Source organism: Shewanella sp. SM68, from assembly GCF_025653925.1.
Taxonomy (GTDB): domain Bacteria; phylum Pseudomonadota; class Gammaproteobacteria; order Enterobacterales; family Shewanellaceae; genus Shewanella; species Shewanella oncorhynchi.
Genome location: NZ_JAKKRU010000003.1, coordinates 57,672 through 115,342, shown reverse-complemented (window position 1 = coordinate 115,342; position 57,671 = coordinate 57,672). Strand labels below are relative to the sequence as shown.

The following is a 57,671-nucleotide window of genomic DNA, read 5'->3' as shown; positions in this document are numbered from 1 at the left end:
CCTCGGCTTTCTCAAGTCTTCGTGGTTTACCCACTATCAGTAAGATATCCCCTGCACGAAAAACCCAGTCCTGCTCAGGATGTTCCACTTCAGCGCCATTGCGACGAATCGCCCTTAACTCTACTTTCAATGTTTCCCACAAGATATCGGCAACCGTTTTACCAATCGCGTCAGCCCCACGCGGTAATGCCACCGCATGCAATGACTCTAAAGTAAAATCAGTTTCTGTGCCGGAAAAGAAGCCGTGTAAAAATTGATAATGATTGCGCCGCTCAGATTCTAGCCGTTTTAGGATCCGTGCCAATGGCACACCACATTGGTGTAGTACCTGCGATACTAACATCAAGCTCCCCTCTAAAGACTCAGGGATCACTTGATTAGCTCCCGCCTTTTTAAGCAAGTCTAGATCGCTGTCGTCTTTAGTTCTAACTAAAATTTTAGCCTCTGGTGCCAATAACTTACATAAAGGTAAGACTTCTTCTAAACTACGTGACTCACAAAAAGTGATAACGATCATCTTGGCCTGTTTAACGCCCATTTGTTTTAAAATTGCCCGTTTACACACATCACCGAAATAAATAGGTTCGCCAGCACGACGCGCTTCAGTGACACGCGTTGGATCGAGATCCAATACCAGATAAGGTACAGCTTCAGTTTTTAAAAAACGGGCAATGGTTTGTCCTACTCGGCCGTAACCAAAAATCATCACCAGCTCATGATCATCCATCATCAATGGCACAGCTTCATCCACATGCTTTGCCTGACGGATCCCCAGCGCCCACTTAGCAATATCCACACTATGACGAACTAACCAAGGAGCTATTGCCATGGAAAGCACGGCGACCATGACTAATATGGTACTGATCTCATTATTTAAAAGTTGATAGTTGACCGCTAAAGCCAATACCACAAAACTGAACTCCCCCACTTGAGCTAAGCTCATAGCCGTACTCATCGCAATTCGAAAGGGCTCGCCTACTAATCTTAAAATGCCATGAATGATCAGCGCCTTACCTAGCACAACCGCCACTAAGATCAGCAGTATCTGCCACCAGAAACGCATCACTAAGGTAAAGTCCAGCATCATGCCAATGGAGATGAAAAACAGCCCCATCAATAGATCACGAAACGGTCGTATATCCGCCTCAAGTTGGCGGCGGTACTGGCTTTCTCCCAACAGCATACCCGCCATAAATGCCCCCAGCGCCATAGATAATCCTAGCCACTGAGTAAAAGCCCCTGTGACAAGCGCAACGACTAAGGTCGATAATACAAACAGCTCATTGGAGCGAGAACGCGCAACCTCATCAAATATCCGCGGCAACGCCCACTTACCAAACGCCATTAAGAGGAAAAAGGCCAATATGCCTTTGAGCAAGGCAAAGGCGATGTCCGCGACCATCAAAGGTTCGCCGCCATTGGCCAGTAATGGCAATAGGATCAACAGCGGCACAACCGCTAAATCTTGGAACAAAAGCACGCTGACGGAGAGCTCGCCGTGGCGGCGCCTCAGCCATCCTTGCTCATTGAGTAATTTGAGGACAATAGCAGTAGATGACAACGCGATGGCAGCACCGATAACCAAGGCTTCAACCCAATTCAGGCCTCACAATAGGGCCAAGCCCATGGTCAACAGGGTCGTGATCACCATCTGTGCACTGCCTAAGCCAAATACAGTCCGGCGCATAGCCCACTGCCGCGGCACAGAGAACTCTAAGCCTAAGGTAAACATCAGCAGCACAACGCCAAGCTCGGCAACAGATTGCATTTGATGCTGGGTAAACCAGTGAAAACCACTCGGGCCACTCACTACCCCTGTGAGTAAATAAGCCAGAATTGCGGGTAGACCCAAACGGCGCAGCACAGCAATGGCCACAATGGCAATCACGAGCATAAGTAGTATTTGGATTAAGAAGCTATGTTCCATTGGGGCTATGACTCCTGTCAAAATGCTGACGTGTCAAAAAATCTAACGCTGAGTTTTAAGCTTAACTGAATGACTAACAAAGACAAATTTTATTAACAAATATTGCGGCACGGTATTTGCTTAGACTAGGTTAGAGATGTATCGCACTAACATTTGCTGGAGTGATGATTATGGACTTTGGCCTAGCGACCGAGCTATATCCCGACGAATATCGCTATCAAACAGAACATTATAGTCCCAATGATAATCCATTGGACTTGATACAAGTGATCCAACAACTGCATGCCAGTTTAGATCCTAGGACAGTCTTTGCCTGCTATGGCAAAGTGCTGGGACAACACTTGCCGATCCAAGGCGTGCGCTTAACCTATGGCGAGCACAAATTCAGCTGGGGCAAACGTTATGGTATCAGCGTCAAACGACAGCTCATGTGTGCAGGAATGCCATTAACGATTCAGTACCAACTGGTGACGCCATTTACGCCATCACAAACCTCAAACTTACAGGATATTGAACCGCTGTTATTGCAACCCTTATTAAATGCGTTGCAATATCAAGAAATGTCGATGCAAGCTATGTTTGACTCGCTCACAGGCTTAGGCAATCGCCATTATTACAGTCAGAGTCTCAGTAATGCGACCGCAAGAGCCCATCGAAAACAAGGAGCAGTCGCTCTGATAGTGCTTGATCTTGATAACTTTAAACAACTTAATGATAAATTCGGCCATAAATGTGGTGACTATATTCTGAAGGAATTTGGTGACATCATTCGTGCAACCATACGCAACACAGATCAAGCCTTCCGGATTGGTGGTGATGAATTCGTCATTATTGTCCAAGGCAATATTCATGCGGCAGGCTTGTTATGTGAACGGATTGTCTCGGTAATCAATCAGCACAGTAGTTTCAATCAATTTGGGGTGAGCTGTAGTTTAGGGGCGGCAGAATCACACGATACCATTGAAGCCGAACAACTTTATGAACTCGCCGATAAGGCGCTTTATCAAGCCAAAGCCGCCGGACGTAACTGCTATAAACTCAGCCAAAATCAATTAGTTTAACACGCGCATGGATGCCAAATGAAATGCGATAACTCACTCGCAGCGCGTACCCCATAAAGGTCTAAATCAAACTGACGCGCTGCGTTCCACTCTCCTCTCGCTTTCCTAGAACACACCAATATTCCAAGATTAACTCTCGACTAGAATTCCTTTGCTCCCTCAACAAACACCTGTAAACCAAGTCCATTCGACTCAACAATAAAGCCCTTTTCAACCCACAGCCCAATTGCCATCACCAGTTGCTCGCCATAAAACACAAACCCCACCTTTTCGCGTACCCAAAGCGGAATGGCAAACTCTTGCCACAGTTTCTTTAATTCTCGCCCCTTACCCCGAGAATGCGGGTGGCAGCGAAATTGCCCCGCAAGTTGATAACGCACACTAACGACTTCATCAGGCAAAGGTAAACGGACTCTGGGACCTTGTTTTGTCACTATCAGCCTAATCTGCTCACCATTCGCTAAGCCCGCAGGCGACACGACTAATTCGGTACTATCTCCCTGTAATAAAGAAATAAAGTCATGCTGTGGCAACGTCCAACTCACAGGCTGAGTGTGACGTTTGTGAGTTTGATACTTGAATAAATAGACTTGATTAGCAAAGCGGCGGATTTCACACTCACCCACTCGAATATGCACTTTAGCATCGTCTTTCGCGTTAAGAAGCTGAGTGATGATTTGCTTAAGCTGCACCTTTGAGGGCAAAGCAAAACCTTGGGATTCAATAAAGCCACGTAAGAGTAACGCTTGCCAGTCGGCTGACTGTTCGGCAAAACCATCGAGCTTGAATACACTTTGAGTATGGTAAGGCGCTTGGGTTAACCATAAAGGTAAACGTTCACTCACCAGTAAATCCAGCGTCGCCTGTTGTTCGGCGCACAATGCCGCACTGCGACTCGCAGTTGTCGCAATACTCGGCCAACGCGCTTTTAAGCGGGGAATAATTTCTAAGCGTAAAAAATTTCGATCGTACTTATCGTCTTGATTACTTTCATCTTCAATATGCACTAAGCCCTGCTGTTTTGCGTAGGCTTCAATCTGCTCACGGCTGATATCCAATAACGGCCGCAATTGTTTGCCTTGTGCTAATGCTTGTACTTGCCCCATGGCCGCCAGCCCTTTCGGGCCTTGACCACGTTTGAGCGCCAGCAGAATAGTTTCGAGCTGATCGTCTTCATGGTGAGCTGTCAACAACACATCATTTTCGCTTAAATGCCGTTCAATCGCTTGATAACGGACTTTTCGAGCTTCGGCTTCAAGGCTCAATCTTGGTCCACGATTAACCGCGACTCGCTCAACCGTCACGGGCAGGTAGTAATACTGGCCCCGCTCAAGGCAATGCTGTGCCCAAGCCTCAGCGTTATCGCTTAGGCCATGGTGTACATACACTAGCTGATAATTAAACTCCGGATGTTGCCGTGCAAACTGGCTTAAACCAAAGGCCAAGACTTCGGAATCAACCCCACCACTGTAAGCCAGTACTAACTTGCTGTCAGGCGCTAAGGATTGCGCAGCCAAAAAATCACAGATATGCGCGCTGAGATCGCCAGCAGTCGACGCTTCGTCAAGCTTAACCGACATAAGTTAACTTCATCTGTTTACACCTAAGACATTCACCAACATTAGAATAAAATTCTCACCTTGTTTGGCCCGAGGAGCGATTCGAGCGAGAGCATTAAATCATCGGTCGGATTCACTCGCCAAGCATCGGCTAACCTAAACTGACCTTTGGCTTGAGCTTGAGTGTAATTGATCACCACAGGCACAGCGCCGTTACGCCACGGGCTTAGGGCTTGCTCGAAAGTGTCTAACGCCGATGGCGTTAACTCGCTGCCATCCATATCAATTTCCAGCGCTTTGGCAAAGTGGCTGCGCGCCTCACTGATATCTATGATGTTACGCGCCGTCATACGGTTGCCGCCGGCAAAATCATCGTAACTCACCTCACCTTCACAAATGAGGATGCGGTCTTTCTCCAGCAGATGATTAAACTTTTCAAAGGCTTCGGTAAACAACATGATTTCGAGACGTGCACTCTTATCATCGAGCGTCAACAGACCCATTTTCGAGCCGCGCTTGGTCAGCATCACTCGCGTTGCCACCACTAAACCCGCAGCCTTAGCGGTTTTACCGCGTTCGGTGGGATGCACATCTTTCAAACGACCGGACGTGTAATGCTTAAGCTCTTTTAAATATTGATTGATCGGATGACCGGTCAAATACAAGCCTAGGGTTTCGCGCTCGCCTTCGAGCCAAATTTTATCTGGCCATGGGGTACATTCGACAAACTGCTGCTTACTGTCTTCGGGTTCACTGTTGAGCAAACCAAACATATCGTGTTGGCCAATCGCCTCGGCTTTGGCATGTTGATCGGCGGCGCGAATCGCTTCGGGCAAGGTTGCCATCATAGACGCACGATGCGGCCCAAGAGTATCAAGTGCGCCCGCGCAGATCAGTTTTTCAATCACGCGCTTATTGAGCTTTTTCAAATCGATACGGGCACAGAAATCGAATAAATCCACGAAGGGGCCATCTTTACGCGCCTCTAAAATCGATTCAACTGGACCTTCACCCACGCCTTTAATGGCGCCAATGCCATAAACAATGCGCAAATCATCATCGACGGTAAATTTGAACAAGCCTTTGTTCACATCCGGAGGAATGAGCGGTAATCCCATACGCTCGCATTCATCGACCAAGGTCACAATTTTATCTGTGTTATCCATATCGGCCGACATTACCGCCGCCATAAACTGCGAAGGATAATGGGTTTTTAGCCATAAGGTCTGATAAGACACAAGCGCATAGGCGGCTGAGTGAGATTTGTTAAAACCGTAGCCGGCGAACTTTTCCACTAAGTCGAAGATCTTCATCGACAAGTCGCCGTCGACGCCGTTATTGATTGCGCCCTCTTTAAAGATACTGCGCTGCTTGGCCATCTCTTCGGGCTTTTTCTTACCCATAGCACGGCGCAACATGTCGGCGCCGCCAAGGGTGTAACCCGATAACACCTGTGCAATCTGCATCACTTGCTCTTGATACAGAATAATGCCGTAGGTCGGCGATAGCAGTTCTTTTAGGGATTCATGCTGGTACTGAGAATCGGGATACGATACTTCTTCGCGCCCATGCTTACGTTCGATGAAGTTATCTACCATGCCCGATTGCAACGGCCCCGGACGGAATAGTGCCACCAGTGCAATCATGTCTTCGAAACAGTCGGGCTGCAGACGCTTAATCAAATCCTTCATACCACGGGATTCGAGCTGGAATACCGCCGTAGTTTCATACTTTTGCAGCAAACGGAAACAGGCGGGATCCGTGAGTGAAATCGCCTCAATCCGTATTGGTTTGCGCCCGTTTTTCACTTCGACCTTGTTCACCATCTCCAGCGCCCAGTCGATAATCGTCAGGGTTCTTAATCCCAAGAAGTCGAACTTCACCAGCCCTGCGGTTTCAACGTCGTTTTTATCGAATTGTGTTACTGGGTTTTTGCCTTCTGCATCGCAATAGAGCGGCGCAAAATCGGTAATTTTTGTCGGTGCGATAACCACTCCACCGGCGTGCTTACCAGCGTTACGGGTTACGCCCTCGAGCTTACGGCACATGTCGATCAGATCTTTTACATCTTCATCGGCATCATAGGATTCTTGCAACGCTGGCTCGACTTCAAAGGCTTTCGCCAGTGTCATGCCAGGTTCAGGGGGAATGAGTTTAGAAATTCGGTCAACGAAACCATAGGGATGACCGAGCACACGGCCAACGTCGCGGATAACCGCTTTTGCCGCCATAGTACCGAAGGTGATGATTTGCGATACCGCTTCGCGGCCGTACAACTCGGCCACGTGGTCAATAACCTCATCACGTCTATCCATGCAGAAGTCGACGTCAAAGTCGGGCATGGAAACACGCTCAGGGTTCAAGAAGCGTTCAAACAGTAAGTCAAATTCGAGCGGATCTAAGTCGGTGATTTTGAGCGCATAGGCCACAAGTGAACCCGCGCCCGAACCACGACCAGGCCCTACTGGGATACCGTTATCTTTACCCCATTGGATGAACTCCATCACGATCAAGAAGTAACCGGGGAACCCCATCTGGTTGATCACTTTGAGTTCGATATCGAGGCGCTCGTCGTATTCACCGCGTTTCTCGGCGCGCACTTCAGGATCGGGGAACAAAAACTCAAGCCGCTCTTCAAGACCCTTCTTCGAACAATCGACCAGAAAGTCTTCGATGGACATATCACCCGTCGGGAAATTAGGCAGAAAATACTCGTATAAACGAATCGTGACATTACAGCGTTTAGCGATTTCGACACTGTTCGCCAACGCCGCAGGAATGTCGGCGAATAGTTCACACATTTCCTCTTCGCTACGCAAATACTGCTGTTCACTGTATTTTTTAGGTCGACGAGGATCGGCAAGGGTAAAGCCATCGTGAATTGCCACCCGAATTTCATGGGCATCAAAATCTTCGGGTTTAAGAAACACCACCTGATTGGTCGCCACAACAGGGATGCCCTTCTCCTGCGCTAAGGCCACCGCCATATGCAGATAACGCTCTTCATCGGGGCGACCTGTGCGGATAAGTTCGAGGAAATAACGGTCAGTGAAATGGGTCTGATAAAAGTCGCATAAAGATTCGACTTGTGTGCCATTGCCCTTGAGCAGTGCCTTACCCAGATCGCCTTCTTTGGCGCCCGATAACAGCAAAATGCCTTCGTTATAAGTGAGTAACCACTCTTGGTCTATCACTACACGGCCGGCCACTTGGCCACGCAAATAGGCTTGGCTGATGATTTGGGTCAGATTCTGATAACCGACATTGTTCATCGCAATGATGGTTAAGGCACATAATTCACCGTCAAATCCAGGCACTTGCATCCAAAAATCGGCACCAATAATCGGCTTGATCCCCGCACCATGGCAACCACTGTAAAACTTCACCAAACCACAAAAGTTATTTTGGTCAGTCAATGCGACCGCGGCCATTCCCTGCGCTTCCACCTGCGCCAAAATAGGCTTGACCTTGGCCACGCCATCGGTCATAGAGAAGTCACTGTGGACACGAAGATGCACAAAACGAGGATCGGACATAATTAGGATTATCTTTGAATAGCAGGTTAACAATAACTAGAAAGCAGACTAACAAAGTCACGCAGCCAGAGCCAGTGACTTTGCTGGATAACGGGAACTTATACCCAAACAACCTGAAACTCGTATCTTCAGGTAGCTTGGGAGCACAGCTTACAGCCCCAGTAATGCCTTGACGGGTTTAAAACTTTTACGATATTGGTCAAACACCCCATGTTCGGCGATGGCCTCAAAATGCGCCTTAGTCGGATAGCCCTTATGCTTAGCAAAACCGTATTGCGGATAAGCAGCATCGAGCACATCCATCTCACGATCCCGCGTCACTTTGGCGATAATCGATGCGGCACTAATACTGGCAATTAAACCATCACCTTTAATGATGCTGTGACTGGTAAGCGAGACGCCATTATGGGCAACAAATGCCGGACTGCGATTGCCATCAACTAACACCAACACAGGCGCAATCTTAAGCCCTGCAACCGCGCGCTGCATTGCCAACATAGTGGCATGCAAGATATTAAGCGTATCGATTTCAGCAGGACTTGCGCGGCCCACGTGATAACACAGGGCTTTTTCACAAATCTCATCAAACAAAGCTTCGCGACGCTTCTCACTGAGTTTCTTGGAATCATTCAGACCACTGATGGGCTTGTTTGGATCTAAAATCACAGCCGCAGTCACCACATCACCAACTAAAGGCCCACGGCCGACTTCATCCACACCAGCAATTAATCCCGTCGAAAAGGCCAGCAAATCGGCGTCGGTTAAACTTTTAAAAGTTGCCACTAGTTAGCCTCCAGCGATTTAGCATGACTTGGTTTAGGCTCAACCAGTGCCATTACCGCTTCAGCGGCTTTTAAGCTCGCATCACGGCGTAACACTTGGTGCAGGGCATCAAACTCAGCTTTGAGCGGCGTAAAATCTCGATTTAACTCGACTGTGACCGCCGCAGCTATTTTCTCTGGCGTGCAATCTTCTTGAATGAGCTCAGGGACGAGATCTTTTCCAGCCAATAGATTCGGTAACGAGAAACGCTCGACCTGCATCATGCGCTTAGCAATCCAATAGGTCATAGGGCTAACACGATAAGCCACCACCATTGGACGCTTAACCAACATGGCTTCTAACGTCGCGGTGCCTGATGCTAATAAAATGCCATCGGCAGCCGCCATGACTTCGCGCGACTGACCTTCGACCATATGAATTTCGAGATCCGGTGCAAAATCCTTCAGCGCTTGCTCAAATTGCTCACGGCGTTTTTGATTGACCAGCGGCGTCACAAAACGTATATCAGGGAAGTTCTGTTTAATCAGTAAAGCCGCCTTCACGAAAGGCTCGGCCAGTTGCTTTAACTCGCCACCACGGGATCCCGGTAGAATCGCTAAATATTCTGCATCGGCATCGAGTTCAAGTAACTGACGCGCCGCCGCTTTATCGCTTCGCAACGGAATATCATCCGCTAAGGTATGACCTACAAAGGTGCAAGGTACTTGATGCTTGTCATAAAAAGCTTTCTCAAATGGCAATAGCGACAACACCATATGGGTCGCCTTCGCGATTTTGAATATACGTTTGGGGCGCCATGCCCACACGGATGGGCTCACATAATGAACGGTTTTAATACCGCACGCTTTGAGTTTAAGCTCGAGGCCTATATTAAAATCCGGTGCATCTATACCAATAAAACAATCGGGCTTAAGCACGGTGATCTCTCTAATCAAGGATGACCGCACTTTTAATAAGCGAGGTAGACGGGATAACACTTCAACGATTCCCATCACTGCGAGTTCTTCCATCGCAAACAGGGATTTGAAGCCTAGGGCTTCCATGCGGGGTCCTCCGATACCGACAAAGCGCGCATCGGGATGGGTCTTTTGCAGCGCAGCCATTAAACCTGCACCTAAAATATCGCCTGAGAGTTCTCCGGCAACCATGGCAAACACTAATGGAGTTTTATTGCTCATAAACCAATCACGTCTCATGAATTAATGGCATTGGATGAAGAGGTAAACCGCACCTAAAATGCATCGTTCCAAGCCTACACTTATGTTAAGTTAATGATTCAATTAATGACTAAGCTCATTTATGGTCGAATGCATTGATGAATAAACGCATTTTTAACGACTACGTCTACCACAAAAAAGGCTTAAACCAATAATACAAAAGGGCATAAAAATGCCCTTTTGTTGTCATGTGGTCATCAAGTTAGCGAATAATGCCGCGACTCGATGACTTTACAAACTCAAGCAGTAATTTGACTTGCTCATCGTTCTGCGCATCTTCAGCTAATGCTTCAATCGCTTCTTCTACCGTTAAGCTGCTACGGTATAAGGTCTTATAAGCACGACGCACCGCCAGTTGGCTTTCTTTAGAAAAACCGCGACGCTTCATACCCTCGCTATTTAAGCCGCGAGGCACTGTCGGTTGACCCGCTGCCATCACAAAAGGAGGCACATCCTGCAGTACTAAAGAACAACCAGCAGTAAATGCATGGGCACCAATATGCACAAACTGATGCACACCTGTCATACCGCCTAAAATCGCCCAGTCACCGACGTGCACGTGACCTGCAATAGATGCGTTATTCGCCATGATGACATTGTCGCCGACCACACAGTCATGGGCGATATGCACATAGTTCATAAACAGGTTATTCGACCCAATACGAGTTTCACTGTTATCTTGAACTGTACCGCGGTGAATGGTCACGTGTTCACGGATGACGTTATTGTCGCCAATGATCAGTCGTGTCGGCTCACCTGCGTACTTTTTGTCTTGGCATTCTTCACCAACGGAGGCGAATTGAAAAATACGATTCCCTTTGCCGATAATCGTTGGGCCTTTGACCACCACATGGGAACTCAACCAACAATCATCACCAATTTCGACGCCCGCACCGATATAGGTCCAAGGGCCAATAGTGACGTTATTGCCAATTTTTGCATCGGGATGCACAAACGCTAATGTATCTATCACTGACTAATCTCTCTGCGGGCACACATGATTTCAGCGGAACAAACCACTTCACCATCCACTTTGGCCTCACCGTAGAAAACGCCAATCCCGCGGCGCTCTTTAATCATTTTGACATCAAAATGAATTTGATCTCCTGGCTCAACCACACGTCTAAAACGGGCATTATCGATACCAGCAAAGTAATACAACACACCTGGTGGTGGTACATCACTACTCATCGTTTTAAAGGCTAACAGGCCAGTTGCCTGCGCCATCGCTTCTAAAATAAGCACACCTGGCATCACAGGTTGTATCGGGAAATGTCCCTGAAAAAATGGCTCATTTATTGAAACGTTTTTGATCGCCTGCAGACTAACACCAGGAGTGTAATCAAGCACACGATCGATCAATAGGAATGGATATCTATGGGGTAGATATTTAAGTATTTCTTTAATATCCATAGTGTTCATTTGATTAGACACGAACCGAGTTCCTCAAATTGCCTTGGGGCAATTAATCTGGTGTTTTTAAATTTTTTTCCAACGTTTTAACACGCTGGAACAGTTCATCTAACTGACGGAAACGAACTGTATTTTTACGCCAAAGTTTATTGTCCATTGCCACGGTGGCAGAAGAGTATAAACCGGGCTCACGCATATTAGTGGTGATATTGGTAGCACCAGACACATGCACACCATCGGCTATGCTTAAATGACCTGCGATGGCACAGCTACCACCAATAATACAATATTTACCAATAGTGACACTGCCAGCAACAGTAGTACTGCCTGCAATAGCAGTATTTTCGCCGATTATATCGTTATGGGCAATTTGCACTTGGTTATCAATAATCACACCGTCGTGGATCTCTGTATGGCCTAATGCCCCACGATCTACCGTTGAATTAGCACCAATCTCAACCCGATCGCCAATACGCACGCCACCTGTCTGCGGAATTTTAATCCACTGACCACGTTCGTTAGCATAACCAAAACCATCTGAGCCTAATACGGCACCCGAATGGATAATACAATCCTGTCCTAAATGCACATCGTGATAGACGGTGACATTAGCCCACAAACGTGTTTTTGAGCCAATAACCACATCTTGTCCCAGCACAACACCGGCACCAATCTGCACATTTTCACCTAAAATGACGTTCGCACCAATCACAGCATTCGCGCCAATAGCGACACCTTCCCCTAAATGGGCTGAAGGATCAATTTGAGCCGAAGGATGGATGCCCACCGCCGCTTTGGGTGTCGTGTCCAAATACTGAGCAACACGGGCAAAACCGACATATGGATCTTTTACAATTAACGCAGTACCTTGATAATCCTGCGCATCTTTAGCTGACAATAACACCGCACTCGCTTGAGTTGCCTCAAGCTGAGAGCGGTATTTACTGTTGGCTAAAAAAGAGATCTGACCCGCCTTGGCATTTTCTAAGGTCGCCACACTATTAATAATTAGCGTTTCGTCGCCTTGGATATCACCGTCTAATAACAGGCATAGCTCTTTTAAAGTCACACTATTCATCTATTACTTGCCTTTGCTTAAGGCTTCAACCACTTTGCCACTGATGTCAGCGTTAGGCTTAACATAAATGACAGCACCACGTTGTAATACCAAATCATATTGGTCTTTTTCAGCGATAGTGTTGATGGCTTTTTGCACTTTAACTAACAGTTTATTTTGCTCTTCACCTTGGCGACGACGTAGGTCTTCATCCAATGCTTTGCCTTTTAACTGATATTCAGATTTTAGCGATTCCATTTTACGAACCAGCTCTGTTTTTTGTGCATCGTTCATTAACGCACCGTCACGTTGCTGCTTCTCCATCAGAGAACGCATTTCTTCTTGCATTTTTTGGACATCAGCTACGCGATCACCAAACTCTTTCTTCAGAGATTGGGAGATCTGTTCACGTTGTGGGAGCTGTTCAAACACAGCGCCCATATCCACTACGGCAATTTTCTCAGCATGTGCCACTAACGGCGCGCCTAACAAAACTAACGTCATCAGCGCGCAATTTACCATCTTGTTCAAAATAAACTCCTTGTTACCTTGTTATTGTCAGCAAAACTTGCCGAGTGTATGCCTTTTAAAAAGTTTTGCCAATATTGAAAGAGAAGATCTCCGTTTGGTCACCTTCATATTCTTTAAGCGGCCACGCCAAGCTGAACACCATAGGTCCCATAGGTGATAACCATTGAACACTCAAGCCCCAAGAGGCGCGCAGGCGAGCTGGATCACTATAGTCTTGTAACTTAGCAAACTCGTCCGCCGGAAGTGTTTGATATGACTCGTAATCAAACTCAGTATCCCAGACGTTACCCGCATCGACGAAGAAGCTAGTACGAACTGAGTTAGTGTAAGCCTCATCTAGGAATGGGGTTGGTACAATCAACTCCATACTTGCCGTTGCAAGGGCATTACCACCGATAGAGCGGCCAGAACTGACTTGGATACTATTAGGATCGCCAGGCAAGCTACAGCCATCGCCCGATGGATCCGGTGCACACGGCTCACTACCTCGATAGAGATAGAATGAACGTGGACCTACAGAGTTCGACTTAAAGCCACGTAGCGAACTACTACCACCTGAGTAATAGTTTTCCCAGAAAGGTAAAATTTGGTCATTATCATTAAATTGACCATAACCGTTACCATAACCTAATCGACCACGGGCCAAGAGCACAACGCTCTGACTGCGGTTAACAGGGAAATAGTAGTTAGTGTCAAAGTCTGTCTTAAAATACTGTAAATCAGACCCTGGCGAAGTCATTTTGCCGTTCAGACGCTGGGACGAGCCATCTGTTGGGAAAGTGCCACGGTTCAAGGTGCTACGATACCAGCCCAGACTGAGTTCAAAGTTATCGAAACTTAAGTCCGCGTTTGGATCGTCATCACGATAGATGTTATAGAAACGCAGCGCCTGCTCATAAGCTGAGATCTCAGAAATCGTGTTATGACGATAGCCAATACCACCATTGATACGGTTGTATTCGTTAATCGGGAAACCCGAGTTAAGCGCCACACCATACGAACTGTTTTTATAGCGTTCTAAGTTAGCTTCATTGGCGTCAAACTCACTCCAATAAACGCTCCCGCCTAAACTCACACCGTCTTTTGTCCAGTACGGATCGGTATAGGATAAGTTAACGTTTTTAGAGTACTTGTTGGTGCTCAAGCTAATACCCGCTTGATTACCTGTACCTAAGAAGTTGTTTTGTTGTACACCAAACTGCAAGCTCAGGCCTGATTCAGTACCATAACCGACACCCGCGTTAAATGAGCCCGATGGCTGCTCTTTCACTTTAACCGCAACATCAACTAAGTCATCAGTACCCGGCACTTGAATGGTTTCAGTGTCAACGGTTTCGAAGAAGCCCAAACGGTTAAGACGCGCTTTAGATTGCTCAACTTGCGCTGAGTTTAACCAAGCCCCTTCCATCTGACGCAGCTCACGGCGCATCACTTCATCTTTAGTCACTGTGTTACCAGTGAAGTTAATCGCCCGTACGTAAACACGTTTACCCGGTTTAACATTGATGTTTAAGGTGACTTCTTTAGTCTTATCATCAATTTCTGGGTAGGTTTTGACTTCAGGGTAAGCATAACCGAAGCGGCCTAAATACTTGCTGTACATTTCTTCGGTGAAAGTCACATCACCGCCGTTGTACATATCACCCGCTTTGATTGGCAGAATTGATTTCATCAACTCTTCACGACCCATCAAATCACCCGTCAGGTTTACTTCTTTAACTTTATATTTCTCACCTTCGTCTACGTTGATGGTGATATATAAACCTTTACGGTCAGGCGTCATAGCCACTTGAGTCGAAGTGACTTCGAAGCGGATATAACCTTTATTGTGGTAATAGGTTTTGATGGTCTCTAGATCGGCCTGCAGCTTTTGCTTCTGATAACGGCGTTCGCCGAACAGATCCCACCAAGCCACATAATCTTTAAGTTCCAGCATGCCAATCAACTCAGCATCGGTGAACTCATGATTACCGACCACGTTAATTTGGCGGATTTCGGCCGCTAAACCTTCGGTAAACTTAAATTTCAGCTCAACCCGATTACGGGGTAAGTTAATCACTTGGGCTTCCACTTTCGCGCCGTATTTACCCACGCCGTAGTAGAAATCCTGCAGACCCTTTTCAATACCGGTCAACATAGTGCGATCGAGCGACTCACCGACTTTAACGCCAGAACCGTCCAGACTTTCCTGTAACTGTTCGTCTTTAATGTCTTTGTTGCCATCGAATGTCACGGCACTAATAGTTGGACGTTCAGTGACTTTCACCACTAATACACCGCCATCTCGGCTCACGGAGACATTTTCAAAGTTAGTCGATGCATACAAGCTTTTAATCGCTTGCTGGATTCTTAACTGGTCAACAGTGTCACCTACTTTTACTGGTAAGCTTAACAAGGCAGCACCGAGTGCAACTCGTTGCAAACCTTCAACTTGGATGTCGGTCACTTCAAACGGTTGGAAAGTATCTGCCAACACAGTCCCTGAAAACGACGCACCGACGAATAACATCGAGGCAAAAAGTTTATTCAATCTCATAGAGCACTTCTAATTATTAGTCTGTCCTTGCTCAGAGTCGGGCAAAATCATTGAAAAGCGCAACGCTCATCAACATCAGCAGTATTGCTGCCCCAAATCTGAATCCTATTTCCTGCACCTTTTCAGGTACAGGTTTACCAGTTATTACTTCAATAAAGTAATACAGCAGGTGTCCCCCATCGAGCACAGGTAAAGGCAGCAAGTTAATGATGCCTAAATTGACGCTGATGAGCGCGAGGAACCCGAGAAAATAGACCAAGCCATAGTTTGCACTACTGCCCGCACCCTGTGCGATCGAAATGGGTCCACTCAGGTTTTTCACCGACACATCGCCGGTAAATAATTTGCCAATCATCTTAAAGCTCACAGCAACAAGTTGCCATGTTTTATCCGCTGCTATACCGAAAGAATCGATTGGTCCATATTCAAGTTGTAAACGCATATTGTCTGGCCATTGTGCTTGGGTTGGGCTCACCCCGAGCATACCTATCTCTTGGCCATCGGCATTTTTACTGCTTAAGGGTGTCACTGCCACATTAAACTGTTCGCCATTGCGACGCACAGTTAAACTCACAGGCACATTGGCAGAATGTTGAATAATGTCAACAAAAGCCTGCCAATCGGTATAATTTTTACCATTTATAGCAACTAAGGTGTCACCGACTTTTAGCTCACTATTCGCAGCGGCACTGTCAGGACTAATTGCAGCAATGGTGGGAACGATTTCGGGACGATAAATCCCTAACCCTAATGCCGTAATCGGGGATTCTTTTTCAGGATCAAAACGCCAATTACGCGTATCTAAGGTATAAGACCGCGCACTAGAGTCTAAACCTTGCAAACCATTCAATGGCGTTAGCGATACACTCAGACTTTCATCACCTATGTGGCCGACTAAAGCTAAATTCACCTCTTCCCAGTTACGCACAGCCTGACCGGAAATGGCCGTTATTTGCATTGGCTCTGTGATTTGAATTTGCGCAGCAGCAGTCCCGGGTGTCGTCGAGGTAATCACAGGCTTAAGTGATGGCACACCAATCAGATACATAAAATACAGGGCAACGATGGCAAAAATAAAATTCGCAATCGGGCCAGCGGCCACAATCGCAATACGTTGCCATACAGTTTTACGATTGAACGCTTGATCTTTTAATTCATCGGGAACGTCTTCAACACGCTCATCGAGCATTTTGACATAGCCACCAAGGGGGATCATGGCTAACACATATTCAGTGCCGTCTTTACCAACACGGCGCCAAATAGCCTTACCAAAACCAATGGAGAAACGTTCGACTTTCACGCCACAACGTCGCGCGATATAGAAATGGCCGTATTCGTGGGCAGTAATTAACAGACCCAGTGCAACGATGAAAGAACCTAAGTTCCATAAAAAATCTAACATCCCACTCCTTACGTTATAAATTTAATCACTCAGCTATTGCTAAGCGATGCTTGCTAATGTCTCACGCGCATAGACGCGGGTTTGCGCATCTAAGGCTAAAATATCTTCTATGCTGCCCATAGGACGTTTAGGCACAGTGACTAAACAAGCCTCATTCACTTTTGCAATTTGCGTAAAACCAATTTGCCCCTGCAAGAATGCTTCAACAGCGACCTCATTGGCAGCATTTAATACGGTTGTTGCCTCTTGGCCTTGGGCACACGCCTCCATAGCCAAAGCCAAACAAGGGAAACGTTCAAAATCAGGTTCATAAAAGCTTAACTGTCCGACTTTGAAAAAATCTAAAGGTTCAACGCCCGAATGAATTCTTTGCGGATAAGCCATGCAATGGGCAATCGGTGTGCGCATATCAGGGTTACCCATTTGGGCGATAACCGAACCATCACGGTACTGCACCATAGAGTGGATCACGCTTTGCGGATGAATAACCACTTTAAGTTGCTCAGCCTGAGTGTTAAACAACCACCGCGCCTCAATGAACTCTAAACCCTTATTCATCATAGTGGCGGAGTCAACAGAGATTTTAGGTCCCATGGACCAATTAGGGTGTTTACAGGCTTGGGCAGGCGTCATGGCCGCAAGTGTCGCAAGATCCGACCGCAGGAAAGGTCCGCCAGAACCGGTTAACAAAATATGGGATATACCCGACGCAGCTAAATCGCAACGGCCGAGGTTAGCCTGTACTTCTAGGGGTAAACATTGAAAGATAGCATTATGCTCACTGTCCACGGGCAAGAGCACAGCACCAGAGCGCTTAGTCGCCTCAATAAACAACTCACCCGACATGACTAAAGCTTCTTTATTGGCCAGTAATACTCGCTTTCCCGCCTTCACGGCTTCAAGGGTTGGTACTAGCCCTGCCGCCCCGACAATCGCTGCCATTACAGTATCCACTTCGGCAGCCGTCACTAAACCGAGTAAATCGTTTATGCCAGTAGTGACTTGGATATTGAGCGCAGCGGGTAAAACGGCGCGTAACTGTTTCGCAGCCTCTTCATCCACCATATGCGCGACTTTCGGTTTATGGGCTACACACAAAGCCAGCATCTTATCAACGCTCGCATTGGCCACCAATCCATAGATGCTATAAGCCAATGGATTAGCCGAAATCACGCTTAAGGTACTAGCACCAATTGAACCGGTAGCACCCAAAATCACCATATTTTGCATAGCGTTACATCCAGAATGCAATGTAGATCAGGGTAAACACCGGCAAGGCTGCAGTCAGGCTGTCGATGCGGTCGAGCACGCCGCCGTGACCGGGCAAAATAGTGCCAGAATCTTTAATACAGGCCGCACGCTTAAACATACTCTCAGATAAATCGCCCAGCGCTGACACTAAAGCAACAAATAAGGTCACTGCCACAACTAAACCCAGTTCTTGCTCTGGCGAATAATACATAACACCTGCAACCACGAGCATAGTCGTCACTAAACCACCAACTAGGCCTTCCAAGGTTTTAGCAGGGCTCACTGCAGGCATCAGTTTCGTTTTACCTATCGCTTTACCGACGAAGTAAGCCCCAGAATCTGCGGCCCACACAATCAACATCACTAACAGTACTAACACTGGGCCGTAATAGGGTGAAGTTTGTGAGCTAATGGATTTGAGTGCGATAAGAGCAACAAAGCAAGGCACTAAGGTTAACTGTCCAAACATGGACTTAAACATAGGATTCTTTTGCCAGAACTTAGCGCTTTTAGGATAAGTTACCACTAATAATAGTGATGCTAACCACCAGAATGCACCAATATAGAGAATGGCCAAATAGATAGGATGTAACTGGTGGCTTAACCAAACTGCATCAATTGGCACAATCAGATTAATTGCCACCAATAGAATGCCGACTGTGAAGGTAAAGCTCCACTGAGTGACATCACACTGATTATCGATAATTCTTCCCCATTCCTTTGCTGCAATAAGGAAGACGGCAACCAAGGCCCAGGCGAAGTAGCTGGCAGGGAGCAAAAATATCGCCCCCAAAACTAATGGAACTAACCAAATTGCTGTTATTATTCGTTGTTTTAGCAAAAAAAATCCCTCATGAGGTTTTACAATGCACGCATCTCATCAATCTGACTTCCAGTCAGACCAAAACGGCGCTGGCGACTTGCAAAAATGGCTATCGCTTCATGAAAAGCCTGTTCATCGAAATCAGGCCAAAGGGTGTCGGTAAACACCAATTCTGCATAGGCCGCCTGCCACAGCACAAAATTGCTGATGCGACAGTCCCCGCCCGTGCGGATCATTAAATCAACTTCACTCTGATTTTGCATGCACAAATGTGCACTTAAGGCTTCTTCGGTGAACTGACTGCTGGTCATTTCGCCAGTTTCGACCTTTTCCGCTAATTTTTGTGCTGCTTGAAGTATGTCCCAACGGCCACCATAGTTAGCCGCAACATTCAGAACCAAGCCAGTATTGCGAGATGTCTTCTCTTGAGCAGCAGCAATTTGTTTCTGTAATCGCGCCGAAAAGCGGCTGATATCGCCAATAATGTTGAGCTTAACCTGATTCTTATCCAGCAATTTAATTTCGCGCTGTAATACGGTAAAAAACAACTCCATCAGCAAGCTGACTTCTTTATCGGGTCTACGCCAATTCTCGCTAGAAAATGCGAATAAGGTTAGCGATTCAATGCCTAATTGGCTTGCCGTGCTTACGGCTCTTCTAACGGCCTTAACACCAGCCTTATGTCCCATCACTCGTGGTTTACCTTGGGTTTGTGCCCAACGCCCATTGCCATCCATGATAATAGCAACATGCTTAGGTAACGACTGTTTCACGAGTTCGGGTAATTGTCCCGGCAAGGTCGTTTGAGTGTATAAATCACTCTCACTCGTCCTAGGGTGCGGATCAAGTTCCACTGTGGATGACATCTAATACAGCCCTTTAAAATAGACAAACGCCGTGTAGTATACCCCTACACGGCGCATCAACTCTAGCTTATCGAACTGAGATTAGACTTCCATCAACTCAATTTCTTTGGCCGCTAAAATCTCATCGACCTTTTTAATGTGAGCATCGGTGAACTTTTGCACTTCTTCTTCACTGCGACGCACATCATCTTCAGTACAAGCTTTAGCTTTTTCAAGCTTTTTCACTTCAGAAATAGCATCACGACGCACGTTACGGATAGCAATACGACCGTTTTCAGCTTCGTTACGCACCACTTTGATGAAGTCTTTACGACGTTCTTCAGTCAACGCGGGTAATGGAATACGTAATGTCGCGCCAGCTGACATAGGATTCAGACCTAAATCAGAGCTCATAATAGCCTTTTCAACGGCTTGGATAGCACTACGGTCAAACACAGTCACAGACAGAGTGCGTGAATCTTCAACGCCCACGTTAGCCACTTGGTTTAGTGGCGTCATAGTGCCGTAGTAAGAGACTTGAATGGAATCCAACAGGCTTGGGTGGGCACGACCGGTACGCACTTTTGCCATTTGGTTTTTAGTCGCGTCAACGCATTTACCCATACGCTCTTGCGCATCTTTCTTAATGTTCTCAATCACGTTAAATGTCCTTCTTGGTCATTAAATAACTTTTTTCGCTCTGATCAGCGTGCCTTCTTCTTCACCCATGATAACGCGGCGTAGAGCGCCAGGCTTATTCATGTTGAAGACTAAAATAGGCATGTCGTGATCACGCGCCATAGTAAAGGCGGCTAAGTCCATTACTTTTAATTCTTTTTCCAGAATTTCCGCATAAGTCACTTCATCATACTTAACAGCATCTGGGTTCTTCATTGGGTCTTCAGAGTATACACCGTCGACTTTAGTGCCTTTCAATACGACTTCAGCTTCGATTTCAATGCCGCGTAAACAGGCCGCAGAATCGGTCGTGCAGAAAGGATTACCTGTACCGGCAGCAAAAATAACCACTCGGCCAGATTTTAGCAAGCTGATCGCTTCAGCCCAATTGTAATCATCACACACACCCTTTAACGGGATAGCTGACATCAGACGAGCATTAACATAGGCACGGTGCAGGGCGTCTCGCATTGCCAAGCCGTTCATAACCGTTGCCAGCATACCCATGTGATCGCCCACCACACGGTTCATGCCTGCTTTTGCTAGGCCTTCACCGCGAAACAGATTACCACCACCAATAACCACACCCACCTGAATACCCAGCTCAACCAGCTCTTTCACTTCCTGAGCCATGCGATCTAATACTTTAGGGTCGATGCCGAAGCCTTCGTCGCCCATCAGTGCTTCGCCACTTAATTTAAGAAGAATGCGTCTAAATGCGGGTTTTGGATTGGTGCTCATAATTTTTATCCTGGTCATAACAAGACCGCAGCTATTGCCGCGGTCTTGGGGGTATTTAGCGTTGGCGATTAAGCCTTTTTAGAAGCAGCGATTTGAGCAGCAACTTCAGCCGCGAAATCTTCTTCTTTCTTCTCAATACCTTCACCCACTTCTAAACGAATGAAGTTAGTGACTTTAGCGCCTTTCTCTTTCAGAATTTCGCCAACAGTTTTCTTTGGTTCCATGATGTAAGCTTGACCAGTCAGAGAAATCTCACCGGTGAACTTCTTCATACGACCAAGAACCATCTTCTCAGCGATCTCTGCCGATTTGCCTTCGTTCATTGACATTTCGATTTGCAGAGCTTGTTCTCTTGCAACGATTTCTGCAGGAACATCTTCTGGGTTCACGTATTCAGGCTTAGAAGCAGCAACGTGCATTGCGATGTGCTTTAAGGTTTCTTCGTCAGCTTCACCGGCAACAACAACGCCAATGCGCTCACCGTGACGGTATGAAGATAGGTTTGCACCATCGATGTACTCAACACGACGAATGTTGATGTTTTCACCGATTTTAGTTACCAATGCAACGCGTGCATCTTCAAACTGTGCTTTTAAATCTTCAAGAGTCACTTTAGATGCAGCAGCGGCATCTAATACTGCGTTCGCGAATGCTAAGAAGTTTGAATCTTTAGCAACGAAGTCAGTTTGACAGTTAACTTCTAATAGCGCAGCGAAACCTTCGCCATTCTTGATCAGAATTGTACCGTCAGCAGCGATGTTACCCGCTTTTTTAGCCGCTTTAGCAGCGCCAGACTTACGCATGTTGTCAATTGCTAACTCCATGTCGCCGTTAGCTTCTGTCAGAGCGTTTTTACAATCCATCATGCCTGCGCCAGTACGGTCGCGCAGTTCTTTAACTTGGGCAGCAGTAATTGCCATTGTTAAATCCTCTATAAAAAATCGACTAATTTGCAGATATAAAACAGGGGCCGAATGGCCCCTGTTAACCAATCAAAAATCTTGGTTAATAAGGGTGATGATAATCATCCCGCCTTATTATTATTCGGCTTCTACGAAACCGTCTTGCTCAGCTTGAACAGCCAAATCTTGACCACGGCCAGCTTTTGCAGCAGCAGCAACAGAAGAAGTGTACAGGCGGATAGCACGCATAGCGTCGTCGTTACCAGGAACGATGTAGTTAACACCATCTGGCGCAGAGTTAGTATCAACAACTGCAACAACAGGGATACCCAGGTTGTTAGCTTCTTTAATAGCGATATGCTCATGGTCAGCACCAATGACGAATAATACGTCTGGCAGGCCGCCCATGTTTTTAATACCACCTAAAGATTTTTCCAGCTTTTCAAGCTCACGAGTACGCATCAGCGCTTCTTTCTTGGTCAGCTTGTCGAAAGTACCGTCTACTGATTGGCTTTCCAGTTCTTTCAGACGTTTGATTGACTGACGAACGGTTTTCCAGTTAGTCAGCATACCGCCTAACCAGCGGTGATCAACATAGTACTGGTCACAAGACAGAGCAGCTTCTTTGATCGCTTCGCCAGCAGCACGTTTAGTACCAACGAATAATACTTTACCTTTCTTTGAAGCTACGTTGCTGATGAAAGCTAGCGCTTCATTGAACATTGGCACAGTATGCTCAAGGTTGATGATGTGAACACCGTTGCGAGCACCGAAAATGAATGGCTTCATTTTTGGGTTCCAGTAACGGGTTTGGTGACCGAAGTGGACACCGGCCTGAAGCATATCGCGCATTGAAACTGTAGTCATTTCTATTACCTTAAAATTTAGGGGGTTAGACCTCCACGTATCCCATGTCTTCGACCCCTTATATAACAACTGAGGGCACCCCGAAGAATGTGTCGACACGTGTGTGATTTAGTATTTAGACAAATAGCCATGTATAATGACCGCCATCTTTAGTCTTGCAAGTATCAAAGCAGCGCAAAAGCTGGCTTGGACAATTCATCAAGACTTAAACATAACGGCGCGCTTTATACCATAAATAGCCCTAAAGCACAAATTTTTGCATTAGGTTGCGTGGCCAACAGACATTAAAGACACAAGAGAAAACGCAATGAGTATAGTCATCAAGACCGCTGAAGAAATTGAAAAAATGCGTGCTGCGGGCAAACTAGCCGCACAGGTATTAGAAATGATCGCGCCGCATGTTAAACCGGGCGTGACCACCAATGAGCTCAATGACCTCTGCGCCAAATATACCGAAGAGCAAGGTGCGATTTCGGCGCCGCTTAACTACCATGGTTTTCCTAAATCCATTTGTACTTCTGTAAACCATGTGATTTGCCACGGCATTCCAAACGACAACCCACCATTGAAAGAAGGCGATATCCTCAATATCGACATCACAGTGATTAAAGACGGTTATCACGGCGATACCTCGATGATGTTTTTAATCGGTGAAGTGAGCGCGAAGGACAAACGTCTGTGCCGCATTGCGCAAGAAAGCTTGTATTTGGCTATTCGTAAGGTGCGTCCAGGTTTAAAACTGGGTGAAATTGGCAATACTATCGAAAAATTCATCAAAGCAAGTAAAACAGGCCTTGAGAAATATTCCATCGTGCAAGATTATTGTGGCCACGGTATTGGCTCGGGTTTCCATGAGGAACCTCAGGTTATGCATTACCGTAACGGCGATAACACTGTATTACGCCCAGGCATGTGTTTCACCATTGAACCTATGATCAATGCTGGTCGCCACACGACCATACTCGATCGCGATGATAAGTGGACGGTAACGACCTCCGATGGTAAAAATTCAGCCCAGTGGGAACATACCTTACTGGTGACTGAAAAAGGGGTTGAAGTACTTACCCTGCGTGAGGATGAGGATTTCCCACGTATCATCAATCACGAGCGATAGGCCATACTAACAAGCATAAAAACAAGGGACTCGATGAATATAGCTCTGCTCGCTAAACAATCATTAATCGAACAGAATCAGATTCTTTTGGCCAGTTTTAAGGCTAAAACCCCGATTGAAGAGCTCGTCACGCAGCGCTGTCAATTTGTCGATGCCCTTGTCAAGCAAGCTTGGGAACAGCACGGTCTAAGGGAATATGATATTGCCTTGATTGCCGTGGGCGGCTATGGCCGTGGGGAGCTGCATCCCCACTCAGATGTCGACTTGCTGTTCCTGTTTAATGATATCTTGTCACCCGCCGCCGAAGCGGCACTCAGTCAGTTTATTGCCTTTCTGTGGGATGCCAATCTGGAAATCGGCCACAGTGTCCGTACGTTAAACGACACGATTATCCTCGGCCGTGAAGACATCACCATAGCCACCAATCTGTTAGAGGCACGATTGCTCGAAGGGCCCGAATTTTTATTCGATCAACTTTATGATGCGATTCGTCAGAGTGACTTTTGGACTTCAAGCGATTTTTTTATCGCAAAACGGGATGAGCAAAATGCCCGCCATGCCAGAGCCAGCGCCTTCGATTTAGAACCCAATATCAAGAGTTGTCCCGGTGGTCTTAGGGATATTCAAACCATTGCTTGGGTAGCCATGCGTCACTTTGGCGCCGCTCGCCTCGAAGAATTAGTCCAATACGACTTTTTAGAGTCTGGTGAGCTAGAAGAGCTGCTCGAATGTCAGCACTTTTTGTGGAAGATACGCTTTGCCCTGCACATGGTGGTCGGTCGCGATGAAAATCGCTTACTCTTTGATGTACAGCGCCAAGTTGCCGAGCTAATGGGGTATGAAGACGCCACCCAGCTTGCTGTTGAGCAAATGATGAAACGTTACTATCGCACGGTACGCCGAGTGATGGAGCTAAACGAAATGTTGCTGCAGCTGTTTAAACGGGCAACATTAGGCCATACAAAAGCTTTAGAAATTCAATCGATAGATAAACACTACCAGCGCCGTGGCACTTTTATTGAAGCGCTAAGCGATGATCTTTTCGATAGCGGCGAAGAAATTGTCCGGCTGTTTTTGTTAGTCGCTAAAAACTCCAACATCAAAGGCATTTACGCACCAACGCTGCGTTCGCTGCGCCGAGCAAGACGCGCACAATCTCAAGCCTTGCAAGAAAACCCGCTTTGTCGCCAAGCCTTTATGGAAATTCTGCGCCACCCTCGCGGCATTGTTGCTTTGTCTTTAATGCATAAACACGGCGTGTTATCGGCCTATTTACCCGCATGGCGAAATATTGAAGGCCAAATGCAGTTCGACCTGTTCCACGCCTATACGGTCGATGAACACACCCACAGATTACTGCTCAATATCGAGCGTTTTTCCCAAGCCGAACAAAAAGAAGAATTTCCCTTAGGCTCGATTCTCATCAACCAACTGCCTAAAAAAGGTTTACTCGTATTAGGCGCTATCTTCCACGATATCGCCAAAGGTCGCGGTGGCGATCACAGTAAACTAGGCTCAAGCGATGCCCTCGCCTTTTGTAAGCTGCACGGGTTAAACGATCACGATGGCCGTCTAGTCGCTTGGCTGGTTGAAAATCATCTGGTGATGTCTGTCACCGCCCAGCGCCGCGATATTTCCGATCCCGATGTGGTGGCCGACTTTGCCAATAAAGTCCGCGATGCCGTGCATTTAAGCTATCTGTACTGCTTAACCGTCGCCGATATCTGCGCCACCAACGAAAAAACCTGGAACAACTGGAAAGGCTCACTGCTGCGCGATTTGTACTTTTCGACCCAAAGAGTGCTCGCCCGCGGTAAAGAAAAACCCGTCGATATTCGTGCCAGAGTGCGTGAATACCAAGCCAAGGCAAAAAAAGAGCTGCTGCGCCGCGGATTGAAAGAGAAAGATCTCGATGCCCTGTGGCAACGTTTTAAGGCAGATTACTTTTTACGCCACCAGCCAAATCAAGTCGCGTGGCACGCCGAAGCGATTTTAAAGCACAAACAACAGGATGAGCCTTTAGTCTTAGTGTCCAAACACACCACCCGTGGTGGTACTGAGCTATTTGTCTATTGCCAAGACAGACCTAAATTGTTCGCAACTGTGATGGCGGTACTCGACAATAAAAATATCAACGTCCATGATGCCAACATCATGACGTCAAAAGATAATTATGCCCTCGATACCTTTGTGATCTTAGAGCAAGATGGTGAGCCCGTTAGCCAGCTTTCACGCATCCAAAGTATCCGTAAGGCGCTTGAGAAAGCCCTGTCGAGCGACAGTCCAAAACTACCGCGCTTTAGAAAACTATCGCGCAAAATGAAACCTTTTAATGTGCCGACACAAGTGAGTTTCCTCGAAAGCAGTCGTCATGGTACAAGTATGATGGAGCTTATCGCCTTAGATTCTCCAGGATTACTGGCAAAAGTCGGGGATATCTTTTACCGTTGCAACACAACATTACTTGCGGCCAAAATCACCACCATTGGTGAGCGAGCCGAAGACTTTTTTATGCTGCAGACCAATGACGGCTTGCAACTTAACGAAACCCAAGAGAATACCCTCAGGGACGCTTTAATCAGTGCCCTGAGTGCAAAGAATATCGAATCAGTTAATTAACGAGACCAGTGGGAGAAGTAAATGGAGGCTTTACGCCAACGTATTGAGGCGGCTTTTGAAGCGCGCGCCGACATCACACCAAGCACAGTTGACGCCGGTGTGCGCAGCGATGTGCAAAATGTCATCAATATGCTCGATAAAGGTGAAGTCCGTGTCGCCGAGAAAATCGACGGACAATGGCATGTGCACCAATGGCTGAAAAAGGCGGTATTACTGTCCTTCCGTATTTTCGATAACGTGGTTATCGATGGCGCCGAAACCAAATACTTCGACAAAGTGCCGTTAAAATTTGCCGAATATGATGAAGCCCGCTTTAAAGCGGAAGCCATTCGTGTAGTGCCTTCGGCGACAGTACGTAAAGGCTCATTTATCGGTAAAAATACCGTGTTGATGCCATCCTATGTGAACTTAGGTGCCTATGTTGATGAAGGCACTATGGTTGACACTTGGGCGACAGTTGGCTCATGTGCACAAATCGGTAAAAACGTGCATTTATCTGGCGGCGTAGGTATTGGTGGCGTACTTGAGCCATTGCAAGCGGGCCCAACCATCATCGAAGATAACTGCTTTATCGGTGCACGTTCTGAGATTGTTGAAGGCGTTGTGGTTGAAGAAGGCTCAGTGATTTCTATGGGCGTGTATATCGGCCAAAGCACTCGAATTTACGATCGCGAAACTGGCGAAGTGCATTACGGTCGTGTACCAGCAGGCTCTGTTGTTGTTTCTGGCAACCTGCCATCAGCCTGTGGCAAATACAGCCTCTATGCCGCTATTATCGTTAAGAAAGTCGATGCAAAAACCCGCAGTAAAGTGGGTATCAACGAATTACTGCGTATTGTTGATTAACAGTCACTGCATTTGTTCGATAACATGAGTTCCATAAAAAGATGCCTAAGGGCATCTTTTTATTATCAGAACTATTTAACCTACGATTAAGCGATTACTGCCCAGCTTTATAATAACTGTTTAATAAAGTACTTAAATCAAGCGCTCTACTTCACGAAATGCATTTCTCGTCATGGCAATGGCCCGCCAGCCGATAATCCCCAACGGCTGCTGCGCTTTGTTCACCACCACAAGATATTCTGAGTCTAGTAAATTCAACTGCAGTAATGCATCTTCCGATGTGGCCACCTCACTGATAATAGGCACTGAATGCTCCATGATCTGATGGGCTTTTTTATGTAAAGATGTCCTATCCTGTTCACGCTCCGCCGCAGTGCCAAGTAATGGGCTAAACCAATGTTCCAGTAAGCGGCTGGTGATCACCCCAAGTATCTTATGTTGCTCATCCAATACCACTGCCACCTTAGCATGGGCAGTCGTAAGTAAACGCTTAATATCAACTAACTCATGGTCGAGTGAAATCGTGACTAAAGGTTCAAGCGGCGCAGCACCAATATGATCGCTAATACTCAACTCTCGATTAATCAAAATCGCTAAACAAGTTTCGACTATCTCAGGGTCAAAAAGTGTCCCTTTACCCGCACGCAGCACTTCAGTCATTTTCTCCAGCCCTAACGATGGGCGATAAGGCCTGTGGGACAATATCGAATCGGCAACATCGGCGACGGCAATAATTTTCGCCTCATATAAAATGGCCTTATCCTTTAAGCCCGCGGGATAACCTGAGCCATCGAGCCGCTCATGATGCTGTAAAATCATCTCTTTAATGGGCCAAGGAAACTCCACATCCTCAATAATTTCAGCACCATGTAATGGGTGAGTCTGAATTAATGCGTATTCTTCTTTTGAAAGTTTTGACGGTTTTGTCAAAATCTGTGATGGAATCGCTAACTTGCCGATATCATGGACTAAGGCACCAATCTTCAGCCCTTCTAAACGCAGCGGGTCTAAACCTAATTTCTCACCAATCAAATAACTTAATTGCGCCACCGACTTTTGATGCCCTGCGGTATAGGCATCTTTCAGTTCTAATGCCTCAGAAATAGCACTAATAAGCTGGGTTAACGATTGAGATAATTGCTCTTTTTGCGCTTTAATGATTTTGGACTGGCGGGATACCGCGCGCAATGTGCGTGGTAGTTCAATGCTGTGCCATAAAATGCTGGCAAAAATCAGTAATGATCTCGCATCATTACGACTATAAGGCTCGTTACGGTCGACCACGCACAGCATGCCCACTAAGCGACTGCGAAATAAAATCGGCACCGCCAAGTAACGCCCTCCAAGTAGCAGTTTATCTAAGGGCAAATCCCCTAAGCGCCTTTGGGAGTCGGTTTGGTTTTGGATGATCGGCTTATAATCTCGCACACATTCGAGCCATACGCGGCTTTCAAGTTCAGACACTTGGGTATTATCTTCAACAAAATCGGCTTGATTAGCCTCTGCGTGGGGATACTCAGAACGCGCGGCGAGTGTGAGTGTTTTTAACTTTTCGTTATGCAACAGAATAAAGCCATATCGACTGCCAGTGAGCGACATCGCCTTAGAAACTGCAACTTTAAATACTTCTTCTTGGGAGGATTTAATCACATCTTCAATGTGTTGCAGCCAAGCATCGCTGGCTTGAATCGCTCGACGATAATCCGAGTGCAACTCCTTCATCTGCGGATCTTCAAAATTGATGTCGGATAGAATCAAGTACCATCCCATTTCAGGCAAAGAATGCAGCGCGAGATGCACACGTATGCCGCGATGATCTTGTAATTGAAAACCGATTTCTTGGCCGCGTCGCCTCACTATATCGGCGCATAGTTCAGCATTAAAAGCACTAAACAATTGGCTAATGGGTTGATTAATGATTTGCGCCGCAGAGCGTTTGCAACGGCTGTAAAAGGCTTGGCTCATCCGTAGCACACAAAACTGCTCATCTAGCTGTGCCCAAGATAAATTCAAACTATCGGGCAAGTCTTTCATTCCAACGATAAGGCTTTGACGAGTTGACATCCAGCACTCCGACCTGTAATTCGAGCATGGGCAATACACTATACCGCTATGTTCACCCCAATGTGAGCACTATAAAATCTCCAATAAACATAATGATAGCTGATTTCATGACAGACGCGGGTTAAAATAAATGCCGCTGAATGTCATGCCATTGCCACGACTCACCTACATCTTAAAAAACGATCGTTTTATTGCCGTACACGACCACTTGTTCGTTGAGCACTAATTGCAGCGCTTTACTCAATACACTCTTTTCAACATCACGCCCAGCACGTGCCATTTCTAAGACGCTATAACTGTGATCGACGGGAATCACGTCTTGCTTGATAATCGGCCCTTCATCGAGGCAATTATTCACAAAATGCGCCGTCGCACCGATAATTTTCACCCCGCGCTCCCAGGCTTGGCGATAGGGTGCTGCGCCGATAAAAGCAGGTAAAAAAGAATGATGGATGTTGATGATGCAATTAGGATATTGCGCCACAAAATCTGGAGTTAGCACCCGCATGTACTTAGCCAACACCAGATAATCTGGCTCATATTGTGATACTGCGGCCAACAGTGCTTGCTCGTGTTGAATTCGGTCTAAGCCTTCGTGACTCACCAGATGAAAAGGGATGTTAAACTTCTCTGCCAATTCACGTAGTGCATCATGGTTACCCACCACAGCGGCAATCTCGACACTTAAACCACCATAATAGGCTTTCATTAACAAATCACCTAAACAGTGCGCTTCCTTTGTAACTAACACCACAATGCGTTTTTTACCCGCGCTAACTAACGTCATATGATTTTGCGTAGGCAGTACGTCACGCAGATCTTGCAATAACTGTTCGCTGTTAAAAATGCCCTCTAACTCAGTTCGCATAAAGAAACGCCCTTGGGCATTATCCACAAACTCACTGTTTTTGATGATATTCAGTTTATGAGTAAAACAAACACTGGTGATTTTAGCGATGAGGCCTTGGGCATCAGCGCAATCCGTCAGTAAGATTTTACGTTCTATGGATGGCGAAGTATTACCGCGAGTTTCAGTCATTTGTTGCAAAGTTGGCTCTCCTATATTGTCCCTACATCGAGTTTGCCATAGCAAATCATGCTGAACAGTATGAAAACCCTATAATGCGAAAATAAAAATGATATTTCAGAGGCTTGAATCAATAAAATGTAAAAATTAAGCAGTTAATTTTGTAAAAACACAATCCTAGCGGCGAGTATCTAAGTAACGCTGCAATACTTTACGCAAGGTTTCGGCCTTAGTGCCGTAAACCACCTGCACACCTTTGCCCATAACGATCACGCCCTTAGCGCCCAACTGACTCAAACGCACCTTATTGACTAACTCGGGCTTGTGTACGCTCAAGCGTAACCGTGTCAAACAAGCATTAAGTTCAACGATATTTTCACGCCCGCCGAGCGCCGCAATAATCGCCCGTAAACTTTCTTTGGGTCCATTACTGTCGTTATGCTCAAGCCTACCGGGAGTTTTCAAATTAAAGGCTAAAATACTCAGTCTAAACAACAGGTAATATATTATGGCGGTTAAAGGCCCAAGGAAAATAAACCAGCTGGCATTACGGGACAATGGAAATAGCAGCGTAAAGTCCACCAGCCCTTGGGAAAATACTATGCTGTGGTGAATGTCCAGCATAATACAAACAAAATAAGCGAGCCCAGTGAGTAAGGCGTGAATAATAAATAGAATCGGCGCCACAAACATAAAAGCAAATTCGATAGGTTCAGTCACCCCAGTTAACCAACTTGCCGCCCCCGCCGAGAGCATAATGCCCGCCACGCGATTCCGCTCAGAGGGGTCAGCGCAGCGCCACATTGCCAGTGCAGCCGCCGGTAATCCCCACATTTTAATCAGATAACCACCGGCAAGGTTTCCCGCCTGCGGATCGCCCGCTAAATAGCGCGCCACCTCACCACGAACGACTTCATGCCCCAATAACTGATATTGGCCCACCTCTAGGTAAAAAGGCGCATTCCAAATATGATGTAAGCCAAGGGGAATAAGTAACCGCTCTAATGCGCCATAAACGCCAAAGGCGATGGCCGGTTTTTGATAAACCGCCCAGTCGGATACGCGCTCAATCAATAAAGCTAAGGGTGGCCACACATGGGCGAGTACATAACCTAGGCTCATCGCTAGGGGAATAATAAGTAAAGATGCACTGCGACGGCCCTCGAAGAAAGAGAAAATCGCAGGCAAGCGAATATATTGACTCCAACGGACTGCGAGGCAAGTGATACCACCGAGCATCATGCCACCTGCAATCCCAGTATCTAAGGTATCCATTCCTAATAAAGGTTGGGTTGGAAGTCGATACAAATCGGCCAGTGCGGCTAACGTCGCCGTCATCACCCCATAACCAAACACTGCCGAAAAGGCGGCAATGCCTTGATCGCGACAAAAACCAATAGCGACAGCCACGGCAAATAACATCGGCATAATGGCGAAAATGAGTTTGCCCACCGCCAGCATCAGCACTGTCAGCTCTTCGGGCATAAAAGGAATTGGACTAACGGTTAAGCCGAGCATAACCCCAGCGGCGGGTAAAATGGCAATAGGAATAAGCAGCGCTTGGCTTAAGCGCTGGGCAAATTTAAACCACTGTAGATTGACGAAACTACCTAAGCGACGAGCTCGGTTTTGACGACTTGATTCCAGCGTTCTAGCCATTTTATCGCTTCAACCTCAGGTTCCATGGTTTCACAGGCATCAATTTCGAGTAATTCCACCAGCGGCTTAGCGCCAAGTTCACTCAAGAGTGCATCTACCGACTTACCTGCACCGCAGAAAGTCTCATAACTTGAATCACCTAGAGCTATCACACTGTATCTAAGCTCAGGTAAATAGGGGGCTAGATGTTTAAGATTATGGTACCAAGACTGAATATCATCGGGTAAGTCCCCTTGTCCGGTCGTCGAAGTCACCACCACTAACAATTCATCCTGAGGAGGAATAAAGCTTGCTACCTCATTAGGTTGCCACAATGTGACATCATAACCTAAAACTTGCATTTCTTTCTCTAGGGTTTCAGCGGCAAATTGTGCACTACCATATACAGTGCCAAACACCAGATTCACCTTTTTCATGATACACTCCACATCGCGTTGCAAACCTTATTAGGCTGACCTTACTTTATTGTTCAGCGTATGAGCAAGCTAAGGCGCAAATTTTTATAAATCAAGCCATTGAGCGTGAGAAAATATCTAATGCGACAGTCCACCCGCCAAAAACACCTCAAGCAGCACCACAAAACAACCCATATTCGACGTAAAAACTACTTCCACTCCGCCCAGCAAAATCTCATATCGCCACTTGCACTCACGTCTGGATTCTCAACCTTAGCTGTCATGATGCAAGAGCTGCGGCCACAAACAGCACAAACGCCACAACTCCTCGATTAAGCAATCCACCTCGTTTTAAATTCGATGACTTTAGTTTCAATAACAAAGCAAAGTGAATGCACTTAATTTTATTCACGCGGCTAAGTTGATATCACCATATCAAGCATTGGCCGCTTGCTGTTCACGCCTCTTGGGCGATGAATAACTCAGCTTGCTGACTCAAGGTCGCCTCATCCCAACCTAGCTCGGCAAACACAGTTTCCCACTCGGACTCAAGCTCGGTTTCTATGCTGAGCCGAGTTTGAGTTATTGGGTGTGTAAAGGTGAGTTTTTTCGCGATAAGCCACAGGCGATTAATACCGAAATGCTCACGAAAAAACGTATTTTGCTTACCGTCGCCATGGGTGGTATCACCGACGATGGGGTGGCGTAAATGTGCCATATGCCTTCTAAGCTGATGCTTACGCCCCGTTTTAGGACTCAAGCGTACCAGTGCGAATCGGCTAGTGGGATATCGGCCTGACGGATACGGAATTTCAGTATTGAGTAACGGCTCATACGCCGTCACAGCCTCCTGCGCCGCTTTATTAGGATCGGCATTCTTATCGCCTAATTCATCCAACTCAACCTTAAGCGCATAATCTAAAATACCGCTCTCATACATATTACCGCGCACTAAAGCCAAATATTGTTTTTCAATCGTATGGGAAGCAAATTGCTCACACAGAGCATTAGCCACTTCACTACTCTTGGCAAACAAGAGCACGCCGGATGTCGGCCTGTCGAGACGATGTACAGGAAACACATGACAGCCCACTAAGTCACGGGTCAGCTGCATGGCAAAAAATCGCTCCCGACGCGCTAAATAACTGCGGTGGACCAATAAGCCTGCGGGTTTATGAATTGCCACTAAGTGCTCATCTTCATAAAGAATTTCAATCTCAGGCGCCTGCTCTTCTGAATCATCCTCTTGGGATACATTCACTGCATTTTCAGGCGTTTCAAGCCAGATATCATCTTGATTCATTTAACAACATATCCAATTCATTCAATAGGCTAATTAAAGTTTGGCGCGGGAGCATATCCTGCCAAACATGTTCAGCCATAGGGGCAATCGCAATTTGCGTCGGCAATGGCGCCCCCGTTTCGATTAAAGTCTGCATTCTAGGCAGCAAAATAAACTGCAGCCACTGCTCAAGGGGCATAAGATCACAGGCAAAAGGTGCTGTGCTTGCCATTGCTGCGGCAGAAGGCGCTTGCTCAGACCACAACTCGGCCGCTTGCAGCGCGTGAGTAATCTGAGCCAATTTAGCTTGGGTTTGACTGTATAACATAGCTTTCAGATCCATTCTCATATTAGCCCTGTGTGATTCGAAAACTTCCCACAATTCACTGGCCGAATAGGTCGATTAAAGTGCCGCAATCATACCATCCAGACGCACTTCCCCCTATAATGGCGCCAATTTATTGAGCCTCTTTGATTGATATGGCAGCCAAATGACTGAAATTACAACTTTAAGCCAGTTTTTAACCACAGCCAAAACCCAGTTCCAAGTGTATGATCTTGGCCGTAGGGTGCAACATATTGATATGCTCGCGTTTCACCAAATAGAATCTCTCGCTACCCCTTATCCTTACCCTATTCAAGGACATGCGCAGTTTGCTATCGTCTTTTGGGATGCCAGTCAGCAACACTTTATTTGGTTTCTAAAACTGGCGTTAGATGAGCAAGGATTACTGTCGCCTGCACCGCGCTCACAATTTATCGAAATGATATTAGCGGCATTAGGGCAAGATCCCACTCAGCCGCTCAGTGATGAGCAGCAAGAACAACTCGCGAATAATCCCTTTAATTTCAAGCCAAGCCAAGAAAAACTGGCCGTATTTAACGCACTCGTTCGTAAACAACTTGGCCAACGCGCTTCATCACAATACGAGTTTGCCGTGCAATATCTGTCAGGCCAAGTTGCCCCATCACAATGGCAACATATTGGAATGCAAGGCATAGCTGATGTGTGTGTACGTGCAAAAGAATTTGATCATGAGCAGCACTTGGTATCGAGTTTTGATACAGCCGCCATTGAAGTGCAAATCGCCCTATGCCAATGTCTTGAACACTTACTGATTAGCGACACACTCGCCGATAAGATTCTAGCGAAACTTCAAGACGCGGCTCCAGAACACCAAGCCTATTTCCTTCGCGCTCTAGCTTCTAGCGCTAAACACAGCCAAAAAGCGTTTGAGCATCTACACGGCCAATCCTCTTTAGATACCAATGCCCTCATCAGCATTGCCGGACGAAACTGGTCGGTATTAAAACAAGATTCAAGTCGCAGTCTTTACTTAGAAGCTTTAGCACTGCAGCCCCAAGCCTTTTTTAATCAGGTCTTTGCTGATATTGTGGCTATTCCTAGTTTGCGCAATCAACTACTAGGCGAATTAAGAAATCCCAATCGAAGTGTTCAACTATCACAAGCCATAGGTGGTTTGTTTAAGGCAGCTAGCAAATGATGTCAGATTTACTGTTAATTATTGGCCTCGTCGTGATTGCCGCATTCTTTTGGCAACTACGCCAAATGGCAGAGTTGAGCCGTATTTTTGCCGAAAAAGAATGTTGGCGACAAAAAGTTCAACTGTTAGCCATTGCCATGGAAACTGCCCGCCCAAGTATTGGCGGCACCACGGGGATTTGTTGGAAAGCGAAATATTTATTTGAATTCAGCACCGACGGCATTAACCAATACCGTGGCCATATTTGGATGCAAGGCAAGAAAATTCAAAAGATTGAATGGCCTATCTTCCCTGAGCCTGAATGGCATGAAGCCCCAACGTCACAGGGTAAGTTTGGCGGGTGTGGTACGCAAAGTGGTTGTAGCTCAGGCAAATGCCATTAAGCTTTTATCGACAATGTTGGTTCAAATAAAATGTGAGCCAACATAGAGAGCAAGACATCATTCTTTTTTATCGTAAATACGGCTAAAAAATAACTCACTGTAAAAGTTAAAAAAGAAAGGGCGCGGCCCTAAAGCCACGCCCTCCTATTCTCTGTTAAGCTATCCAGCTATTTTTGTGCTCCCTGCACCATCCATGCGTCAATCTGCGTCCTGCTTCATCCCTGCTCAATCCTTGAGGTCCTTGTACTCATGTACTTCCCTATCTCTTGGTCATCCAGTCCCAAGCTTGCTCTTTCCTGAGCGGTTCCATCATCATCCATGAAACGGATATTGCATCCATTCAATTGCACTCCCTGTGCCATTGCCATCCTATGCAATGAGTCTATCAATCCTTGATAGTCTCCCTTCCTTAGTATTGGCTCTCTTTCATCCTGAAAGGCCTATATCCCTATCTTTCCTTAAGTCACATTCCTTAGTCACTGTTCGATCATCCTGATCGCCAACATCCTGTTGCCCGCAATTCCTTCTACAAGATGAATTCTACGCCAACCAACGAAAGTACTCATTGTGGATTATTTAAAATGTTAACGAAAATAGAGGGCTCAATTGATGGCAAATATACTAACCGACTGATATAAATAAAAATAATAACCAACCCAAGACATAACCACCCTTTTGACTTACAAATTACTTACATACTTGTGAGAGATCTCTTACACGGAGGATGGCAATTAGAATCAAAAGTAAGCAAAGCGCTAGATGTTCTCCCCTGAAGGACTTATGCATAAACCGCTATCGCTCAATATTAGACAAGCATTCGGCGCATGACCAGAACACAGACAACACAGAGAGTAAATCATTGGGCAATAAGAGAAGTAGGACTGGTGAACATGCTTTACGGTGTGAAGTCTTTAAGCAGCGTTAAGATAAAGTCTATGTGAATAGCGTTATAGCTTGGCAAAGCCAGATTAATGCTGAAAATGAACCAAAGAAAAGGGCGCAACTAAAGTGCGCCCCATTTATCCTTTGTAAGCCGTCCTGCTCGATTTGTGCTCCCTGCACCATCCATGCGTCTGCTTGCGTCCTGCATCGTCCCTGTAATCCCTTTTGTCCCTGTGTATCAAACTTACGTGAGATAACACTCAGTCCCTTGACCTGTAAATCCTTTCTACAGAGCCTGTCATTTCCTATGACGTATTCCTATTGCATCCTGCAAAATTTATTTTCCATAGATTAGTACAAGCTGTTCACCCTTATACTTTATCCTTATCTCGACACATCCTGTTTCGAGTTCATGCTTAATCCTTAAGCGTGTCCTGTATTCTTCCTGAAATTCATCATCCTGACGATACAAATCACTGTCCCTAATCATCCTTGAAAAGCAATCCTGCTTTTCCTTAGCCTATCCGAGGCGAATGACAGTTTTCCTACCGTCAGCGATTTCAACCTTGAAATCTTAATTCGTTGCTTCTTGCGTCCCTTTGGCCTGTTTCGCTTTCCTTGCTATCCATTTGCTTTGGCCATGAGTGAATTCTACGTTAACCCTAACGTTTTTGTTCGGCTCAAAGAACGGACTACAAAATTAATTACGGACCAACCAAAGAAAAATAAATACAACCCAATGATTCTATTTAAAATTAAATATTGTAGAACAAAAAACAATCAAAAAGAAAACATTATGTCCTACAACGTTTGTAAGCGATCTCTCACACGGGCATGGGCATCTCACTCGGGCAGTTTTTTTAACGTTTAAAAAAGCGGCAGATCATCTGCGCAAACATCACCCAATCTGCCATCAAACTGTAAAAAGGATACTGAAATGTCGCGGGTCGATTCTTCTCAAATACGAAGTGTCCCACCCATGCAAAACCATAACCAACAATAGGAATAAACCAACATAGCCACCAAGCTTGTGAAACCAAGGCAATGCCAATCAGCAGCAGAACTAAACAACTGCCAACAAAGTGCAATTGCCGACAAGTCGGGTGCTGGTGTTGGGATAAATAGAAAGGATAAAAATCGGCGAAACGTTTATAAGAGTTAGTCATCTTGTTGAACCGAATAGAATAAAAGTTGGCCATGAATACTGCCAATACTCAGCTCGCCTATGGATACAAAGTCATGCTGAGTAAACAGTTGCAAGTGGTTCTCCTGAGCGATAAACACACCAATGCCATCCAAATCAGGCTGCTCATCACACCAACTCACCACAGCTTGTACTAACTTATGTCCAAGTCCTTTGTGCTGTTCATTTGGTGCAAGAGCAATAAACTGCAAAATACCGCAGTGCTTACTGGGTAAAAGTTCAATAATACTGGACTCTTTGTTCATTAGCGCTTGAGTCGATTGCCAACCTGTACCTAACAACATCTTTAAGCGCCAATGCCAATAACGCCCTTCCCCTAAAGGCACTTCTTGAGTAACGACACAGGCTAACCCAAAGAGTCTTTCATGGTCGAATAAACCAATGAGGGCTTGTTTTTGTTGCCATAACGTATTGAGTTCTTCCCTGATTGCGGCGCGCAATTTTTGCTCATAAGCGGCTTTGTCTGAGGTAAAGAGTGAATCGACAAAAAAAGGATCATCATGGTAAGCGTTATAGAGAATAGAAGCGGCAATGCGTAAGTCTTCCGCGGTCAAATAGACTGCGCGGCAGTCCTCCAGAATTTCATTGTCCATCGTTAGCATTCCTTGACTTAGCTCACACTTTTTTATGCGTAACTGTTAATCTACCAAGGAAACTAAAAAGTGCAAATTTTAATCATAGATTGCATTTTTCAATCAGGCGCTTACTCTAAACGAAGGCACTATACTGAAAAGGAAATAATGATGGATACAACTCCAGTAGACTTAGGCCACTTGTTTGAGCAACTCGGTTTAGACAGTAGCGACGAGGCCATAGCGCAGTTTATTGCAACCCATGATATCGACCATCACATCCATTTAAGCCAAGCGCCCTTTTGGACCCCTGCCCAAAAGAGCTTTATCATTGAAGGTTTAGAAGCCGATGCCCTCTGGACTGAGCCCATTGAGCAATTAGACACTCAGCTACGTAAACGATAAGACTCGTTGGTTCAGATTTTACCGTAAGCCGTTTCACCCCAACCCACTAAGGCATTGTTGCTCAGCACGATAGGCGTACATTCATCCTTAGTGGTTTTTCCATCGCCATTATTACGCTGGGTACGATAAAACAACACTAAGACTTCTTTATTGGCTTCACCTTGTTGAGCACTTTGTTGAATATAGGCTTCACTAAAATCAGCGGTGCCCATTAAGATCATCACTTGGTCTTTAGGCATGCCTAAGCTCAGTTTGGTTAAGTTAGTGCGATTTTTATCCTGCACTTTCTCCCAAGATTCGCTGCTATCCCAGCCCGATTCCCCATCACCGACATTGACCACGCAGCCGCTAAGACCTAAGCTTGCGAGCCCTAAAAAAGTGATGGCGATAAGTTTGTTATTCAATTTATGGTTCATCATGTGACATCCTGTGTAATTATTATTGAAGCTTAAAAAATGGTATTTCGGCTGGACAATAAGCAAAATAAATGCCACAAGACAACACACTGTTTTTAAATGAAAAAAATAATTATTATTTTAAAATTGGTTTAAACAATTCAACAAATTAAGGAATTTTGCTAATTATGAGTCCCCTTGACCAAGTATTAGCGGCCGCACGTTCGCTCGAAGCCTGCGGTAAAGTACCGAGCCTTGCCTTAATTAAAACCCGTTTAGGTAGTAGCCTACCTTTACCGATATTGATCCAAGGCTTACAGCAATTTAAATCTATGCCTAAGGCGGAGCGCGAGCGTTTAGCTGAGTTGCAAACTATCAGCCCTACAACTGACGTTCCCGCAACTAACGATACCTTAACCCTTGCAATGCTCGCCGAGCGCCTGCAGATGCAACAGGCGTATTTTGAACGTCATGCTGAGCAGCAAAAAACAGAAATAATGCAATTAAAAAACGAACTGCTTGAACTTAAACAACGCATCAACTTATTAGAAATCCAAGGAAAAACAGCTTAATGTTTGTCACTGAACTGCGCTTCGAATGCTTCGCCGACACCACGATCTCTGCCGCCGAGAAGGCCATTAATCAGCTCCTTGAAGCCTATCGAGCTAATGGCCAAATCTTAGGGCGAGAATTTGCGGTCGCCTTTAATGACGGTGAGTTTAGAGTGCGTTTATTGATGCCAGAGAAAAGCAGTTTAGCGCACAAATATCACAGCCCTTGGGTCAAAAAAGCCTTAGTAGAATTAACCGACGCTAAACTACTCGCGCCGCGGGAAAAGTTTATTGGTCAGGATATCAATTCTGAAGTAAGTAATACCGAAACACCCAGCTGGCAACTGCTATACACCAGTTTTGTGCATATGTGCTCGCCCCTACGCAGCGGCGACAATTTATTGCCCATTCCCCTGTACCGTATACCCGCAACCTTTAATGGCGATCATAAACGTATTATCCGTTGGCAGAGCGAATGGCAAGCCTGCGACGAGCTACAAATGGCGGCGGCCACCAAGGCAGAATTTGCTGCGCTAGAGGAATTATCGAGTCCTGACAGTGATTTATTTCGCAGAGGTTGGGATTTGCGCGGTCGTATCGAATATCTCACTCAGATCCCGACCTATTACTACTTATATCGCGTTGGCGGCCAAGATTTAGCCACAGAAAAAACGCGACCTTGCCCACGTTGTGGCAGTCATGATTGGAAACTCGATGAACCTTTATTGGATATGTTCCATTTTCGCTGCGAACCTTGCCGCATAGTGTCGAATCTGTCTTGGGATCATCAATAACACCTGTTTATCCCCTTGCAAAACTCAACCTAAGATAAGCCACGCTTAGATTGAGTTAATACTTAGGTTAAGAATAAAAATGTCGCTCACAGAAGTTAACGTTTACCGAAAAGGTTTTGCCACATACGTTTAAAACTGGCGAAAATACCAGGATGTTCTAATGCGGGCATAGGTAATTCTTCATGTTTAACGGGTGGTGCTATCCGTGGCGATAATGCTTCAATAAACGCAGTCAAACTCGAGGACAATTGCTCAGATTGCACTTCACCAGGGATTTCAATCCATACGCTACCATCACTGTTATTGATGGTGAGCATTTTATCTCCCTCATCTAACAGACCGATAAACCAAGTCGGTGACTGCTTCAGTTTTTTCTTCATCATCAGATGACCAATCAAGTTTTGTTGCAGGCAATTAAAATCGTCATCATTCCAGACTTGCAGTAACTCCCCTGTGCCCCACTTAGAGTCAAATAATACTGGGGCGGAGAAATAATGACCGTAAAAATCATTGATCTCTGGCCATAAAGTTAACTCCAGTGCATGCTCTACATTGGCGAAACTGCCTTCAACTTTGCGTTTCACTGGCTGCCAAGAAACGGCCTGTTCAAGATCCGGTTGAAATTCGCCTTGAATACACACAGAAGGCTCACCCTGTGGGTAATAACGCGGTAGTTCACCTAAACTCGTTAAGTAAGCTTGATGATAGTTTTGCAAAAATTTATCGAGTGCGGGCAGACAAGACACTTAAGCACAATCCAATTTCAGGTATAATGTGCGCCTATTTTGACATGGAAACAGTATTGATGACACAGAATCACGATCCCTATAGTGATGCGCAAGCGCTTGTTGGCCTGACTTTAGGTAAAGCCACCGACTACCAAGCCGAGTATGATGCGTCGCTGCTGCAAGGGGTTCCACGCTCACTAAACCGTAATGCTATTGCACTCACTGGGACGTTACCGTTTCATGGTGCCGATATCTGGACGGGTTATGAGCTGTCTTGGTTAAATGCCAAAGGTAAGCCTATGGTGGCCATAGCTGAATTTCATTTAAGCTATGAAAGCCTGAATCTGATTGAGTCGAAATCGTTCAAACTGTATCTCAATAGCTTTAATCAAACCAAGTTTGATAGCCTAGATTCACTACAAAAAACCTTAGTGCAAGACTTAAGTCAGTGTGCTCAAGGTGATGTTAGCGTTAAGATTATCGAGCCAAAAAGCTTTGGTATTCAGCGTATTATTGAGTTACCTGGCACTTGTATTGACGATCTCGATATTGAAGTCAGCGATTATAGTTTTAATCCTGATTACTTAGTTAACAGTACAGACGATAAGCAAACGGTCGCGGAAACGCTTAATTCAAACCTGCTGAAATCCAACTGTTTGATCACTTCGCAACCCGATTGGGGCAGCGTGATGATCCGTTATCAAGGCCCTAAAATCGATCGCGAGAAACTGCTGCGCTATTTGATTTCTTTCCGCCAACATAACGAATTCCACGAGCAATGTGTCGAGCGAATTTTCGTCGATTTAAAACGTTTTTGCCATTGCACTAAATTGACAGTTTACGCCCGCTACACGCGTCGCGGTGGTTTAGATATCAACCCTTATCGCAGTGACTTCGAGCAACCTGGTGAAAGCCACAGACTCGCAAGACAGTAATGACCTTCTTAGGCGATTAGATTAACAATCTGAGATAGAAAATAAGGTTTAAAAACTGCAACAAAGCTCTGAATCGCTAGCCCTAGCTGCTCGCTAGATTCAGAGCTTTTTTATTCACAGTGTTTGCACTCGCATTAAGCAATAAACGCCGTAGCCATTGGTGGCTCGGGTTTTGGGTATATTTACTGCTCCACACCATATACAAATCAATTGGCCTTGTTTTCAGGGGCATAGGTAAAATCTGTAAGCCGAACATCTCAGCGTACTGACTGGCGTACCGCAAAGGCGCTATGCCTATCGCCTCACTTTTGCCGACAGTTGCAAACATACTCAATAAAGATGATTGCTCACTGTACATTTTGCGCCTTGGTAACACGCCTTCGGTAAACAAATCCCCTGCAGTCAAATTAAAACGCCGCATATTTAAAAAGACGTGTTTCTCCTCAAAATACTGCCCATGGGTGATAGCACCTTGAATACGAGGATGCTGCAAACTGACGATACAAACGAGGGTTTCGGTGAAGAGTAATTTGCTCGAGAGCAAACTTTGCTGCGCGGGCTTAATGTCTATGGCAACGGCGACCCGCTCAAGCAAAATATCGCGATATAGCTCATCCTCCTGCGGCGGCGACTCGCGGAAAATGACTTCAATATCCGCATTCTGTAATAAAGCCTGCACGCCTGATTGCAGCGCTTCGATAACCGACTCATTAGCATATACATAAAAACGCCGCTGGCTCGAGTTGGGATCAAAATGCTCAAACCCTAGTAATACGGTTTCAATATCCGCCATGGGCTGTTCAAACTTACGGTACATCTCCCGCGCCACAGATGTCGGCTCAATTCCCCGTCCAACCCGATTAAACAGCGACTCCCCGACCCAAGCCCTGAACCGGCTTATCGCATTACTCACGGAAGACTGAGTTAAATCTAACTCCTGCGCCGCTTGGGTGAATGAACGAGTACGGTAAACCACCATAAACACGCGTAATAAATTTAAATCTAATGGCTTTCGTGTCGGCATAAGGGAGTACACTCATTCACTATATGAATATTACAACCAAAGCTAACTCAAGTTATCTAAATACACAAGCTGGCTATACTCAAACCATCAACGACACTATCCCACTTTTTGGTAGGTAAAATAATGCAAAAATCTTTGATGACAATGAGTATTATCGCCAGCTTCTCTTTAAGCGCCGTGGCCGCTGAACACGAGCATGAACATATTAGCCTGCACTATCAGGGAAAGCCTGCCACCGAGCAAACCATTGCGGTAAACAAAGCCACGGCAGCAAGCCTTAATTTTGCCGATAAAAAAGCCTTTGAAGAGTTTTCTAAAAATCTTATTGCTGAACTAGATGAACCAACAGCAGCCATTTTACGTGCCGATTTCAGCTTTATTGGCGACAAAACCCCAGACACAGTCAACCCTTCACTTTATCGCCAAGCCCAGTTGAATATGGTGTCTAACGGCTTATACAAGGTCACAGATGGCATTTATCAAGTGCGTGGCACAGACTTATCGAACTTAACCCTTATCCGCGGTAAAACGGGCTGGATCCTTTATGACGTACTGCTGACCAAAGAGTCAGCAAAGCAATCCCTTGAGTTTGCGCTTAAACACTTGCCCGAGGGCAATGACTTACCCGTAGTCGCAATGATTTATTCCCACAGTCATGGAGATCATTTTGGCGGTTCCCGCGCCATCAAAGAGATGTATCCGAACGTCAAAGTCTATGGTTCCAATAACATCACCAAAGAAATTGTCGACGAAAACGTGCTTGCCGGTAATGCCATGAGCCGCCGCGCCGCCTATCAATACGGCGCAACATTAGAGCGAAACGATCAAGGCATTGTCGATGCCGCACTTGCTAAGGGATTATCCAAAGGCGAAGTGACCTACGTTAAACCCGATGTCACCTTAAATGCCAAAGATAAGTGGGAAACACTCACCATTGATGGTATAGACATGGTGTTTATGGATGCCTCAGGCACAGAAGCCGCCTCGGAAATGGCCACCTATATTCCCTCAATGAAAGCATTGTGGACCGCAGAGCTCACCTACCACGGCATGCACAACATTTATACCTTACGCGGGGCAAAAGTCCGAGATGCGATAAAATGGTCTAAGGATATCAACGAATTACTGACCCATTTTGGTAATGATGCACAGGTTATATTCACTGCCCACTCAGCCCCCGTATTTGGCAATACTGATATAAACCAATACTTAAGAATGCAAAGGGATAACTATGGCCTAGTGCATAATCAAACCCTGCGTTTAGCCAATAATGGCGTGGGTATTCAAGATATTGGCGATGCTATTCAAACCACTATCCCTAAGGCTGTGCGCGATACTTGGTACACCAATGGTTACCATGGCACCTACAGCCATAATGCCAAAGCCGTGTACAACATGTACCTTGGCTATTTCGATATGAATCCCGCCAACTTAAACCCACTACCGACAAAAGATGAAGCGGCAAAATTTGTGGAGTATATGGGCGGAGCTAAAGCCGTAGTGAAACACGCCAAAGCCGACTATGCCCAAGGCGAATACCGTTTTGTGGCCACCGCACTCAATAAGGTCGTGATGGCAGAACCTAATAATAAAGAGGCAAGACAATTACTTGCCGATACCTATGAGCAACTGGGTTATCAAGCCGAAGGGGCTGGCTGGCGTAACATTTACCTCACTGGCGCCCAAGAGTTACGCGTAGGCATTCAACCCGGCGCGCCTAAATCGGCCTCAGCAGATATTTTAGGAGAAATGGACATATCGACCCTATTTGACTTTCTCGCCGTAAAAGTCGATAGCCTCAAAGCAGCTGAACTTGGGCTAATCAGGCTTAATGTGATTAACCCCGACACCCAAGAAACGCTCTATGTTGAACTAAGTAACGGTAATTTAAGCAATATTAAGGTTGATAAACCGATGGAGGCCGATGCCAATCTTTATATTGATAAACGCTATATTACGGGGATTTTACTCGGAAAAGTCACACTTAAAGAGTTACTGGCTAAGGGTACTGCCAAGTTAGAGGGTGATAAAGATGCCTTCGGTAAGATAGCGTCGACCTTAGTAAAGTTCGATGAAAGCTTTGAAATCGTCCCACTACCAAGCGCGAAATAACCAAATCAACGCCCTGAATCTTCAGGGCGTTTTATGGAAAAATTACACTAGCACTAACCATTCTGACACTTGGCGAGTCGAGTTCTGTAAGCAAAAGAGTGAAGTACGGATAGCCATTTGCACGACATGTTCTCTCGTGCAATCTTTAAAGACTAGATTAAAGTAAGATAATTAATTCGCAGACTCTGACGTTGGGACTGAAGTTTTGCACTCAAGCAATAACTGCTGAAAATGCGCGCCTAAGTCTTGCTGGGCAAATTGCTCGCTCGCGGTCACCATTTGCTTAAGGCTTTGTAAGGCTTGATCTAAACCTTGTTGCTCGATAAGGCTTTTAGCATAAGCCGCCGCATCGGCGCCCTTTTGTAGCAAGCTCGCAACCTGATCAAAACTGATGTCTTGCTCCATTACTTTCTGTAAGTCACCCAGCAACTCTGCCACCTTAGCGGACTCCACCAGCGAACCTTCAACATTGACTAACTTACCCAGCGGATCTTGGCTGAGTTTTCCAGCCACACAGGCCGAAACTGTGCCTGCTGCCGCGCTTTGAGCCACAACATCTAAGCCATTGGCACGAATTTGCTCAACCACTTGCTGCAACTGTGGATCTTGGGCTAACCAAGCCTGCTCCAATTGCTGTTTTTCATCGCCACCAAAATAACCACAACCAGATAGCAACACCATCATAGTGGCAGGTATTAGGCACTTAATCCGTTTCATTGTTAAACCTCATTTATTTCATTCAAATTCAAAATATTATGGGCGTGACTATACCCAGCAATGTTTAACCGAAGATGAATAAGACCAGTTAACCATAATCGGCAAGTAAGGCTTCTATGTTGCTCAGTTGCGCCGTTAGCATTATGGAAATCTCGGTGTTACCAGCATGCCCTAAACTCACGGCAAAACGGTACTCCTCGGTCAAACGCCCAAAATAGGTTTGCCAATACAATGAACTTGCATCAATGGTTTGCAGCGGAATATTAGGATAGACACTCAGCAAAGGCGCCACACCACAGAACGGCATCAACGCAGCATCTTGGTATCTAAGCTCAACCGATCCGGCCACCAATTGTTCGAATGGCTTAAGATCAAAGCCGAAGGATTTAAGCGACTGCGCTAAACCTAGGCCAGTCGCCTTGATATAAGATTCCTTTAACGCCCATAAATCGAAAAAGCGCTGCCGCTGACTCGCTTCATCGACAAGGGTCAACAAAGCCGCAGTTTCTTGGGCGGAAAAATAATGATTTAGGATTGGATAGATATCCGTCTTCGGCCGCGATCTTTCAATATCAACCCCAAATAACCCAGACTCAACACCATGAAACTGAGTCACACCAATCAATAACCAATCGCCGCTATGGCTTAGGTTAAACTCAAGCCCCGTTTGCTGTTGCAATTTTGCCGTTAAACTCGGCTTACCCTTAGCGCCATATTCAAAACACCACTCGTGTGGCGATAAATCCGCATAGCGAGATAACACGGCCCGCAACGCTGCCCTGACCTGTAATCCCTTCATTTGCGCCTTGGGATCGCGATAACGCGCGACCTTAGCGAGTTCATCATCACTTAACCAAGACTGAGCGAGTGATGTTTGCGGCAATGAAATATCGCTCAGTGGAATAAAAAATAGATCCACATTCACGCCGTTTTTGCTAGATGTTCTGGAGTCGGTCATTTGAGAGCCTTGCAGGACAAAGCCTTGCGGCTGATGGTTATCATTGTCTGGCTTTTTGGAGAGCACTTAGCAACATTCATATCTGGGTTCATCATTATCTGAGTTCATTATGCATCTTAAATAGTTTCAACTAAGCCCGAGTTCAATTCTTAGCAGCACTCTAATTAGAGCAATTCTTAGAACGACTCTGAACGCCATCCTAAGCGCAAATTTTTGCTGCAATTGCGCCAAGATTTTGCGCCCAAATTAACAGGTTTAGCCGCACAGTCTCATTCATGACGAAAGGGCCAGTAAGCCAATATTGGGCTATTTTACCCCGCGAACTCAAAAAAGCGGCCTTTATCGCCCCTAAAAATTTAATTCTTCCACTATCAAAGTATTAAAAAGCCCAAGCGGTCAGCGAAAACCCAACATAACGCACAGAAAATACCATTACTCAACGAAAGCCAATAAATTCCAGTCCCAGATGATTGTATCGACCCGAAACCTCAGGTAATCTGCATCCCCATTAAGTGACACAGATGATAAGCACAGGTTTTACGATGAGTGTCACTATGTTCTTCAAGAGTGCCACAGCTGACTCAGCCCAAATGGCTTCTCAGTCCCAATAGATTATGTCGGATGATAATTATTATTAATGGCAGCTCGCGACTCTCAATCTAAAGCGCCGTCTTACGCCCCCAAGAGCACAACTCAAGCGGCGAAAAAAGACAGCGCACCTCGGCATCGAAACGCCACCACCACGCCTGAAATGCGACTCTTTATCCAGCAATCGGATCTGAGCGTCAGCCAGCTGGCAAAAATTTTAAATATTACTGAGGCAACGGTGCGTAAATGGCGGAAGCGTGAGTCCATTAGTAACAGTTCGAACACGCCCCATCACCTCAATACCACGCTCACGCCGATGGAAGAATATGTGGTGGTGGGATTACGCTATCAACTCAAACTCACCTTAGATAGATTACTTCAGGTTACCCAAACCTTTATTAATCCCAATGTGTCGCGCTCCGGCCTTGCCCGTTGCTTAAAGCGCTACGGCATATCGCGGCTTGATGAATTTGAAGCACCGCAAGTTCCCGAACGCTATTTTAATCAATTGCCTGTGACGCAAGGCAGCGATATCCAAACCTATACGGTTAATCCAGAAACCTTGGCTAAAGCCCTCGCATTGCCGAGTACCGACGGCAATACTGTGGTGCAAGTGGTGTCACTCACCATACCGCCGCAACTCACAGAGCAAGCACCAAGCTCAGTACTATTAGGCGTAGACACAGCAAGTGATTGGATTTACCTCGATATTTATCAAGACAGCAATACCCAAGCGACCAATAGATATATCGCCTATGTCCTTAAACATGGGCCGTTTCATTTACGAAAGTTGCTCGTTCGCAACTATCACACCTTCTTAGCCCGTTTTCCCGGTGCCCATGGCACGCCAAAGACAAGCGCGGCTAAATCCCAAAACAAGGTCACCGTATCCAGGTCGACCCGTGGAGACTCTTTATGAGCCATACCCCTTCTGTACCTAATTCTGCGACTGAGTCAAAAAAAGATAAACGACTCAACAAACGTTTAAAAGATATGCCCGTTGCCATCGTCGGCATGGCCAGCATCTTCGCTAACTCGCGTTATTTAAATAAATTTTGGGATTTGATCAGCGAAAAAATCGATGCCATTACTGACATCCCAGACACCCATTGGCGCGCCGAAGATTACTACGATGCCGACAAAAGCAAAGCCGATAAAAGCTACTGTAAACGCGGTGGTTTTTTACCAGAAGTCGACTTCAATCCAATGGAATTCGGTCTGCCGCCCAATATTCTTGAGCTGACAGATACCTCGCAACTGCTGTCGCTGATTGTCGCCAAAGAAGTGCTTGCCGACGCCAATCTGCCCACCGATTACGATCGTGATCGTATCGGCATTACCCTAGGGGTTGGCGGTGGTCAAAAAATCAGTCAGAGCTTGAACTCGCGCCTGCAATATCCAGTGCTTAAAAAAGTATTCAAAAGCAGCGGCCTGAGCGATGAAGACAGCGAAATGCTGATCAAAAAGTTCCAAGACCAATATATCCACTGGGAAGAAAACTCTTTCCCTGGGTCCTTAGGCAACGTGATTGCAGGCCGTATCGCCAACCGTTTTGATTTTGGCGGTATGAACTGTGTGGTCGATGCTGCCTGTGCGGGCTCGCTTGCCGCTATGCGTATGGCGTTGACGGAACTGACCGAAGGTCGCAGCGACATGATGTTAACCGGCGGTGTCTGTACCGATAACTCGCCGTCCATGTACATGAGCTTCTCAAAAACGCCAGCCTTCACCACCAATGAAACCATTCAACCCTTTGATATCGATTCAAAAGGCATGATGATCGGCGAAGGGATCGGCATGGTCGCGCTTAAACGCCTTGAAGATGCCGAGCGCGATGGCGACCGAATTTATGCCGTCATCAAAGGCGTTGGCGCCTCATCGGACGGTAAGTTTAAGAGTATTTATGCGCCGCGCCCCGAAGGCCAAGCTAAAGCTCTCGAACGCGCTTACGACGATGCAGGTTTTGCCCCGCACAGCATTGGCTTAGTTGAAGCCCATGGCACGGGTACTGCAGCGGGTGATGTGGCTGAATTTAATGGCTTAAAATCAGTATTTGCCCAAGGCAACGACACCAATCAACATATCGCGTTAGGTTCAGTAAAATCCCAAGTGGGCCACACTAAATCCACAGCAGGCACTGCAGGGGTGATCAAAGCTGCGCTAGCGCTGCACCACAAGGTATTGCCTGCGACCATTAACGTTAGCAAGCCTAATCCAAAACTAAATATCGAAAGCTCACCATTCTATTTAAATACCGAAACTCGCCCATGGTTCCAGCGCGCCGATGCAACGCCGCGCCGTGCGGGTGTAAGCTCCTTTGGTTTTGGCGGCACGAACTTCCATCTCGTATTAGAAGAATACAAACCTGAGCACAGCCGCGATGAGCAATATCGTCAGCGCAGTGTGCCGCAGACACTATTGTTTGCCGCAGCCAATAAAGCCGCGCTGCTTAGCGAGTTAAAAGCTGCGCTGAGCCAAAGCGTGAACACAAGCGCAAACGCGAATAAGAGCAGCGCTGCGAGCCTGAACGCTATCGCTCAGCAATATCCGCTGCGCCCGCTGGCAGACACAGATGCCCGTTTAGGTTTTGTGGCTAAGGATATCGCTCAGCTACAAGCTCAGTTGAATCAAGCCATCTCTCATTTAGAAAGCAGTGGGCATTTAGAAAACGGGCACCTAGAAAGTAATACCAACGAGGCGTGGCAATTACCGTCTGGGATCAGCTACCGCGCAAAAGCTTTGGTCACTGAAACCAATAGCAAGAATGACTCCAATAAAGTAGCAGCCCTGTTTGCCGGTCAAGGTTCACAGTACCTGAACATGGGCCGCGAACTCGCCTGCCATTTCCCGGAAATGCGCCAACAAGTGACGGCCAGCGATAAGGTATTTGCTCACCACGGCCAAACGCCGTTATCGAACATCCTTTATCCTATTCCGGCATTCGATGCCGATGCAGTTAAAGCCCAAGAAGCGGCGCTGACCAATACCCTGTTCGCCCAAAGCGCCATAGGCGCGGTTTCAATGGCGCAATATTCGCTATTAACGCAAGCGGGTTTTGCACCCGATATGGTGGCAGGTCACAGCTTTGGTGAATTGTCAGCCCTTTGCGCGGCAGGTGTGATTTCCAATGAAGATTACGTCGAACTGGCCTTCGCCCGTGGGCATGCCATGGCGCAAGTGCCAAGTGATACCGCGAGTAAAGCAGTTGATTTAGGAACCATGTTCGCCATCATTCTTAAGCAAAAGAATGATATCGATGCGCTCAATAGCTGTTTAGCCCAGTTTGATGGCGTTAAAATTGCCAACTACAACGCACCGACACAATTAGTCATCGCAGGTGGCACAGAGCAAACTCAGCTGGCCGCTAAAGCCATTAGCGAACTGGGCTTTAAAGCGATTGCCTTGCCCGTCTCAGGCGCGTTCCATACCCCATTGGTTGGACACGCACAAAAGCCATTTGCCAAAGCCATTGATAAAGCTAAATTCAGCGCACCTTCAGTCGCACTTTATGCCAACGGCACGGGTCAATTGCACCCAAGCGATGGCAAAGCCATTAAAGCAGAATTCAAACAACACATGCTGCAATCGGTTCGCTTTAGCGAACAACTGCAGGCCATGTATGACGCTGGCGCCCGGGTGTTTGTTGAGTTTGGCCCTAAGAACATACTGCAAAAATTAGTTGAAAATACCTTAGGTGAACACTTAAATGAGCTTTGCCTTGTCAGCATGAACCCGAATCCTAAGGGCGACAGTGACAGTCAATTACGCTTAGCCGCAGTACAACTCGCGGTAGCCGGTGTGGCGTTAACTGAGGTTGACCCCTATCAAGCCGTCACGTCACAAGAGATTGCCGAGCGTGAAGCGCCATCGGCGATGAACATCAAACTCACAGCCACTAACCATATTAGTGCTGCGACCAAAGCTAAGATGGCCAAATCCCTCGCCACAGGCAGCGTGACTAGCCAAGTGCAATATGTGGATCGCATCGTTGAAACGGTTGTCGAAAGAGAAGTCGAAAAAATCGTTGAGAAAGAAGTCATCGTCGAAAAAGTGGTTGAAAAAATAATAGAAGTGGAAGCGAATCAAGTGGCAACTGTTGAAATGAAACAAACATCCCCAAGCGTGACGCAAGGCTTAAGCAATCACCAGCAACAAGCGACGGCGCAATTGAATCCAAGTACAGCAAGCGTCAGCAGCGATGCGTTAACGGCATTTTTCAGCGCACAATCTCAAGCGGCTCAGTTACATCAGCAGTTTTTAGCTATCCCACAGCAATACGGCGATACCTTCACGACACTGATGACAGAACAAGCCAAGATGGCAAGCCTTGGCATTGCAATCCCTGAAAGCCTGCAACGCTCAATGGAAATGTTCCACCAGCATCAAGCGCAAACCCTGCAAAGCCACGCCGAATTTATGCAACTGCAAAGCAGTAGCAGCCAAGCGGCCTTGGCCATGCTAAACAATGCGCCGATTAACTTTACCCCAGCGGTTGCAAGTCAGCCACGAGCAACTGCGCCGGCTCCTGCACCTGTTGCTCCAGCGCCTGTTGTTGCAACGTCAGTGGCACACAATGCCGCACCAGTGACTCAAGCTGTTGCAACGAGACCCGCGGTTAGCACACCTGTTGCGCCTGTTGTGCAAACCGCTCCCGTTGCTTATTCACCTGCTGTGACTGTACAAGTTGCGCCTGCCGCTCCTGCATTAGTCATGCCTGCTGTAGTGATGCCAGAAGTGACACCTGCGGCACCAGCAACGAGCGGCTTAAGTGCTGCACTTGTTCAACAAACCATGATGGCTGTGGTTGCCGATAAAACAGGCTACCCCACTGAAATGCTGGAACTTGGCATGGATATGGAAGCCGATTTAGGTATCGACTCCATCAAGCGCGTTGAAATTTTAGGCACAGTACAAGACGAACTGCCGGGCTTACCTGAACTCAGCCCAGAAGATCTGGCAGAGTGTCGTACCTTAGGTGAAATCGTTGACTATATGCAAAGTAAGCTTACACAAAATGACAAGCTTCCAGCAGTGGGTTCAATTATCGTAGCGCCTATTACTACTGCAAATGTGGCAACTCAAGTGGCAACAGCCGCACCTGCCGTTAACGGTTTAAGCGCTGCGTTAGTACAACAAACCATGATGGCTGTGGTGGCTGACAAGACAGGCTATCCGACTGAAATGCTGGAGCTCAGCATGGATATGGAAGCCGATCTCGGTATCGATTCAATTAAGCGCGTTGAAATCTTAGGCACAGTGCAAGACGAGCTGCCGAGTTTACCTGAGCTCAGCCCAGAAGATTTGGCTGAGTGCCGTACCTTGGGTGAAATCGTTAACTACATGAACAGCAAATTGCCAGCGGCTGGCCAAGTTGTAGTTTCTACAACAACGCCAACAACTCCTGCAGCCAGCGGTTTAAGTGCTGCGTTAGTGCTGCAAACTATGATGACTGTGGTAGCCGACAAGACAGGCTACCCCACTGAAATGCTGGAACTCAGCATGGATATGGAGGCCGATTTAGGTATCGATTCTATCAAGCGCGTTGAAATTTTAGGCACAGTGCAAGACGAACTTCCGGGCTTACCTGAACTCAATCCTGAAGATCTAGCCGAGTGTCGTACCCTAGGCGAAATCGTTGACTACATGAACAGCAAACTACCTGCGGTTGGCTCGACTTCAACTACAACAGCAGCGCAAGTCACTGTTACCGCTACAACAAATAACGGCTTAAGTGCTGCACTTGTCCAACAAACCATGATGTCAGTAGTGGCCGACAAGACTGGCTACCCCACTGAAATGCTAGAACTCAGCATGGATATGGAGGCCGATCTAGGTATCGATTCCATCAAGCGCGTTGAAATTTTAGGCACAGTGCAAGACGAGCTACCGGGCTTGCCTGAACTCAATCCTGAAGATCTGGCCGAGTGTCGTACCTTAGGTGAAATCGTTGCACTCTTTTCGAAAGAAATAGGGCAAGGCAAGCTAGGCCAAAACGCGGTAAGCCAGAATGCCGCGCCAGTTAGCGCTGTCGTTCAGCCTGAACCTACTATCGATTTACCGCCACATGATTTACCACCCCATAGCGAGGTGGTGCTAAAAAAGTTGCCAGCGGCGGCTGAGCTAGCGCAACTATCGCCACAGCAATCGTCAAAGCAATCAGCGCAACAAGGCCTGCCACGCGTTTTTGCTAAAGATGCCTGCATTATCATTAGCGATGATGGTCACAATGCTGGCGTACTTGCTGAAAAATTGCATGCTCAAGGTCTAACGGTTGCGGTTGTTCGCTCGCCAGAAAACCTTGTAGCCAGTGCATCACCGCTCAATAGCCACATTGCCAGCTTCACATTGGCGGCGATTGACGATGCCAGCATTGGTGCAGTAATTAATGAGATCAAAAGCTTAGGTACAGTTGCAGGCTTTATTCATCTGCAACCACAACATAAAACCTCAGCCGATGCGAAAGGTTTAGTGTTGTCCAGTGCCGCCAAGGCATCCGTCGAGCAAGCGTTCTTGTTCGCCAAGCACTTACAACCGTTTTTAACAACAGCAGCGACCGCCAATACTGGTAGTGGTTTTATCAGCGTCAGTCGTATCGACGGTGGTTTTGGTTATCTTAACCACAGCCAAATTGCCCGCAGCGAGTTAAACCAAGCAGCATTGGCAGGTCTAACGAAAACCTTGAGCCACGAGTGGCCAAGCGTGCATTGCCGCGCCTTAGATATCGCGCCAGCACTTGATGCCAAGCAACTGGCCAATGCTGTGATCGCTGAGCTCTTTGCAACCGATAACGTATTGGAAGTCGGTGTTAGCCAAGGCGCAGCCCAAGCACTTGAGCGTGTAACCTTAGTTGCTGGCAAGGCTGATACCCGCCACAGCGCGGCAAACTTGACGAGTGCAGATAAAATACTGGTGACCGGTGGCGCAAAAGGCGTGACCTTTGAATGTGCGCTAAGTTTAGCCAAACGCAGCAAGGCGCACTTTATCCTTGCTGGCAGAAGCAGCCAACAAGCCATTCCCGCTTGGGCACAGGGTAAGAATAACAGTGAACTTAAAGCCGCAGCTATTTCCCACATTCAAAGCTTGGGCGAGAAACCCACGCCAAAACAAGTGGATGCCTTAGTATGGCCAGTTCAAAGCAGCCTAGAAATTGCAGCCGCACTAGAAGCCTTTACCGCTGTGGGCGCGAGCGCCGAGTACTTAAGTCTCGATGTTAACAATCCAGATGCGATCGCCAGCACGATAGTGCCGATCACCGAGTTGTCGCCTATTACTGGCATCATCCATGGTGCGGGCGTACTCGCCGATAAACACATCCAAGACAAAACCTTAGATGAGTTAGCACGGGTGTATGGCACTAAGGTCACAGGTATAAGCAATCTACTTGCCGCACTGGATTTAGATAAATTAAAACTAATTGCCCTATTCTCTTCGGCGGCGGGTTTTTACGGCAATACTGGCCAAAGCGATTATGCCATGTCCAACGACATACTCAACAAAGCCGCACTGCAACTGGCGCAGCAACTGCCAAATGCCAAAGTGATGAGCTTCGATTGGGGTCCGTGGGACGGCGGCATGGTGAATCCTGCGCTGAAAAAGATGTTTATGGATCGCGGTGTTTATGTGATCCCGCTAAAGGCAGGCGCTGAGTTATTTGCTAGCCAATTACTGAGCAACACAGGCGCACAATTGCTGGTCGGTACTGATATGCAAGGCACAGTTCCAAGTGACGAGCAAGCAACTCAAGGTAGCAATCTAAAAAAGCCTGAAGCGGATCTGACCACTGACTCGTCGGATCCGCATGCTTTGCTTAACGCTTTAAATCCAAGCGCAGTAAATATAAGCGCTGTAAAACTGCAGCGCACACTGGACACTAAGGCAATGATCTTTATTGAAGATCACTGCATTAATGGTAATCCCGTATTACCGACTGTGTGCGCGATTCAGTGGATGCGTGAAGCCGCCTTTGATGTGCTCAAGCAGCCTGTCAAAGTGCAAAGCTACAAGCTGTTGAAGGGCATTATTTTCGACACTGCCGTGTTACAAAATGGAGTGTTAGAAAGTGCAGCCCCCATCACGCTAGAACTTGAACTTGCACCGATTGCGTTAACGGATAAAGCCGCGAAAGATACTGACGAGTACTTGAGTAAACAATTCAGTGCCTTAATCAGCTTTGAAGGTCGTCCGCAATATCAGGCCATCCTAGTCGTTGATGATGCTGTTGATGACGCGGCGAGTGATAACTTAGCCACTAACAGCAAAGCAACTGCTTTTGACGCGCACAGTTTGGCAGGACTTTCTGCCATCACAACCGCGAGCAGCCTTTACAGCGACGGCACACTTTTCCACGGCCCAAGACTGCAAGGTATTGAGTCGGTGGTGAAGTTTGACGATGCGAGCTTAGTCGCCAAGGTGAGCCTACCCCATGTTGCGTTAGCGGACTGCGGGAGTTTTGTGCCCAATCTGGCCCCTAAAGGCTCACAAGCCTTTGCGGAAGATTTGCTGCTGCAGGCGATGCTGGTATGGGCGAGACTCAAATATGGCGCGGCGAGTTTGCCATCAAGCATTGGTGAGTTTATTTCCCATGCGCCATTTGCCTTTGGCGATACAGGTCATCTAGTGCTCGATGTGGTAAAACACTCTGGCCGTGCCCTTGAAGCCAATATTGCGCTGTATCATCAAGATGGCAGCTTAAGCTGCGAGATGAACAACGCCAAAGTCACCATCAGTAAAAACCTTAACGGTGCATTCTTAGCTAATAAAGTTGCTAATAAAGCCATTGAAAGCGTGGAGGCAAAAATCGAGTGAATTTAGCCCACACTTTAGCAACTCTACATAGCGGCCAAACTGAAACGGCAATAGCAGACACGGCTATTACTGAAAAGCTTGCCAAGCCACTGCGTATTGCAGTGTTGCTTGGCGACGCGGTCAATCTTGACTCTCACTCAGCCCAAGTATTAGAGACGTTTGCGGAACGTGAAAGCGTTCAGATTTGCGCTGCCAATGCCGACCAATCGCCAGCACATGAACCGACTGTGCATGGACCGACTGTGCTCGAGTCGAAAATGCATAAACCGTCAGTGCATGAGCAGTCAGTGCCTGAACAAAGATCGCTCACCGCGTTATTAGGCCAAGCAACAACAGCCATTGAGCAAGGCAAGCTCGTTGAACTTAAATTCAATGATGGCAATCAGCCGCAGCCTTTGACTCAGTCCCTGTACTTGCTCGATGGTTTACGCGCCGCCAAACTGCGCCTACACGCCCACGCATTTATTGCAGGCTTTGCAGCAGGTAATGAGGCTACTGGTGGTGCGAATGCGGGTGTTGCAAATGCAGCGGCTGTTGCAAATGCGGCATTAGTGGCGGCAAAGCGCAGCCCTGCACAAACCGTTCAGCATCAGCTCGTTGCCAACACACTCAACGAGGCATTTGTTGCGCTGCGCCAAGGCGTAACCGCCCTCGCTGCGCGAACACAAGCGCCGCTTAAAGGCACTACTGATATAAAACAGACAAACGACACCAATCATCAAACTGGCTATTGGTTTAGCGACCAACATCAAGCGCGGGTTTTATGTCTAAATCTTGTAACAAAGAATCTAGCGGCAACAACATCAAACCCAGCAGATACCTTGCTGGATTCAGGCCAAGATATTTGCCAGAGCCTAGTGCTGACCCAAGGCACACAAGTTATCGCGCCCAAAGCTCTTGTTGATGAAAACCGGCTGTTTGTGCCGATAAGTGCTGACAATATTGATTCACTCATCGCGCAAGTATTGCAACTAGTTA

The 57,671-nt window shown here is 46.6% G+C and carries 45 protein-coding genes and 1 pseudogene (2 of these 46 cut by a window edge); 15 read left to right on the top strand and 31 right to left on the bottom strand.

Annotated elements, in window-relative coordinates; genetic code table 11:
• Positions 1-1,927 (bottom strand): annotated as a pseudogene (locus tag L5M40_RS06085) (monovalent cation:proton antiporter-2 (CPA2) family protein); it reaches 20 nt to the left of the window's first position.
• A 170-nt stretch (positions 1,928-2,097) separates the two neighbouring features.
• Between L5M40_RS06085 and L5M40_RS06080 the strand changes: the two are divergent.
• Positions 2,098-2,988 (top strand): GGDEF domain-containing protein, encoded by an 891-nt coding sequence (locus L5M40_RS06080; RefSeq protein ID WP_105249714.1) that lies wholly within the window; start codon positions 2,098-2,100, stop codon positions 2,986-2,988.
• Positions 2,989-3,128: 140 nt separating this feature from the next.
• Here the strand turns inward: L5M40_RS06080 and tilS are convergent, their stop codons facing one another.
• The 17 genes from tilS to rpsB form a co-directional block, all read right to left on the bottom strand.
• Positions 3,129-4,568: a tRNA lysidine(34) synthetase TilS gene (gene tilS / locus L5M40_RS06075; RefSeq protein WP_263175347.1), complete on the bottom strand. Its 1,440-nt coding sequence runs from the start codon at positions 4,566-4,568 to the stop codon at positions 3,129-3,131.
• Between the two features lie 41 nt (positions 4,569-4,609).
• Positions 4,610-8,083, bottom strand: coding sequence for a DNA polymerase III subunit alpha (gene dnaE, locus L5M40_RS06070; RefSeq protein ID WP_263175348.1), 3,474 nt, complete (start codon positions 8,081-8,083; stop codon positions 4,610-4,612).
• Positions 8,084-8,233: 150 nt separating this feature from the next.
• Positions 8,234-8,866, bottom strand: coding sequence for a ribonuclease HII (rnhB, locus tag L5M40_RS06065; protein WP_263175349.1), 633 nt, complete (start codon positions 8,864-8,866; stop codon positions 8,234-8,236).
• Positions 8,866-10,044, bottom strand: coding sequence for a lipid-A-disaccharide synthase (gene lpxB, locus L5M40_RS06060; RefSeq protein ID WP_263175350.1), 1,179 nt, complete (start codon positions 10,042-10,044; stop codon positions 8,866-8,868). Before lpxB ends, rnhB begins: the two co-directional genes overlap by 1 nt.
• A gap of 241 nt (positions 10,045-10,285) precedes the next feature.
• On the bottom strand, positions 10,286-11,056 hold the full coding sequence (gene lpxA / locus L5M40_RS06055) for an acyl-ACP--UDP-N-acetylglucosamine O-acyltransferase (RefSeq protein ID WP_263175351.1): 771 nt from the start codon (positions 11,054-11,056) through the stop codon (positions 10,286-10,288).
• Entirely contained in the window at positions 11,053-11,517 is a 465-nt protein-coding gene (gene fabZ / locus L5M40_RS06050) for a 3-hydroxyacyl-ACP dehydratase FabZ (RefSeq protein ID WP_006080990.1), read from the bottom strand. The genes lpxA and fabZ overlap by 4 nt, the downstream gene beginning before the upstream one ends.
• A gap of 31 nt (positions 11,518-11,548) precedes the next feature.
• Positions 11,549-12,574 carry a UDP-3-O-(3-hydroxymyristoyl)glucosamine N-acyltransferase gene (gene lpxD / locus L5M40_RS06045; RefSeq protein ID WP_105249717.1) on the bottom strand — a complete coding sequence of 342 codons (1,026 nt, stop codon included), beginning with the start codon at positions 12,572-12,574 and terminating at the stop codon, positions 11,549-11,551.
• Between the two features lie 3 nt (positions 12,575-12,577).
• A complete protein-coding gene (locus tag L5M40_RS06040; RefSeq protein ID WP_028760600.1) occupies positions 12,578-13,075 on the bottom strand; it encodes an OmpH family outer membrane protein in 498 nt (165 codons plus the stop codon).
• A gap of 64 nt (positions 13,076-13,139) precedes the next feature.
• The gene (bamA, locus tag L5M40_RS06035) at positions 13,140-15,620 is read right to left on the bottom strand and encodes an outer membrane protein assembly factor BamA (RefSeq protein ID WP_028760601.1); all 2,481 of its coding nucleotides are present in this window, start codon (positions 15,618-15,620) and stop codon (positions 13,140-13,142) included.
• Between the two features lie 31 nt (positions 15,621-15,651).
• On the bottom strand, positions 15,652-17,022 hold the full coding sequence (gene rseP, locus L5M40_RS06030) for a sigma E protease regulator RseP (protein WP_028760602.1): 1,371 nt from the start codon (positions 17,020-17,022) through the stop codon (positions 15,652-15,654).
• Between the two features lie 39 nt (positions 17,023-17,061).
• Positions 17,062-18,252 (bottom strand): 1-deoxy-D-xylulose-5-phosphate reductoisomerase, encoded by a 1,191-nt coding sequence (gene ispC, locus L5M40_RS06025; RefSeq protein ID WP_263138103.1) that lies wholly within the window; start codon positions 18,250-18,252, stop codon positions 17,062-17,064.
• 4 nt (positions 18,253-18,256) lie between these two features.
• Positions 18,257-19,114: a phosphatidate cytidylyltransferase gene (locus L5M40_RS06020; RefSeq protein WP_219250179.1), complete on the bottom strand. Its 858-nt coding sequence runs from the start codon at positions 19,112-19,114 to the stop codon at positions 18,257-18,259.
• Positions 19,115-19,134: 20 nt separating this feature from the next.
• The gene (locus L5M40_RS06015; protein WP_028760605.1) at positions 19,135-19,962 is read right to left on the bottom strand and encodes an isoprenyl transferase; all 828 of its coding nucleotides are present in this window, start codon (positions 19,960-19,962) and stop codon (positions 19,135-19,137) included.
• An 81-nt stretch (positions 19,963-20,043) separates the two neighbouring features.
• A complete protein-coding gene (frr, locus tag L5M40_RS06010) occupies positions 20,044-20,601 on the bottom strand; it encodes a ribosome recycling factor (RefSeq protein WP_012088724.1) in 558 nt (185 codons plus the stop codon).
• 21 nt (positions 20,602-20,622) lie between these two features.
• Positions 20,623-21,360 (bottom strand): UMP kinase, encoded by a 738-nt coding sequence (gene pyrH / locus L5M40_RS06005; RefSeq protein ID WP_006080981.1) that lies wholly within the window; start codon positions 21,358-21,360, stop codon positions 20,623-20,625.
• 68 nt (positions 21,361-21,428) lie between these two features.
• Positions 21,429-22,280 carry a translation elongation factor Ts gene (gene tsf, locus L5M40_RS06000; protein ID WP_028760606.1) on the bottom strand — a complete coding sequence of 284 codons (852 nt, stop codon included), beginning with the start codon at positions 22,278-22,280 and terminating at the stop codon, positions 21,429-21,431.
• Positions 22,281-22,400: 120 nt separating this feature from the next.
• Positions 22,401-23,129: a 30S ribosomal protein S2 gene (rpsB, locus tag L5M40_RS05995; RefSeq protein ID WP_028760607.1), complete on the bottom strand. Its 729-nt coding sequence runs from the start codon at positions 23,127-23,129 to the stop codon at positions 22,401-22,403.
• A gap of 283 nt (positions 23,130-23,412) precedes the next feature.
• On the opposite strand from rpsB, the gene map reads away from it, so the two are divergent.
• Genes map through dapD form a run of 3 tightly spaced genes read left to right on the top strand, consistent with a single transcriptional unit; the run spans position 23,413 to position 27,708 of the window.
• Positions 23,413-24,243 (top strand): type I methionyl aminopeptidase, encoded by an 831-nt coding sequence (gene map / locus L5M40_RS05990; RefSeq protein WP_226058787.1) that lies wholly within the window; start codon positions 23,413-23,415, stop codon positions 24,241-24,243.
• 33 nt (positions 24,244-24,276) lie between these two features.
• Positions 24,277-26,862: a bifunctional uridylyltransferase/uridylyl-removing protein GlnD gene (glnD, locus tag L5M40_RS05985; RefSeq protein WP_263175352.1), complete on the top strand. Its 2,586-nt coding sequence runs from the start codon at positions 24,277-24,279 to the stop codon at positions 26,860-26,862.
• A gap of 21 nt (positions 26,863-26,883) precedes the next feature.
• The gene (gene dapD / locus L5M40_RS05980) at positions 26,884-27,708 is read left to right on the top strand and encodes a 2,3,4,5-tetrahydropyridine-2,6-dicarboxylate N-succinyltransferase (protein ID WP_028760609.1); all 825 of its coding nucleotides are present in this window, start codon (positions 26,884-26,886) and stop codon (positions 27,706-27,708) included.
• A 132-nt stretch (positions 27,709-27,840) separates the two neighbouring features.
• Here dapD and L5M40_RS05975 read toward each other — a convergent pair whose 3' ends face one another.
• From L5M40_RS05975 to L5M40_RS05960, 4 genes are all read right to left on the bottom strand, one after another.
• A complete protein-coding gene (locus L5M40_RS05975; RefSeq protein ID WP_263175353.1) occupies positions 27,841-29,772 on the bottom strand; it encodes an HD domain-containing phosphohydrolase in 1,932 nt (643 codons plus the stop codon).
• Positions 29,773-29,944: 172 nt separating this feature from the next.
• Complete coding sequence (gene purU, locus L5M40_RS05970) at positions 29,945-30,811, bottom strand: formyltetrahydrofolate deformylase (protein WP_263175403.1); 867 nt, start codon at positions 30,809-30,811, stop codon at positions 29,945-29,947.
• Between the two features lie 165 nt (positions 30,812-30,976).
• On the bottom strand, positions 30,977-32,458 hold the full coding sequence (locus tag L5M40_RS05965; protein ID WP_263175354.1) for a PTS transporter subunit EIIC: 1,482 nt from the start codon (positions 32,456-32,458) through the stop codon (positions 30,977-30,979).
• Positions 32,410-32,874 (bottom strand): flavodoxin, encoded by a 465-nt coding sequence (locus L5M40_RS05960; RefSeq protein ID WP_113938961.1) that lies wholly within the window; start codon positions 32,872-32,874, stop codon positions 32,410-32,412. Before L5M40_RS05960 ends, L5M40_RS05965 begins: the two co-directional genes overlap by 49 nt.
• 120 nt (positions 32,875-32,994) lie before the next feature.
• Here L5M40_RS05960 and L5M40_RS05955 point away from each other — a divergent pair, with 120 nt between their 5' ends.
• On the top strand, positions 32,995-33,189 hold the full coding sequence (locus tag L5M40_RS05955) for a hypothetical protein (RefSeq protein WP_105249725.1): 195 nt from the start codon (positions 32,995-32,997) through the stop codon (positions 33,187-33,189).
• A 121-nt stretch (positions 33,190-33,310) separates the two neighbouring features.
• Here L5M40_RS05955 and truC read toward each other — a convergent pair whose 3' ends face one another.
• Together truC and L5M40_RS05945 are read right to left on the bottom strand one after the other, a co-directional pair.
• Entirely contained in the window at positions 33,311-34,156 is an 846-nt protein-coding gene (gene truC, locus L5M40_RS05950; protein WP_263175355.1) for a tRNA pseudouridine(65) synthase TruC, read from the bottom strand.
• Positions 34,143-34,463 carry a YqcC family protein gene (locus L5M40_RS05945; protein ID WP_263175356.1) on the bottom strand — a complete coding sequence of 107 codons (321 nt, stop codon included), beginning with the start codon at positions 34,461-34,463 and terminating at the stop codon, positions 34,143-34,145. Before L5M40_RS05945 ends, truC begins: the two co-directional genes overlap by 14 nt.
• Before the next feature lie 163 nt (positions 34,464-34,626).
• Here L5M40_RS05945 and L5M40_RS05940 point away from each other — a divergent pair, with 163 nt between their 5' ends.
• Both L5M40_RS05940 and L5M40_RS05935 read left to right on the top strand, forming a co-directional pair.
• Positions 34,627-35,640 (top strand): DUF3549 family protein, encoded by a 1,014-nt coding sequence (locus L5M40_RS05940; protein ID WP_263175357.1) that lies wholly within the window; start codon positions 34,627-34,629, stop codon positions 35,638-35,640.
• Entirely contained in the window at positions 35,637-36,023 is a 387-nt protein-coding gene (locus L5M40_RS05935; RefSeq protein WP_263175358.1) for a DUF3301 domain-containing protein, read from the top strand. The genes L5M40_RS05940 and L5M40_RS05935 overlap by 4 nt, the downstream gene beginning before the upstream one ends.
• A 1,742-nt stretch (positions 36,024-37,765) precedes the next feature.
• On the opposite strand, the gene L5M40_RS05930 is transcribed toward L5M40_RS05935, so the two are convergent.
• Both L5M40_RS05930 and L5M40_RS05925 read right to left on the bottom strand, forming a co-directional pair.
• On the bottom strand, positions 37,766-38,071 hold the full coding sequence (locus L5M40_RS05930; protein WP_263175359.1) for a DUF962 domain-containing protein: 306 nt from the start codon (positions 38,069-38,071) through the stop codon (positions 37,766-37,768).
• On the bottom strand, positions 38,064-38,702 hold the full coding sequence (locus L5M40_RS05925) for a GNAT family N-acetyltransferase (protein ID WP_131523813.1): 639 nt from the start codon (positions 38,700-38,702) through the stop codon (positions 38,064-38,066). The genes L5M40_RS05930 and L5M40_RS05925 overlap by 8 nt, the downstream gene beginning before the upstream one ends.
• 150 nt (positions 38,703-38,852) lie before the next feature.
• On the opposite strand from L5M40_RS05925, the gene L5M40_RS05920 reads away from it, so the two are divergent.
• Positions 38,853-39,086: a DUF2789 domain-containing protein gene (locus L5M40_RS05920; protein ID WP_263175405.1), complete on the top strand. Its 234-nt coding sequence runs from the start codon at positions 38,853-38,855 to the stop codon at positions 39,084-39,086.
• An 11-nt stretch (positions 39,087-39,097) separates the two neighbouring features.
• Here L5M40_RS05920 and L5M40_RS05915 read toward each other — a convergent pair whose 3' ends face one another.
• Complete coding sequence (locus L5M40_RS05915; RefSeq protein ID WP_028760621.1) at positions 39,098-39,505, bottom strand: DUF3192 domain-containing protein; 408 nt, start codon at positions 39,503-39,505, stop codon at positions 39,098-39,100.
• 164 nt (positions 39,506-39,669) lie between these two features.
• Here L5M40_RS05915 and L5M40_RS05910 point away from each other — a divergent pair, with 164 nt between their 5' ends.
• Both L5M40_RS05910 and L5M40_RS05905 read left to right on the top strand, forming a co-directional pair.
• Positions 39,670-40,053 (top strand): hypothetical protein, encoded by a 384-nt coding sequence (locus L5M40_RS05910; protein ID WP_263175361.1) that lies wholly within the window; start codon positions 39,670-39,672, stop codon positions 40,051-40,053.
• Entirely contained in the window at positions 40,053-40,826 is a 774-nt protein-coding gene (locus L5M40_RS05905; RefSeq protein WP_105249732.1) for a Zn-ribbon-containing protein, read from the top strand. Before L5M40_RS05910 ends, L5M40_RS05905 begins: the two co-directional genes overlap by 1 nt.
• Before the next feature lie 95 nt (positions 40,827-40,921).
• Here the strand turns inward: L5M40_RS05905 and syd are convergent, their stop codons facing one another.
• Positions 40,922-41,572, bottom strand: a complete 651-nt coding sequence (gene syd, locus L5M40_RS05900) for a SecY-interacting protein (protein WP_028760624.1) — start codon at positions 41,570-41,572, stop codon at positions 40,922-40,924.
• A gap of 59 nt (positions 41,573-41,631) precedes the next feature.
• Between syd and queF the strand changes: the two genes are divergently transcribed.
• Positions 41,632-42,489: an NADPH-dependent 7-cyano-7-deazaguanine reductase QueF gene (gene queF, locus L5M40_RS05895; RefSeq protein ID WP_105249734.1), complete on the top strand. Its 858-nt coding sequence runs from the start codon at positions 41,632-41,634 to the stop codon at positions 42,487-42,489.
• Positions 42,490-42,571: 82 nt separating this feature from the next.
• On the opposite strand, the gene L5M40_RS05890 is transcribed toward queF, so the two are convergent.
• A complete protein-coding gene (locus L5M40_RS05890) occupies positions 42,572-43,513 on the bottom strand; it encodes a LysR family transcriptional regulator (RefSeq protein ID WP_105249735.1) in 942 nt (313 codons plus the stop codon).
• A 123-nt stretch (positions 43,514-43,636) separates the two neighbouring features.
• Here L5M40_RS05890 and L5M40_RS05885 point away from each other — a divergent pair, with 123 nt between their 5' ends.
• Positions 43,637-45,625, top strand: a complete 1,989-nt coding sequence (locus L5M40_RS05885) for an alkyl/aryl-sulfatase (protein ID WP_263256405.1) — start codon at positions 43,637-43,639, stop codon at positions 45,623-45,625.
• Between the two features lie 171 nt (positions 45,626-45,796).
• On the opposite strand, the gene L5M40_RS05880 is transcribed toward L5M40_RS05885, so the two are convergent.
• Both L5M40_RS05880 and L5M40_RS05875 read right to left on the bottom strand, forming a co-directional pair.
• Positions 45,797-46,342, bottom strand: a complete 546-nt coding sequence (locus L5M40_RS05880) for a hypothetical protein (RefSeq protein WP_263175363.1) — start codon at positions 46,340-46,342, stop codon at positions 45,797-45,799.
• 88 nt (positions 46,343-46,430) lie between these two features.
• Positions 46,431-47,300 (bottom strand): 4'-phosphopantetheinyl transferase family protein, encoded by an 870-nt coding sequence (locus tag L5M40_RS05875; RefSeq protein ID WP_317629667.1) that lies wholly within the window; start codon positions 47,298-47,300, stop codon positions 46,431-46,433.
• Between the two features lie 637 nt (positions 47,301-47,937).
• Between L5M40_RS05875 and L5M40_RS05870 the strand changes: the two genes are divergently transcribed.
• The 3 genes in view from L5M40_RS05870 to L5M40_RS05860 are tightly spaced (each overlapping or abutting the next) and all read left to right on the top strand, a layout consistent with a single transcriptional unit that may run on beyond the window.
• Positions 47,938-48,807, top strand: a complete 870-nt coding sequence (locus L5M40_RS05870; protein WP_168823209.1) for a helix-turn-helix domain-containing protein — start codon at positions 47,938-47,940, stop codon at positions 48,805-48,807.
• Complete coding sequence (locus tag L5M40_RS05865) at positions 48,804-56,693, top strand: type I polyketide synthase (protein ID WP_263256404.1); 7,890 nt, start codon at positions 48,804-48,806, stop codon at positions 56,691-56,693. Before L5M40_RS05870 ends, L5M40_RS05865 begins: the two co-directional genes overlap by 4 nt.
• Positions 56,690-57,671, top strand: partial view of a PfaB family protein gene (locus L5M40_RS05860; RefSeq protein WP_263175365.1) — the 5' end (the start) only. Its footprint extends 1,358 nt past the window's final position; 982 of the gene's 2,340 nt are visible here — the first part of the coding sequence; the start codon lies at positions 56,690-56,692; its stop codon lies off the right edge, out of view. The genes L5M40_RS05865 and L5M40_RS05860 overlap by 4 nt, the downstream gene beginning before the upstream one ends.

Excerpts from the sequence above, each read along its gene's own strand:
- L5M40_RS06080 (WP_105249714.1), top strand. The coding sequence starts at position 2,098 with ATGGACTTTGGCCTAGCGACCGAGCTATATCCCGACGAATATCGCTAT.
- tilS (WP_263175347.1), bottom strand. The coding sequence starts at position 4,568 with ATGTCGGTTAAGCTTGACGAAGCGTCGACTGCTGGCGATCTCAGCGCG.
- dnaE (WP_263175348.1), bottom strand. The coding sequence starts at position 8,083 with ATGTCCGATCCTCGTTTTGTGCATCTTCGTGTCCACAGTGACTTCTCT.
- lpxB (WP_263175350.1), bottom strand. The coding sequence starts at position 10,044 with ATGAGCAATAAAACTCCATTAGTGTTTGCCATGGTTGCCGGAGAACTC.
- lpxD (WP_105249717.1), bottom strand. The coding sequence starts at position 12,574 with ATGAATAGTGTGACTTTAAAAGAGCTATGCCTGTTATTAGACGGTGAT.
- L5M40_RS06040 (WP_028760600.1), bottom strand. The coding sequence starts at position 13,075 with ATGGTAAATTGCGCGCTGATGACGTTAGTTTTGTTAGGCGCGCCGTTA.
- bamA (WP_028760601.1), bottom strand. The coding sequence starts at position 15,620 with ATGAGATTGAATAAACTTTTTGCCTCGATGTTATTCGTCGGTGCGTCG.
- rseP (WP_028760602.1), bottom strand. The coding sequence starts at position 17,022 with ATGTTAGATTTTTTATGGAACTTAGGTTCTTTCATCGTTGCACTGGGT.
- ispC (WP_263138103.1), bottom strand. The coding sequence starts at position 18,252 with ATGCAAAATATGGTGATTTTGGGTGCTACCGGTTCAATTGGTGCTAGT.
- L5M40_RS06015 (WP_028760605.1), bottom strand. The coding sequence starts at position 19,962 with ATGTCATCCACAGTGGAACTTGATCCGCACCCTAGGACGAGTGAGAGT.
- pyrH (WP_006080981.1), bottom strand. The coding sequence starts at position 21,360 with ATGAGCACCAATCCAAAACCCGCATTTAGACGCATTCTTCTTAAATTA.
- tsf (WP_028760606.1), bottom strand. The coding sequence starts at position 22,280 with ATGGCAATTACTGCTGCCCAAGTTAAAGAACTGCGCGACCGTACTGGC.
- rpsB (WP_028760607.1), bottom strand. The coding sequence starts at position 23,129 with ATGACTACAGTTTCAATGCGCGATATGCTTCAGGCCGGTGTCCACTTC.
- glnD (WP_263175352.1), top strand. The coding sequence starts at position 24,277 with ATGAATATAGCTCTGCTCGCTAAACAATCATTAATCGAACAGAATCAG.
- dapD (WP_028760609.1), top strand. The coding sequence starts at position 26,884 with ATGGAGGCTTTACGCCAACGTATTGAGGCGGCTTTTGAAGCGCGCGCC.
- L5M40_RS05975 (WP_263175353.1), bottom strand. The coding sequence starts at position 29,772 with ATGTCAACTCGTCAAAGCCTTATCGTTGGAATGAAAGACTTGCCCGAT.
- purU (WP_263175403.1), bottom strand. The coding sequence starts at position 30,811 with ATGACTGAAACTCGCGGTAATACTTCGCCATCCATAGAACGTAAAATC.
- L5M40_RS05965 (WP_263175354.1), bottom strand. The coding sequence starts at position 32,458 with ATGGCTAGAACGCTGGAATCAAGTCGTCAAAACCGAGCTCGTCGCTTA.
- L5M40_RS05960 (WP_113938961.1), bottom strand. The coding sequence starts at position 32,874 with ATGAAAAAGGTGAATCTGGTGTTTGGCACTGTATATGGTAGTGCACAA.
- L5M40_RS05955 (WP_105249725.1), top strand. The coding sequence starts at position 32,995 with ATGCGACAGTCCACCCGCCAAAAACACCTCAAGCAGCACCACAAAACA.
- truC (WP_263175355.1), bottom strand. The coding sequence starts at position 34,156 with ATGAATCAAGATGATATCTGGCTTGAAACGCCTGAAAATGCAGTGAAT.
- L5M40_RS05945 (WP_263175356.1), bottom strand. The coding sequence starts at position 34,463 with ATGTTATACAGTCAAACCCAAGCTAAATTGGCTCAGATTACTCACGCG.
- L5M40_RS05940 (WP_263175357.1), top strand. The coding sequence starts at position 34,627 with ATGACTGAAATTACAACTTTAAGCCAGTTTTTAACCACAGCCAAAACC.
- L5M40_RS05935 (WP_263175358.1), top strand. The coding sequence starts at position 35,637 with ATGATGTCAGATTTACTGTTAATTATTGGCCTCGTCGTGATTGCCGCA.
- L5M40_RS05930 (WP_263175359.1), bottom strand. The coding sequence starts at position 38,071 with ATGACTAACTCTTATAAACGTTTCGCCGATTTTTATCCTTTCTATTTA.
- L5M40_RS05925 (WP_131523813.1), bottom strand. The coding sequence starts at position 38,702 with ATGGACAATGAAATTCTGGAGGACTGCCGCGCAGTCTATTTGACCGCG.
- L5M40_RS05920 (WP_263175405.1), top strand. The coding sequence starts at position 38,853 with ATGGATACAACTCCAGTAGACTTAGGCCACTTGTTTGAGCAACTCGGT.
- L5M40_RS05915 (WP_028760621.1), bottom strand. The coding sequence starts at position 39,505 with ATGATGAACCATAAATTGAATAACAAACTTATCGCCATCACTTTTTTA.
- L5M40_RS05910 (WP_263175361.1), top strand. The coding sequence starts at position 39,670 with ATGAGTCCCCTTGACCAAGTATTAGCGGCCGCACGTTCGCTCGAAGCC.
- L5M40_RS05905 (WP_105249732.1), top strand. The coding sequence starts at position 40,053 with ATGTTTGTCACTGAACTGCGCTTCGAATGCTTCGCCGACACCACGATC.
- queF (WP_105249734.1), top strand. The coding sequence starts at position 41,632 with ATGACACAGAATCACGATCCCTATAGTGATGCGCAAGCGCTTGTTGGC.
- L5M40_RS05890 (WP_105249735.1), bottom strand. The coding sequence starts at position 43,513 with ATGCCGACACGAAAGCCATTAGATTTAAATTTATTACGCGTGTTTATG.
- L5M40_RS05885 (WP_263256405.1), top strand. The coding sequence starts at position 43,637 with ATGCAAAAATCTTTGATGACAATGAGTATTATCGCCAGCTTCTCTTTA.
- L5M40_RS05880 (WP_263175363.1), bottom strand. The coding sequence starts at position 46,342 with ATGAAACGGATTAAGTGCCTAATACCTGCCACTATGATGGTGTTGCTA.
- L5M40_RS05875 (WP_317629667.1), bottom strand. The coding sequence starts at position 47,300 with ATGACCGACTCCAGAACATCTAGCAAAAACGGCGTGAATGTGGATCTA.
- L5M40_RS05870 (WP_168823209.1), top strand. The coding sequence starts at position 47,938 with ATGGCAGCTCGCGACTCTCAATCTAAAGCGCCGTCTTACGCCCCCAAG.
- L5M40_RS05865 (WP_263256404.1), top strand. The coding sequence starts at position 48,804 with ATGAGCCATACCCCTTCTGTACCTAATTCTGCGACTGAGTCAAAAAAA.